Source organism: Candidatus Clostridium helianthi (assembly GCF_045310795.1).
GTDB lineage: Bacteria > Bacillota > Clostridia > Clostridiales > Clostridiaceae > Clostridium > Clostridium helianthi.
On the sequence record NZ_JBJIAB010000011.1, the window covers coordinates 57,672 to 115,342 of the forward strand.

The window sequence follows — 57,671 nt, forward strand, 5'->3', positions numbered from 1 at the left end:
AAATCTAACATGAGATTTTAAAATCGGAATAGGAATTTCTTCATCTGCTTCTTTTATATAAGGATTTATCCATATAAATTCTTCACCATCATTTAATACTTCACATATAGTGCCAGCCTTTATAATAATACCACCAATAGCGGTGAAATCAGAAACAACTAGACATCTCACTTTATTCATTTGATGCATCTCCTAATCAAATCATTTTATAGCATTATATGTAGAAAGCTGTATATAGTTTAACATATAAGGCATATATTACATATATTATAATAAAGTTTGTTTTAGGAGCGTCACAATTTGATAGATGGAGTAGTTATAAAAAAATTAAATAAGATACCTGACGATAGAGGAACTATTTTAAAAATGCAAGAGAGTACTGATGAGGAATTTAAAGGGTTTGGTGAAATATATTTTTCTACAATATACCCAAACGTTGTTAAAGGCTGGCATCTGCATAAAAAAGCGATTCTTAACTATGCAGTAATTAAAGGAATGATAAAACTTGTATTGTACGATTCTAGAGAAAATTCAAATACTACCAATGAACTTATGGAAATATATATGGGAACAGAAAATTACTGTTTAGTTCAGATTCCAGCTGGAGTATGGAATGGATTTAGAACTGTTGGCAATGAGTATGCTATAGTAGCAGATTTAATAACAGTAAATCATAAGGATGATGAGATGTTAAGAATGGACCCATGGAAATCTTTCATTAAATATGATTGGAATGTGAGGGATAGATAAAATAATGAGCGAAATTTTTATACAGGATGAAAATTCAATACGTAAAGAAATTCTAGATAAAGTTAAAGATATATATAAGGTAAGAAAAGAATCCGAAAAATTTATTGAAGGAAAAACTAAAATTCATTATTCAGGAAGAGTATTTGATGAAAATGAAATGATAGCAGTTGTAGATTCTGCTCTTGATTTTTGGCTGACATTAGGTAGAAAGAGTATAGAATTCACCGATGCATTTAAAAACTTTCTAGGAATAAAAAATTGCTTAGTAACTAATTCTGGTTCGTCTGCAAATTTAATTGCTGTATCAAGTTTGTGTTCTAGACAACTCATTAATCCCTTAAATGACGGGGACGAAGTAATTACTACTGCAGTTACATTTCCAACAACATTAAATCCCATAATACAAAACAATCTTAAACCTATCTTTGTTGATGTGGAACAGGGAACGTATAATATAGATCCAAAATTAATTGAGCAAGCAATAACTGATAAGACAAGAGCAATTATATTCGCTCATACATTAGGAAATCCTGCTGATATGGATGCAATAATGGAAATTGCAGAAAAGAATAAATTATATATTATAGAAGATACTTGTGATGCATTAGGATCAACCTATGATGGTAGATTTTGTGGCACTTTTGGAGATTTTTCAACTTATAGCTTCTATGCTGCTCACCATATTACTATGGGTGAAGGTGGAGCAATATGCACAAATAATCCAGAGCTTAGTAGAATAGCCCTTTCAATTAGAGACTGGGGAAGGGCATGTTATTGTCAACAAGATGAAAAAAATCCGAATGGGGCCTGCAATCATAGATTTGATTTCAAATTTGGAAACATGCCTGAAGGTTATGATCATAAATATATTTATACTAATATTGGATATAATTTAAAGCCACTAGATATTCAATGTGCAATGGGAATAAAACAGTTAGAAAAATTACCAGTTTTTATTCAAAAGCGAAAAGAAAATTTCAAGAAACTATATAATTGCTTAAAAAAATATGAAGATAAAGTTATTCTTCCTAAATCATACAAAAAAGCTGATCCAGCTTGGTTTTCATTTCCAATAACAGTGCGAGATAATGTTGGCTTTACAAGACGAGATTTTGTTCGGTTTCTAGAATCAAGAGGTATTGAAACAAGAATGCTTTTTGCAGGAAATATATTAAATCAACCAGCATATAAAAACATTAATCATAAAATCATAGGAGAATTAAGCAATTCAACTCAAGTCCTTTCATCAACATTTTTTATTGGTGTTTATCCTGGAATTACCACTGAAATGATGAACTATATGATTAGTACTATAGAAGACTTCTTTAAGAATATAGCCACAGGATTAAAGATTTAAAATGGATAAAAGTATAGTAATATTAGGAGCTGGTATAACAGGAATTGCAGCAAGTTACTATGATGAAAGTGATCAAACTATTATTTATGAAAAAGATAGTTCCTATGGAGGCATATGCGGTAACTTCCAGCTTGATGATTTTATTTTTGATAAGGGCATTCATTTATCTTTTACTAGAGATAGCGAAGTTAGGTATATTTTTGATAAGGTTCCGCATAGATCTTTTGAACCACACCCTAAAAATATTAGTAATTATAGGTGGTTTAAACATCCGATACAAAATAATCTCTTTAGCCTTCCTATTGAAGAAAAGGTTAAAGCAATAGTAAGTTTTTGTGATAAAAATAAGGTGAGTACTGAAAATATGAATTATAAAAGCTGGCTATATAGCAAATATGGAGAATATATAACAGAAAATTTTTTCTTAAAATATACTAGAAAGTATTGGTGTGAGAACGCTGAGAACATGGATATATCATGGATTAAAAATAGGGTATACACCCCAAGTCTTGCAGAGGTTATCTATGGTGCGCTTACTGAAGATACACCAAATACGTATTATGCAAAAGAAATGAGATATCCCATGACCGGGGGATATAAAGAGTTTTTAAAACCAATGGTTAATAACTGTAATATTGTATTTAATGCAGAGGCTATTTCTTTAGATTTGAAAAATAAAACAGTTGAATTTAGTAATGGAGATAAAGTTAACTATGAATTTTTAGTTAGCACTATACCTCTTACTGAACTAACTTCTATTACAAAAGACATTAGTGAAGAAATAAAAAGTAGAGCTCAAAATTTACGATCAACTTCAGCAATTTTAGTTTCATTAGTTATTGAAGGAGAAATAAATTTTGATGACATTTGGTTTTATATTTATGATGAAGATATACTTCCAGCAAGAGCATATCTGCCAGGCAAAAAATCAGTAAATAATATTAAACCAGGATATAGCACAATTCAATTTGAAATATACAATTGTGAAACCAAACCATTAAAATGCTCAAATGAAAAAATAATTAATAATATCTATGATTTCATTGAGAAAGCCAAAATTGCTTCAAAAAACAGCGTAATACTTTCTGATATTAGAAGTTTAGATCATACAAATGTGATCTTTTATAGAGATACAATAAAAAATAGGGATTATATAATAGATTTCTATGAGAAAAATCAAATTTATTGTGCTGGTAGATTTGGGCAATGGGATTATTTGTGGAGTGATCAGAGTTTATTAAGTGGAAAAAATGCAATAAACAAAATCAAATGTAAAGTAGGAAACGAAAATAGGAGATGAACTTTAATGAAGAATAAGAGTATTGTAATTCTAATACCATTAAATATTGCGAGCTACGAAGAAGTTGAGTATGAAGAAAAAAATGATATACGCGGATATTTTGACACTGTAGATAAAGAAAGAGAAGATGAGATTTGGATAAAAAATAGAATTAATATATTTATGAATTACACCTATAGAAGCCTTATAAATCAAACAAATCAAGACTTCACGGCTTGTGTTTTATATAGTGAAGAAAGTGAAGAACTTGTATTTTCCGAAATAAGTAAATATGGTCCAATGCCAAAAAATATTGTTTTTATCAGCAAGAACATGGCAGACATATTTATAAAAGAAAAGATCATAGGAAGTGAATATGTATATTTTGTAAGAATTGATTCAGATGATATGTATCACAAATCATACGTTCAGAAGCTATATGATTATATTCCTAAACCTGAAACAACTGCACTATTGAACCAATGGGGGTATCTATATGATTCGTTTAATGATAAGTTATTTATATGTAGTGCAAAAGTGACATCATGCTATACCTTAATTCATAAAACTGAAGATTATATAAATGGAACTGTACCAAGTGTAATTACAGACAAGCTAGATATCCAAATGGGAACCGCTTGGAGTATGCCTAATAAAGAATATTTGGATGGCTTGAATTATGCATGGCACGTCCACTCAAAAAATACTCTAACTTCTTCTGAAGAGTGGTTTACAAATGAATGGACATATTATTTAAGTGATCCAATAAATAAAGATATTATTAATCCAATAATAAGTGAATTTATGGGGTGATCTGTTGAAATATAAAAAAGGCCGTAAAAATAATAGTTTTAGGAATATATGCTGCTATGATAAGAATTGCTGCATATACTCTGATGAGCCATATGAATTCCGCTTCATTGGTGGTACACCTGACGGAAGAATCATCGTTCCAAATAGCAAAATTTATGCTCCTTCTGATGTAAGAAAAATAGTTTTGAAGAAAAACTCGGTTAGCATTAAAAGTTCTAAAATTGAGAGAATAAGAACTATAAATAGATGTGATAAAAGATATATTGAAGTGATAATAAAATATAAAGTTTCATTTTGCATAAAAATCTATAATAGATATAATCATTTATATAAGACGAGATGCTATATAGACAAATACCCAATGCCAAATAATCAATCATTTATTAAAGACTTTATTAGGGTATATTCCATTGCTACAACAAGAATTTTAATAAATTGTGGTAACAGAGATATATGTAAAGATAGCCCTGATCCAAAGGTTACTTTATATGATAGAGCATATATAAGAGATATCAATTGTAAATATTGCAAAGAAAAAAAATATATAAGTTTTTATGATGTAAATTGTGAAGAATATGTATTGATGCGCGTTGGAATTTTGATTCTAGGTAAAATGAAAGTAGTATTTGATAATAATATATGCTAAATTTCAATAATAATAGAGCATATTATTAAAGTTCTTGCTCAAATAATTACACTATTACATGAACAAGAACTTTATTTATAAAGATATTTTGAATTAATTTTTATTGTAGTTTAGTTTATGGGTTCAACTGATATGGAACCAATCAATTTTGTTAGTGAATTCAAATTTGACGACAATTCTAATAACTGAGAGCTGACAGAGTTCAAGTTAGAAAAATCAAGTTTCTCTGCCTTAGTAAAGTCATTAATTGCTTCTCTTAGACTCTCAAGATTTACACTTAAATTAGGTAATAGAGCTTTTAATTCTAATATCTCATTACTTAATGATGACATATTTATATTCAACGTTTCAATGTCATTTTGTTTTAAACTAACAAATTTTTCATCTAATAAAGATAACTCATCATCAATATTCGCTAATTTGCTCGATAAACTGCTTATCTCTTCACTTAAAGACTCATTGTAAGAATTCAAAGAGTTCAATTTCAAATCTTGATTTACTAAGACCTCATCTAATGATGATATATTTATATTTAATGTTTCAATATCATTTTGTCTTAAATTAGTAGAATTTTCATCTAATAAAGATATTTTATCATCGATATTTGCGACTTTGTTTGATAGGCTGTTTATTTCTTGACCTAAAGATTCACTGTAAGAGTTCAGAGAATTTAGTTTCAAATCTTGATTTACTAAGATCTCATTTAATGATGACATATTTATATTTAATATTTCAATATCGTTTTGTTTTAAATTAGTAGAATTTTCATCTAATGAAGATATCTTATCATCAATATTTGCCAGTTTATTTGATAAGCTGCTTATCTCTTCACTTAAAGATTCATTGGAAGAATTCAAAGAGTTCAATTTTAAATCTTGATTTACTAATATCTCCATAACTTTATTGAGCAGATGATTAATTAACGTAACCTCTTCTTGATTCTTTACACTATCTCTTTCAACATTTGAAGATTCCTTTGAGGTAGAAATGTCTTCAGAATTATTAGTCTCAGTCTCCTCATCATCGTAAATATTCTCTTCAACAGGTTCTTCAATATAAGTTTCAATATTAAGTTCTTCCGATAAATCAATATTATTTGTCGAATCTATATTATATGTTATTATATCTAAATATGGAGGATATTTTGACTCGAATGAAGATAACTTAATAATTGAATTAGAATCCTGATTTTGAGGAAGTAAAAATATATTATAGCTTTCATTATGTGTTGCTAGAGATCTAATCAATGAAGTAACATTAATTTTTAAATAATATCCCACATTATATCCATGTATTATATGATTTAATAACTTTGTATAATCCTTTTTGGGCAATCTTGACCAATCAATAGCAGCTATATCTACATTGCTATAATTACCTAAAATACCAAAGCCAAAGGAATTCTTATAATCTGGTTTAATATCTTCAATAAACAAATATAAATATGCTTTCTTTATAGAGTCAGGGGACAATTCAGATAGTTGAAAATTTAATAAAGAAATATAGTGATTATTGCCTAATGACCTATTATTTATGGAACCAACGAGTAATGACTCGTTATTTGAAAAGTTTGTATTCGAATGATATTTATCCAAGTATGTTGCAGTATTACAAATAGCTTTAATTGAATTTTCCACTTTTACTACTCCTTAAATTTTAAAGGTTTCATATTATACTATGAAATTTTATATTATTAGGTGCTTTTTGCTTATATACCAATATAAATTTATTTCTTGAGTCCTAGTATCTCTAGAGAGTTATTATAGGCAAAGATAGCTGATGAGTTATCTATTATATCATTATGATAATTTGATTTATAATTATAGCATTTAAAAGGATTGTTATATGCTAAATTATCTGTGAAAGGATTCAACCACGTTTTCCCCATATCATACGAAATGCTCGTATATAAATTTGAGTATTCTATCCATTGAAGATAAAGCATATTTTTGCATTGTATTAGATTAGGAAACGTACATGCAATAGTCTTGCTTATAGTTTGATAGTTATAAGCAATAAATTGATTGTCATTTATATATCCTTTTATGTAGGTGCAGTAATATCTACGCGAATTATTCTCAGAAAATGCGATATGGCAATTATTCTTAGAATCCATAATAACAGATAAATATACTTTAGATTTATTAGAATTTGTTACTTGACAAGGTTTAGACCAACTATTTGTACTTGAATCAAAAATAGATACAAAAAGTTCTTCATAGTTATTAACTATTTTAAAATAAAATATTATAGGAATAGAATCTTTAAATATCACATTAAAATTGCTTAATATTGTATAATTAGAAGTATCTATTTCATTTTTTATCCATTTTCCATTTATATTGCAATAATGAATCAATGTGAAATAAGCTCCTGAGTTATTAACCAAGTAATACAGAATGTGGATATTACCATCTATTTTTTTTATATAAGGAAACTTAATTGTAAAGGCATTGGAATTATAATTTAGCAGCACATTTTTTAGAATAATTTTATTATTTATATATAAATACATAAGATTACTTTTTTGTATACTTACTAAACCATATATAGTATCGTCTTCATTTATATCGAAACAAAGGTCGGCAAAAGTATAACTTCCTTCTAATATTTTTTTTGATGATATTAAATTAAATTCAGGAGAATAGTTATACACTTCAATACCTTTATCCAAATTTATGTTAGCAATATCCTTATTTGATTTTCTCATTAAAGTCTCAAATTTTCTTATAAAGGACATAAAATTCCTCCTAAAAGATTTCTTCTACTATGTATATTTAGCGACGGGCTATTTTATACATTTCTTTTAGGAGGAACTAAAAATAAATAATTTTCTATATAATATTGTAGTGTTTTAAAGCATATTTAATTCCATCATCCTCAATATCCTTTGTTACAAATGATACTAAGTCAAATAATAATGGAGTACTATTTCCCATAGCAATACTGTTTTTCACATATTTAAGCATAGATAGATCATTTGTACTATCACCAATAGCATATGTGTTTTCGTGATGAATATCTAAATAATTTATTAAGTATTCTATACCTGATGCTTTAGAGAATCCTAAAGGAACTAATTCATAAAAGCCTTCACCACGATGGATAAATTCAAATAAACTTTTGAATTCGTTATGAAAGCTTTCAAAATCACTATTTTCATTAGTCCAAATTACAAATTTATCAAAGTTAATTTCAGTATCATCAAAAGTTTTACCTTTATAAAATCCTTCCCTTATGTGACGTTCTTTGATTCTAAGAACTTCTTTAGAATGTATATTGGTATCGTAATAAATATCATTCTTACCTTCTAATATAGCATCGATATTATATTTGCGAAGCTTGGCTACAATTTCTTTTGATAAATCTATTCCAAGATTTCTATGTAGTATTTCTTTATTTTTAAATTCTATGTAAGTTCCACATCCACAAACATAACCATCAAAATTTAGTTCTTTGACACAATCATCAATTCCTATAATTGTTCTCCCTGTGTTAATGAAGATTAGATGCCCATTTTCTTGTGCTTTTTTTAGAGCTACCTTAGCACTGTTAGGGACTGTATAAGTCTTTTCATTAAATAATGTTCCATCAATATCAAAAAATATAATATTGGATTCCATTATGTCACCTTCCTTTTTCGTTTGTATATCCATATTTAAATTGCCTTATTTTACTTTGTTTATTATAACTATTTTATAAGATTAATACAATGTTTGATCGGTTAATTAAAGCTTTTTCGATAATTGACAAACAAATTTACGTTATTTCTCTAAACTTTACATACAGCTATTAAGTATAGTATAATTACAAAATAATTAAGAATTTATGTTCGATTTATAAAGTGAAATTCAATAAAAAAGGGAGGGGAGAAATATGGAATTTGACAAAAAACAAAAAAAGATAATTAATAATAAGCCAAATGGTCATCTATTAATAAAAGGTCCTAAAGGGTCTGGGAAGACCACTGCATTTATACATAAGATTCCATCACTACTTAATAATTATTGTATATCTAAGGATGATAAAATACTTGTCGCAGCTTGTAACGAAGAATATTCTGATTATTTTTATTCTGTCTATAGAAATATTGAAGGTGAAAAATATCATCAAAATAGCTTCTTTGATGAAGATAATAGTGATAAATTAGAAATAAGAACAATAGATTCTTTAGTCTCTTATTATTTAAATAAATATGTAAAAAATAATAATAAAAATCTTACTTTGGCATCTTTTGAAGAACGTGAAGCTGAGCTTAAAAATGCAATACTTATAGTGTCAAAAAGATACGAAAAGAAAAAACCGAATATATTAAATTTAGATCATATTGAATTTATAAAAGACGAGATTAAATGGATTAAATCATGTAATTATTTAAAACTTGAAGAGTATCAAAGCGCTAATAGAGTTGGTAGAATTAATAATTTGAACACTGAGATATCTAAAATTCTTAGAAGAAACTCTAAACAAAGACAAGCTATCTTTGAAGTTTTAGAAGAATATACTAATAACTTAAGAAAGCTTAATAAAGTAGATGCTCAAGACATGGAACTTTTGGCTTTAAATGAAGCAAAAAAAGCTCCAATAATTAATTATACCCACATATTTATAGATAATAGTCAGCAGCTTACGAAAGTTCAATTAGAATTAGTTAAATCAATATATAATGAAAAATCTTATTCTAGTATAACATTTATTATGGATACTTTTGAAACTGCTATTCCTAATGCTTGGCTTGTGAAGGGACGCCGCTTTTCTAGTTTAGGATATGATATGAAGGGAAAATGCATTTCTTTGAATGAATCTTACAAAGAAATAGAAGTTGAAGAGATCGAAGAATTTGTAGATAGTAATGATAAGTTGATTCAAAAAAATGAGACTACTAAGAATTTATTACAAAGTTCATCTCTTACATTAGGGTCTATAGAATACATAGATTTAAAGAGAAATATATCTCATAGATTTATAAAAGATTCAGGATCAGTAGATGAAATATATGTAGATTATAACAATTTTGAAAAAAAAGTAGACGACGTAGTAAATATTCCTGTATTTAATGAGATTGCAGCGGGTAATCCAATTTTAATTAATGAATATATTGAGGATAGCTATTCATTACCAAAGGATTGGATAAGAACTTCAAAAGATGTTTTTATGCTTAAAGTTAAAGGTGATTCCATGATAAATAAAAATATTTATGATGGAGATTATGTAGTAATAAGTAAGCAGAATATGCCACGTATTAAGGATATTGTTGCTGTTGATATTGAAGGTGAAGCAACGCTTAAGACTTATAAAGTTATTGATGGGAAAATTGCTCTTATACCTGAGAACGACAACTATCAGCCAATTATTATAGAGAATCAACAATTTAACGTTTTAGGTGTAGCTATTGGGCTTATTAAAAATTCATAGATTTAGTGAAAAACCTTGTAATTATTGGTATAATTGTTACAAGGTTTTTTTATTCTTAAAGAGTGCGAAGCAAAATACGGAACTTAACCACAGTCGACTGCGATTTTTTATCTATAATAAAGTTTATGTCATCAATCAATTTGAATGATATGTGCAGAAATGATTACAAACGCTATATAATGAGGAAGTGAATTAATATGTTTGAAATTAGAAATATAAAATTTAGAAATATATTAGATATCAAATTTCTGAATATAGATAAACCAATTACATGTGTTGTAGGGCCTTCTGGTAGTGGAAAGACAACTTTACTTCGTATGTTAAACCGTTTAAACGTACCCGATGAAGGAGTTATACTTTATAATAATAAAGATATTTCTAAAATTGATACAATATTATTACGTAGAAATGTAGTTATGCTAGGTCAAACTCCTGTTATTTACAGTGGTAATATAGAAGACAATCTCCAAATTGGATTGGAATTTTCAAAAAAACTTCCTGCATCAAAGAGTAGAATGAAAGAAATTCTTGAAAGAGTGGAACTTAATAAAAAACTCACTGATGGATGTGGTAACCTTTCTGGAGGAGAGAAACAGCGACTATGCCTAGCTAGAGTAATGTTAATGGATGCTGATACATATTTGTTAGACGAGCCTTCAGCTGCACTAGACAAAGATACTGAACAATTTATAATAGATAATTTTTCAAAGTTTGTGTTAGAAAACAATAAGGAACTTATAATGATCACTCATTCAGAGCAAATAGCGCAGAAATATAACAATTCAATAGTTAGGATTGAAAATGGAGAGGTTGTGAAATCTTATTATGAATAATGCAGTAATGAATCTATCAGTCTTCCAACTTTCAATTGCTTATGTTTTTGTACTAATAATGCTTATTATTTTTAAATCACGAGGTATCAAAAGAGAAAAACAAATATTGATTGCTTCAACTAGAATGACAATACAACTTACTATAATGGGCTATGTTCTCATGTTCGTATTTAATAATCCAAGTTGGTGGTTAACTTCTTTTATGATTATAATTATGATTTCTTTTGCAATTTATAATTCAATAAAAAGAGTTAAAGTTCAAATGTCAAAGGAATTAAAAAGTATAATTGCTATTTCAATGACCTTTGGAGCTCTTTTGACTGCAGCTTTCTTTATAATAGTTGTTCTTAGTGTTCGCCCATGGTTCAATCCTCAATATTTTATTCCTATTTCAGGTATGATTGTTGGTAACAGCATGACAGGTATTGCACTAGGCGCAAATAAACTATGTAGTGATTTTGAAGATAAAAGAATTGAAATAGAAAATTCGTTAATGCTTGGGGCAAGCCCACTTGATGCCACTAGACAAATTGTTAATAATGCTTTCGACAGCGCCATACTTCCAACTATGAATAATATGCTAACTATGGGAATTGTATCTCTACCAGGAATGATGACAGGACAGATTCTTTCTGGAACATTTCCTATCACTGCAATAAAATATCAAATTGGTATAATGCTTGCTATATTAGGTAGTACTGCTGTATCCACTGTTTTGTTTGTTACTCTTGGATATAGAACATTTTTCACTAAAGATAACAGGTTAAAATAACTAATTTTTATAAGCTTTATACGAAGAGGTATTGGATATTCTTAAAGTTTTAATTAATATGAATTTTAATCTTAAATTTTTCATAAAATTCATAAGAAGTAATTTTTTATATTCCATACTTTATAACAATAAGCCGTATTTCCAAGAATAAAAATATATTAATTATTAAATTTTATTAATTTATCTGGATATAATATAATAATTAGTATATTATATTATTAAATGATAATTAATATTAATTAGTAAATTATATTAAAGAGGTGAAGGAATGTTTAATTGTATAAAATGCGAAAATAATAACTTTAAAAATTTAATAAATGGTGAATGGGTTGGTAGTAAAGATAACAAAGTAATTGAAATTTATTCGCCACTTGATAATTCATTAATTGGTACAGTTCCTGCTATGACAAAGGAAGATGTTGATAATGTAATAAATATTGCAAAAGCTGGGCAAAGAGAATGGAGTAAAGTTCCAATAAGTGAAAGAGCCGAAATTTTGTATAAAGCAGCTGATATTTTAGTTGAAAGAACTGATGAGCTTGTTGATATTATGGTTAGAGAAATTGGTAAAGATAGAAAGAGCTCAAAATCTGAAATCCATAGAACAGCAGATTTTATAAGATTTACTGCTGATACAGCTAAGAATATGTCTGGTGAAAGTATACCAGGCGATACTTTCCCTGGATTTAAAAGAAATAAAATCTCAGTTGTAAATAGAGAGCCATTAGGAGTAGTTCTTGCAATATCTCCATTTAATTACCCAATAAACCTATCAGCATCAAAGATAGCGCCTGCAATAATTGTAGGAAACTCATTAGTATTAAAGCCTGCTACTCAAGGTAGCCTATGTGGTTTATACTTAGCAAAAGTTTTTCAGGAAGCAGGAGTACCAAATGGGGTATTAAATACAATCACAGGTAGAGGCAGCGAAATAGGAGATTACGCAGTTACTCATAAAGGTGTAAACTTTATTAATTTTACTGGAAGTACAGACGTTGGTGTTAGAATTTCAAAACTAACTAGCATGGTACCACTTTTAATGGAGTTAGGTGGAAAAGATGCCGCTATAGTTTTAGAAGATGCGGACTTAGAGCTTGCAGCCAATAATATTGTAGCAGGTGGTTACTCATACTCTGGCCAAAGATGTACTGCAGTAAAAAGAATTCTAGTTTTAGAAAAAGTTGCTGATAAATTAATTTCTAAAGTTAAAGAGAAAATGAATAAACTTGTGGTCGGAAATCCATTAGAGAAAGATGTAGATATTGTACCATTAATTAGTACTAAATCGGCCGATTATGTTATGGAATTAATAGATGATGCTAAAGATAAAGGTGCAGATCTAATTGTTGGTGGAAATAGAGAAGGTAATTTAATATATCCAACACTTTTTGATAATGTTACTACTGATATGAGGCTTGCATGGGAAGAGCCTTTTGGACCAGTTCTTCCAATAATAAGAGTAAAAGATAAAGATGAAGCTATTGAGATAGCGAATAAATCAGAATACGGACTTCAAAGTGCAGTATTTACAGAAAATATTGATGATGCATTTTATGTAGCTGACAGATTAGAGGTAGGTACAGTACAAGTAAATAATAAAACAGAGAGAGGTCCAGACCATTTCCCATTCCTAGGAGTTAAAGCTTCTGGAATAGGAACTCAAGGAATAAGATATTCAATTGAATCTATGTCTAGACCTAAAGCAACAGTAATAAATTTAGTAAGATAGACACATAAAGTTTCAACAAATTATTAGCTACTTTTAATTATTGGAGATTTGTTGAGTTGATATAAAATCAAATGATAAAATCTTATAACGATCACTATATTGAGAAAATACACCACGTTGAATTCAGAGTTCTTGGATTTAACTTGGTGTATTTTTTATATTAATATAATTTTTTGTTGTCACGGTATTAGAATATATACTTTTCTCTAATTTAGCTTAAGTGACGTTTGAGCTTTAAAAGTGTATAATTCAGAGGTTTTATGTAACTAAGGCTTATTACTTGTACTATTATATTTATATACTAATTGATGATTTAAATGTAGTTCCTAACTAAGTTTATGAATAATGATTTTAATGAGTAGGTATTTAAACTTATAAGTGTCTGCTCTAATATATTAATATGTTCAGGGAGAGTGTTGTGATATGGAAACAAAAAATGATATTCATTATGGAATGGTTGATGTATTACGCTTAGTTTTTGCAATTGCAGTTGTATCAATTCATACAATGGCTTTCAAATCCATAAATGATGACTTATGGATTGCTACTAGTATGGGTGTTGCTAGAATCGCTGTGCCATTTTTCTTTATGGTTTCGGGTTATTTTTTATATCATAGAATTGGTTCCGGAAAAGAGCCTAAATCAACTATTAAGCATTTATTACGTATCTATTTTTTATGGGTGCTTATTGAGATTATAGCTTTATTTCCACTTGTCTTAAGCAGTTTAAGTGCTCCACCTATTTTAATTATTGAGAGATTATTATTTGCAGGAGTCACAGGAAGCCTTTGGTATATATCTTCGCTAATTATTACTATCTTTATAATTTCCCCATTATTAAAAAGAGACAAGCTGTTTTTCTTGTTTATAATTGGATTTGTATTATATCTATTTGGGACAACTGGAGATACCTATTATGGGTTGTTTGAAAAAACTATCATAAATCCATTAATCAACGGATATACTTCAATATTTATGCTTCCACAAATAGGCATTACCGAATCAATTCTTTTTGTATCTTTAGGTGCAATCGTTAGCAAATATAAATTAAATGAAAAGATACAAAAGTCAGGATTACTAAGTATACTTTCAATTATATTACTTTTAATTGAAACCTTTGTGTTAAATAAGACTGGAATTGCTAAGGACGCTAATATGTATCTATCATCAATAATTGCAGCCCCTTTAATCTTAATTTGGGCAATTAATTCCACAAAAAATATTTCTACTAAGGTTTCTAAAGCCTGCAGGGAATATAGCTTAGGAATATATTGTTCCCATCAAATAGTTATGATATGGCTTGCAATGTTTATACCAGTACTTTTTGCAAATACAATTCTTAGGTTTATCTGTTCTTTATTATTGTCTGCATTAATAATTACAATTTTAAGAAAAACTAAAATTAGAAAAATCCTTTTAAGATAAATATTTATATCTATTTTCAGTTAAATAAAATATTAATGAAAATCTCTAAGATAATTGTTATAATTGTTCTAGGGATTTTTAGATGTATAATGAAATTTATATAAATATTACCTTAAATTAAATATATAAATCTAGGTCGAGAAATAGTGTAACCTAGCTACATAAAAAGGAGGAAATTAATTATGGCTTTAACGCCAATGATGGTTGAATATATGAAAACAAAGGAGGAATACAGTGATTGTATTCTATTTTATAGATTAGGTGATTTTTACGAAATGTTTTTTGATGATGCAATAACTGTATCTCGAGAACTTGAGTTAGTTCTTACAGGCAAAAATTGTGGTCTTGAGGAAAGAGCTCCTATGTGTGGAATACCACATCATGCAGCGGCAGCATATATACCAAGGCTTGTTAATAAGGGGTATAAGGTAGCAATATGTGAACAGCTTGAAGATCCAAAGGAAGCAAAAGGAATTGTAAAAAGAGGTGTTGTAAAAATAATTACACCAGGAACATTCATAGATGCTAATAGTTCTCTAGAAAATGATAATACATATTTAATGACTATATATGAAAGCGATGAAAAAATAGGTTTAGCAGTTTCGGATATAAGTACTGGAGAATTTAAAACAACTTCCTTTGATAATATAAAGATAACCTTATTAGACGAGATTTCAAAGGTTGCACCTAAAGAAATTTTAGTAGATAAAAACATTAGCCAATCTTTAATAGATGATATAAAGGGTATAACTACTGCACTTATTACAGAGAAAGACTTTAATGAATTTATCGTATCAAAAGAAGAAATTATAGATCAATTTTCGGATTTAGAGGTTTCTGGATTAGTAAATGAAAGAGAAATTGCAAGCAGAGTACTACTTAAATACATATATGAAACTCAAAAAATGAGTTTAACTAATATAAATTTGCTAGAACAATATGAAATAATTAATTACATGACAATTGACGGAAATTCAAGAAGAAATTTAGAACTTACTGAAAGTATACGAGAGAAAAGCAAAAAAGGGTCTCTTTTATGGGTTCTTGATAAAAGTGCTACATCTATGGGTGGTAGAACAATTAGAAAATGGATTGAAGAACCGTTAATTATTAAATCTGAAATAGAAAAAAGACTAAGTGGTGTTAGCGAAGCATTTAGTTCAATTAGTTTTAATGAGGATTTAAGAAGTTCTTTAAAAGATATTTATGATATAGAAAGAATTGTCGGTAAAATTTCAAATAAAAATGTGAATGCAAAAGATATGTTATCTCTTAGAGCTTCATTAGACAAATTACCATCTATAAAAGAACTTTTAGGAACTGCTAATTCAGAACTGCTAAAAGAATATTATGAAGATTTAGATGAGCTATCAGACATAAGAGAATTACTTGAATCTTCCATTAAAGAAGAGCCCTCTTTAAGTATAAAGGAAGGAAATATAATTAAAGATGGTTATAATTCAGAAGTTGATGAATTAAGACAGTCAAAGCTTCATGGTAAGGAATGGATTGCAGCTCTGGAAAATCGTGAAAGAGAATTTACCGGAATCAAATCTTTAAAGGTAGGTTATAACAAAGTATTTGGATATTACATAGAAATTTCAAAATCAAATTATAATTCTATTCCAGAAGGTAGGTATGTAAGAAAGCAAACTCTTGCAAACGCTGAGAGATATATAACAGAAGAACTTAAAATTATGGAAGATAAAATTCTAGGTGCAGAAGAGAAGCTTATAAACTTAGAATATTCTTTATTCACTGATATAAGAGATTCCATTGAGAGGGAAATTGCAAGACTAAAAAAAAGTGCTAGAATAATTTCTAATCTAGATGGTATTTCCACCTTGGCATTAATCGCTCTTGAAAATGATTATGTAAAACCTGAAATCAACGAGGATGGAATTATCGAAATAGTAGATGGTAGGCACCCAGTTGTTGAAAAGGTAATTGGAAGAGGTGAATTTGTTTCCAACAATACTACCTTGAATCAAATTGATAAGGAATTGCTATTAATAACTGGACCTAACATGGCAGGTAAGTCAACATACATGAGACAGGTTGCTCTTATTACGTTAATGGCCCAAATAGGATCTTTCGTACCCGCAGCTAGTGCTAATATTTCAATTTGCGATAAGATATTCACTAGAATTGGTGCTTCTGATGATTTGGCTGGTGGTAAATCCACATTTATGGTTGAAATGTGGGAAGTATCAAATATACTTAAGAACGCAACTTCTAAAAGTTTAGTACTGTTAGATGAAGTAGGCCGTGGAACATCAACTTATGATGGACTTTCGATAGCTTGGTCTGTCATTGAATACATAACTGGTAACGAAAATTTAAGATGTAAAACTTTATTTGCAACACACTATCATGAGTTAGTAAAACTTGAAGGAATTTTACCTGGTGTCAAGAATTATTCTGTAGCTGTTAAGAAAATGAAAGATAGCGTAATCTTCTTGAGAAAGATAGTCGAAGGTGGTGCTGATGAGTCTTACGGTATAGAAGTTGCAAAACTTGCTGGTCTTCCTGATGATGTTATTAATAGAGCAAAAGAAATTCTTTTAGGCCTTGAAGGCGAAAATAATTTTGATATACACAAAGTTACAAATACAGAAATTATAGAAAATGAGGTTGCTCTAGATATAAATGGAGGCAATAGTGTAGTTACTATTACTGAAAAAGCCTGTGAAAGTAAGAGTCAATATATAGAAAAAGTTGAAGCAAAAGACTCTTTTGATAAAGCAGAAAGTAATAAAGATGATCATAGAATTGATGAAAAGACTGAAAATTCATCTAAAAAACATAAGAATAAGGATTCTTCTAACAATATGCAATTAGATTTTACTTTTATAAAAAAAGAGGCATTTCTAAAAGAAGTTAGCGAAGTGGATATATTAAGTTTAAATCCTATGGAAGCCATGAACACTCTATATAGGTTAGTTGCTGAAGCTAAGAAATTAAACAATTAATACAATTATTTCATAATAGTTGTATATCAATACTTTTGAATAAAAACATAACAGTACTTCATCATAAAAAGTATTGTTATGTTTTATCTTCTTTAAAAATAAAGACTTTCTAATCCTATTAAAGTAGTTTAATAGTTCCAATTATGTTAAAATAATTCTAAATGCAGTTGGAACATGAGTTTTTAAATACATAATACAATATTTTAGTACGAAATTACTTGCTATAAGTTATGACTGTATTATATATAATATTACGGGGTGAGTTACTTTGACATATATGAACGAAAATACATTTGATGAAGAATTATTTGAAGATCTAAAAATTAATTGCCCAAAATGCTTTGGTTTTTGCTGTGTTGCATTATATTTTTCGGCTTCAGACGGATTTCCAAACAATAAAAACGCTGGAAAGCCTTGCTTAAATTTGCAATCAGATTTTAGTTGCTCTATTCATAAGGATTTGAGAAAAAAAGGACTTAAAGGTTGTACAACTTACGACTGTTTTGGTGCAGGACAAAAGGTTGCTCAAATCACATATGCTGGACATAATTGGAAAGAAAATCCTGAATTATCCGATAAAATGTATGAAGTTTTTTTGATTATGAGACAGCTTCATGAAATGTTGTGGTATCTAAAACAAGCTTTATCAATTCAAACTAATGAAAAGATAAAAAATAAAATAAATAATCTAATAACCGAAACAGAAGATATTACTAAATCTGCACCCGACCTCCTTATGACTCTAGATATAGAGGTCCATAGAGATAATGTTAATACACTACTCAGACAAACAAGCGAATTTGTTAGGGCCAAAGCGCTTGGTAACAGTAAAACTAACTTAAAACGTAAAAAGACAATTGCTGGCAGACTAGATTGCATTGGTGCAGATCTTAAAAAGATTAATCTTAAAGGCGCGGACCTAAGAGGGGCATTTCTCATAGCAGCAGATCTTAGAGGAAATGATTTGAGTTATGCGGATCTTATTGGAGCTGACTTACGTGATGCAGATATTAGAGGTGCTAATCTTAAAGATAGCTTATTCATTACGCAATCTCAAATTAATTCAGCGAAAGGAGATTCTAGTACAATCTTACCAAAGTCAATAGTGCGTCCAACTTCTTGGTAAAGGAATCAGTGTTAGATTTTTATAAAATGTTATAATCATAAAGTATTTTGTATTTTTAATAATACACTAGGCTGTATATGTGTTATATATAGTCTAAACACTTTGATTCATTAAAGTTTATCTTAAACTTTCATTTTATATAACCAAACAAATTTATATAAAATGAATTATCTTTTGGGGAACTTATATAAGGAACTAAATAATAAATCTAAGTAGAGTGATTATAATAAAAAAATAGGCTTTTACAAGCTTATTTTTTTGCAAAGAATTATTTAAGTATTAGAATATGATAGAATAATTTTAAAAGAAGAATTAAAATACAAGGAAGTGAATATGATGCCCATATTTAGACTAACAAATGAGATAATATTTCCTAATCCTGAGCTTTCAGAAAAAGATGGGCTTTTGGCAATCGGAGGAGATTTATCATTAGAAAGATTGATATTAGCTTATCGTAATGGTATATTTCCATGGTATAACGAAGGTGAGCCGATTCTTTGGTGGTGTCCCAAGCCAAGATTTATATTAATACCAGATGAAATTAAAATTTCTAAATCAATGAAGAAAATTATAAAAAAAGAGACGTTTCATGTAACTTTCAACAAAGATTTTTATGGTGTAATTAGTAATTGCAAGGATATTCGAGAAGATAATAATGAGGGAACTTGGATAAGCAATGATATGAAAAAAGCATATATGAATTTATTTAATAAAGGTTATGCAATGAGCGTGGAGATATATCTTAATAATAAATTAGTAGGAGGTTTATATGGCGTCAAAATAGGAAAATGCTTCTTCGGAGAGAGTATGTTTTCTAAGGTAAGTAATGCATCTAAAATAGCATTAATAAAGCTTGCAGAAAAACTAAAAAACGAAAATTTCATATTTATAGATTGCCAGATGCATACAAAGCATTTAGAAAGTATGGGTGGAAAATTTGTAGAATGGGCTACATTCAAGGACTTATTAAGAAAAGGTATAATCTAATTGATGAAGCATCCTAAATAATAAATTCCTAATATTGAAATTATCTATAAATAATCATAGTATTGTAGATGAAATTAATATAAAATATAAAAATAGGTTTAAAACTAATATATTAATACTGTTAGTAAACAAGATTATTGAATATAAGGTGAGTTGAAGTATGGAAGATTTAAAAAAAGCAATTAAAGAAATAATAGAAGACAATGTTATAAAGCTAGTTATTAGCAATAAAACAAATAAAAATTTTGAATATAATAAAATAGTTATATATCTAAAAGAAAATAATAAAAGAACGTACTATCAAATAGAAAAATATACTGATAAGCAGGTGTTCCATGAAAACATTGATACAGATATTTTGGAAGAAAGAATTATTGAGTATGTGGAGCCAAATTATAAGCAAATTTCTGCATGGTCAAATTCGGCTAGCTTTGAGGTAAAAATATCAAAAAAGGGCAAGGTTCTATTAAGTAAGAAAAAGAGTGATAATCAAAAAACACTTAATAAAGCACATAACAAGGAAAAAAATTATATATTAAAAGAGGGTATGATTATTGAGCCCTTAATAGATTTAGGTGTATTTACTAAAGAAGGAAAAGTAGTGAACTCAAAGTATGATAAATACAAGCAAATTAATCGTTTTGTCGAAATTATTGATGATGAAATCAAGAAAAATGATTATAAAGAACTTACTGTTTTAGATTTTGGTTGTGGAAAATCTTACTTAACTTTTGTATTGTATTATTACCTTGTAGAAATAAAGAATATTAAAGTAAAGATGATTGGATTAGATCTTAAAGCTGATGTTATAAAAAAATGCAATGATATAGCCAAAAGTTATAACTATGAAAATTTACACTTTGAACTTGGAGATATAAATGGATTTAAATATACTAATAAAGTTGATATGGTAATAACATTACATGCATGCGATACTGCTACTGATTATGCATTATATAATGCTATAAAATGGAATGCCAAATTAATATTCTCTGTCCCTTGTTGTCAACACGAATTTAATGCCCAAATGAAAACAGATTCACTGTCTATATTAACAAAGTATGGAATAGTTCAAGAAAGAATTGCAGCACTTATGACTGATTCTGTTAGAGCCAACCTTTTAGAAAGCATAGGATACAAAACACAACTTTTAGAATTTATTGATATTGCACATTCGCCTAAAAATATATTGATTAGAGCCTCTAAGTCTAATATATCTAAGGATAAAAAAGAAAAAGCGTTATTTGAAGTTGAAAATTTAATTGGTCAATTTAATTTTAATCCTACACTATATAATCTGTTGAAAGATGATAATTTAATTTAAAATTCATGAATCCACGACATTATTTAATTTTTGTCGTGGATTCATAATTTTAGTGTCTTTTCTTTTTAAATTCGGTATGAGGAGAAGATTTAGCTTCTCCAAATGGACTTTCTTGATGTGCTTTTTCTTTTACTTCTTTGCTATAGTTTTGTGATGCTGGATCAGATACACTTTTAGTTGAATTATAGAATTCTTTATCATTCATAGTAAAGCCTCCTTATAGAAAATATTTAATTTCTAATATTAGCTTAACCATATTAACAGCAAATATTATTTATTGTAAATATATTTTGTATTTATATTGTTACTTATATGTAAATTAAATATAATATTGTTCTAATGGAAATATTAATAGAAATACTAAAATCATTTAGAGTATACAATAAAAATCATATTCAAAAAGATATATAAGAATTGTAGGTCATTCCTATACCAGTATTTCAATATTATTGAATATATTAAACAAGTATGCAATAATAACAATGTATTAGAAATAAGTTAATGTGTTCATTAGGAAGGCTTATTTGAACGTGATTTTCTCATTTACATTTTACGCCCATAAGCATTGAAAGGAGGAAAAGGCATCTTGAAGAGAATAAATATATTAAACGAAGACACAGCAAATAAAATTGCAGCAGGAGAAGTTGTGGAAAGACCTGCGTCAGTAGTCAAAGAATTGATTGAAAATTCAATTGATGCAAATTCTACGAACATAATCATTGAAATAGAAGAAGGTGGAATTTCTCTTATTAGAATAATAGATGATGGAGGCGGGATTTATAAGGATGATATAGCAAAAGCATTTCTTCCGCATGCTACAAGCAAGATACAAGAGTCAGAAGATATTTATAATATACATACTCTTGGATTCAGAGGCGAAGCACTGCCATCTATAGCATCTGTAGGTAAAGTTAATTTAAAGTCTAAGCAGGATAAAGAAGCTTTTGGGTATGAAATATCTATTGAAGGCGGTAAAGCATCAGAAGTAACAGAGTGTGGAATAAATAAAGGTACTATAATAGAAGTGCAAGATCTATTCTTTAATGTTCCTGCTAGGAAGAAGTTCTTAAAATCTGTATCAAAAGAGAGTTCATTAATAAATGATATAGTAACAAGATTATCACTTGCAAATCCTAAAATAAGTTTTAAATTGTATAATAATCACAAAAAAGTATTACATACCTTTGGTAATGGAGATCTTAAGGATGTAATAAGAACTATATATGGTAAATCTATAACAGATAATATACTTTACTTTAGTGATAGTTCCGATTTAATAACTGTTTATGGCTATGTAGGAACTGAGGAAATAGCTAGAGGATCAAGAAATAATCAAAGTATTTTCGTAAATAAAAGATACATAAAAAATAGGGCGTTAGCAATAGCTGTAGAGCAAGCATTTAAGTCATTTTCAACAGTAAATAAATTTCCGTTCTTTATATTATTTATAGAAGTATATCCTGAATATGTAGATGTTAATATTCATCCAACAAAGGCTGAAATAAAATTTAATGATGAAAGAATGATATTTAAAAAGATCTTTGGAGCAGTTCATACTGCATTAAAAAATGAAGTTTTTGAGACTTTTGCGATAAAAGAAGAAGAAAGTATAAAAAAAGAGCCAATACCAACATTTGAGGAGATTACTTTTAAAATAAAAGAAGAAGAAGAAAAGGTTAAATTTGCAAGTTCTGCAGCAAAGACTTTAATGTCTCAAGGAAAAGACCTCAAGGCTAATAACGAGAGTAGCTTTAAAAGTGTATATGATCCAAGTTTGAATAATATTAATAAAACAACAATAGTTGAGGAAAGTGCTGATTATAACGAGGAAAATAAGGAGCCTATAAGTATTCCTGTAGATCTTAAACCTAATTCATATATAGAAAATTTGGTTGATGATTATAATGACAATGATGAAGATGAAATAAAATCTAATTCTGAACCTATAGAAAACAAATACGAAAATATTAAACCAAATCCTATTGCTAAGTTTCCACCAATTACTATAATAGGTCAATATAATAAAACTTATATATTAGGAGAGTATGACGGTACCTTATACATGATTGATCAGCATGCTGCTCATGAAAAAATATTATTTGAAAAATATCTTAAAGAAATTGAAGAAGGAACTATTATAATTCAACCTCTTATTGTTCCAAGTATAATTGATTTGAGTATTGATGATTATTCTTATTTTGAAGAGAATAAAGACATATTTAGAGAGGCTGGTTTTTTATTAGAAGAGTTTGGTGGAAGTTCATTATCTTTAAAAGAAGTTCCGTACTTCTTAGGACGACTTAATCCTAAAAACTTGTTCCTAGATATACTTGATAATTTAAAAAATTTAGGAAACGGCAAAACAAGTGAAGTAAAACATAATGCTATTGCAACTAAAGCATGTAAAGCAGCTATTAAAGGAAATGATAAATTAGAAATGAATGAGATGATTAAATTAATTGAAGATTTAAGATATATAGATGATCCTTTTCACTGTCCACACGGTAGGCCTGTAATAATAAAATTTACAAGTATAGACATTGATAAGAAATTTAAAAGAATAATATAATACTTTTATATTATTATAGATGAATATAAACTTTAAAATTATTAACGAGGGGATAAAATAATGAAGCAAAAATTATTAGTTATTGGTGGCCCTACTGCAGTAGGAAAAACTGATCTTTCAATAAAATTAGCCAAAAATTTAAATGGAGAAATTATTTCAGCTGATTCTATGCAAATCTATAAATATATGGATATAGGTTCTGCAAAGGTAACTAAAGATGAAATGAACGGGATAAAGCATTACTTAATTGATGCAATAGAACCTGACATTCCTTTTTCAGTAGCAGATTTTAAGCAACTTGGTGAAGAAGCATTAGAAAAAATTATATGTAACGGAAAATTTCCAATAATATCAGGAGGAACAGGTTTATATATTAATTCATTAACTTGTAACATGACTTTCACAGAAGCAGAAAAAGATGAAAGTTATAGAGAATATCTAGAAAATTTAGCATTAGAAAAGGGTAATGAATATATACATGAAATGCTTAAAGATATTGATCCTATAAGTTACAAAGAAATTCATGCTAACAATAGAAAACGAGTTATCAGAGCGTTAGAGGTTTTTAAACTTACTAATAAGCCTTTTAGCTCATATAATGTTGGATTGGATTTTTATAATAGTGAATATGATGTATATTATTACGTACTAACTATGAATAGAGAAAAATTATATGATAGAATCAATAAAAGAGTTGATTTAATGATGGAAAAGGGATTGCTAAATGAATGCATAAGATTAAAAGAAATGGGATATAATTCAGATATTCAATCTATGCAGGGGATAGGATACAAAGAGATATTATATTATCTAGAGGGTAAAATAACCCTAGATAAAGCAATAGATATGATAAAACAAGGATCTCGAAATTATGCTAAAAGGCAACTTACATGGTTTAGACGTGATAAAAGATGTATATTTTTAGATAAGGATATTATGAGTGATGATGAAATTTTAGATAAAGTTATTAATGACATAATAAAGAACTAGCGTTATAATATTAGTAATAAAATCACTTATGGAGGTGTTATATTTTGGTCAATAAGCAACAAAACAACCTACAAGATATATTTCTAAATAATGCAAGAAAAAATAAAATACAAATAATAATACACTTAGTAAATGGATTCCAGTTAAAAGGTACTGTAAAGGGTTTTGATAATTTCACTGTTATTTTGGATTGCGATAATAAGCAAATGCTTATATATAAGCATGCAATATCAACTATAACGCCAACTAAACCAATTTTATTTGCAGATAACGAATACGAAACTACTTAGTAAATAGGCATTTTTGCCTATTTATTTTTGAGTATTTCTAAACTTTGGAGGATGAGACTTAGATATGTTAAAAAAGACAGAAGAATTTTTAATTAAGAACTATAATATTAGTGAAAGGACATTTGAAATATATAGACAGGCTTTATATGATACTGAAGCTCAATTTAAGGAATATGATGAAATTAGAGAATTTAATCAACTTAAAGTACTGAAAGCATTTCAATTAGAAAAGATTAGCGACTCTCACTTTACAAACACTACAGGTTATGGACTTGATGATTTAGGGCGTGACTCATTAGATAAAGTATATGCTAATATCTTTAATACTGAAGCTGGACTTGTCCGTCCACATTTTGTTAGTGGTACACATGCTATTGGATGCGCTATCGCTGGTAATGTTAGGCCTGGAGATAAGATCTTATGTGTTTCAGGACTTCCTTATGATACTTTGCTTGGGGTTCTTGGACTATCAGAGAAGAAAAACGCCGGTTCATTAGATCAATATGGAATTAAAACTGATATAGTAGATTTAGATACTAAAGGTAAATTTCAATTTGATAAAATTCAAGAAGCTTTGAGAAATGATCCAAGTATTAGACTTATACATATTCAAAGAAGCACTGGTTATGCTTCAAGAAAATCTTTTCTAGTTTCTGAAATCGCTGAAGTTATTAGACATATAAGAGAAATACGAGAAGATGTAATTATATTTGTGGATAATTGTTATGGAGAATTTATTGAACCTGTTGAACCTACAGAATATGGCGCAGATATAATGGCTGGATCACTTATGAAGAATATAGGTGGAGGTATTGCTCCAGGTGGAGGATATATCGTTGGAAAGAGACAGTATGTTGATGCAGCTGCTAATAGAATGACTGTACCAGGTGTAGGAGGCGAATATGGCGCTACATATGGACTTATGAGAAGTTTATATCAAGGATTGTTCTCTGCTCCTCACGTAGCCATAGAAGCTGTAAAAACAGCAATATTCTGCGCTCGTGTAATGGAAATTGCAGGATTTAAGGTATTTCCTTCATCAACAGATAAAAGAACTGATATAATTCAAGCAATTGAATTTGGCGATGCTAAAAAATTAATTAATTTTTGTAGTGGTATACAAGCCGGATCTCCTATAGATGCATTTGCAGTGTGCGAGCCATGGGCAATGCCTGGATATGATAGCGAAATTGTAATGGCTGCTGGAGCATTTATTTCAGGTTCAACAATCGAATTATCAGCTGACGGACCAGTTAGAGAGCCATATATAGCATATATTCAAGGCGGATTAAACTTTGATCATGGGAAAATCGGAATACTTATTGGGTTGAGCAAAGTATTAGAAGTGGATAAATAATATCACTAATTTATCACTAGCTTCCCAATATGTAAGTGGGCATAAAATTAAAAATAGACTATTAAATTTTATAGATCATAAAATTTAATAGTCTATTAATTTACTATCTTATAATATAATTTCGAAATCAATAACAAAGTAATTTGTTTAAAAAGATCTGAATATACCTACAAGTTTTCCTAAAATCATGCAATCATCTACTATTATAGGATCCATAGCATCATTTTCTGGTTGAAGTCTAATATAATCTTTTTCTTTAAAAAATCTTTTAATTGTAGCACTATCTTCTATTAAAGCTACTACTATATCACCATTTATCGCTGTTTGTGCACTTTCTATAATAGCTAAATCATTATCTCTAATACCTGCATTAACCATACTTTCACCAGAAACACGCAGCATAAACAATTCTCTATCATGTTTTATAAAATCCAATGGAAGCGTAAATGTGTCTTCTATGTTTTCAGTTGCAAGTATTGGAGAACCTGCTGTAATTTTGCCTATAATAGGAATGTTAATCATTTCTTTTTTCGGCATTGAAAGTTCTGCTATTTCTAAAGCCCTTGGTTTAGAAGGGTCTCTTTTAATCATTCCCTTTTTCTCTAATCTTTTTAAATGTCCATGAACAGTTGAAGTTGACCTTAAAGAGACTGCTTCGCAAATTTCTCTTACTGAAGGTGGATAACCTTTGCTCTCTGTATAACTTTTTAAAAATTCATATATCTCTGATTGCTTATCTTTTTCGTCTGACATTACAAACACCTCACTATTCTTCTAATAATTATAACATATACTATATAACATAGCAAACTTGTGTTCTAAAGTGTTTATAGGTAGTATGTATTTGGTTTAGATACAACACTAAATTGCAATACAATATATTAACTAAGTATTCCAATTAATTAAAAATGGTAGTATTATTTTATAGTAGAATAACTAAAGTTATAAAATAATTTTTTTGGAACAATAGTTTCAAAGTGAGGCGGTAGTAGATATGTTTGATATTAAAATTTTTGAAGGCATGAGTACAGAAAGTAAATTAGACAACATGCTTATAATGCTTGAAGGTTTGATTCAAGGAGATGAAGATTCTCCAATAACAAAGCTTTGTAATGCATCAGCATTAATTAATGCCCTTATAGATAGAATAAATTGGTGTGGATTCTATTTGGTTAAAAATAATACTCTTGTATTAGGACCATTCCAAGGAATGCCTGCTTGTACAAAAATTGAAATAGGGAAGGGGGTATGTGGAAAAGCTGCATTAGAAAAAGAAACTTTACTTGTTAAAGATGTACATAATTTTGAGGGGCATATAGCGTGTGATGCTGCCTCAAATTCAGAAATAGTCATTCCTATAATTAAAGAAGAAAATCTTATTGGAGTTTTAGACTTGGATAGTGAAGAATTCGAAAGATTTACTGAAGTTGAAAAGACTTACTTAGAAAAAGCTGTTGGTATACTTAGTAAATATATAGAATGGGATGATATAATTTAGATTGAACAATTAGATCGAATAAAATAATTTATCTATGTTAAATTATTTTATTCTTTATTAGATATTTATCTTCGATAAAAAATTTGATTTAATTTATTGTTTTTGATATAATTAAGTTTCCATAATAAAAAAATGAGGTGTTTTAAATGACATATAAATATACTGATGATGATTATTGCGATATCTATGAAAATAAAATATGTGATAATTGTGGTAAGTGTTTGCAAATGAACGGCATAGATACAAAAGCCATTAAAATAGAAGACATTGCGAAAACACAAGAAGAAAATGAATTACTAGAAGAAGAATTTTTAAATGACTTGAAAGCATCCTTAAACGAAGATGAATTACATGAAATTAACGAAGATAAATTAGATTTAAAATCTATATATAATAAGTTTGCAAAAACATCAAATGACATTGACTTAAATGATTTTAATCTTGAAGACAGTGCTTACGAAGATGCTTTTGATCATATTGAATATTTAGATGAAATCAGTTTGGCTGATGATATGGTACTCGATGAAATGACAGAAGAAGTCTATCCTGGAGTTAGAAGATTAAAAAAATCAATTAAATAAAAGAAGCTTGTAGACTACAATAAAGAAATGCATAGATTTTCGCTTTATTTCACATAATAATTTCGTAGAAGATTTCACAAGAAAGGATGAATTATTATGAAGCGAAAATCTATTTTAGCGTTGAATTTGACAGCAATTCTTTTGGTTTCAATATCTTTGTTTGGGTGTGGTAACATGTCAAGAACAAATAATGATGCCACTAGACAAAACGACATAACAAACGATGGCATTAGAAGTGGAAGTGTAGATGGAACAGGTACTGGTGCTAATAATTTTCAAAATGGTACTGACGGAAACATGCAAGGTGGAACTAGCGGAAATATGCAAGGCGGAACTTCTAATAATGGAAGTTCATCGGATGGAATTGGCGGAACAGGAAATGGAACTACAGGAGGGAATACCAATCAAAATAATGCAGTAGGAGATACTAACCAAAACAACGTAGCCGGATCGACTTCAGATGCTACGAGGGACAGAACAGGGCTAACTACTAATGATACAACATACAGAGCCGCCGACTTTAAAAACGATTTCACAAATGCCGGATATGATGTTAAAGAATCAACTAGCACTAATAAAAATGATTATTTTAAAGGAAATGAAACAGATTATTTATTAGGTGGAGATGTAGTTAGAATATACGAGTATAATTCTCCAACAGAGCTAGAATGGGCTATCAATAGAATCGCACCAAACGGAATGAATGCTAGCAGCAATAATGCAAATAGCAATACGAGCCCTTATTATTACAGAAAAGGAAATACTCTTATCGTTTATGAAGGAAAAGAACCTGCATATGTTGACGAGTTTGGAAAAATGTACGGAAACACACTAAGACCACAACACTAAAAATATTTATATTAAGCACAAAAAGGTTACGATAGAAAATAAAGTAACCTTTTATTTTTTTAATTTAAGCAATACCAAAGCATAGTAGGAGAGTAGTAGAAACCTTTTATTATAAATTTTAATAATAAAACTTTACAATTTTGAAAGAGGATTTGATTTTACAGCATCTCTCAACGAATCATCATCAACATGCGTATAAATTTGAGTGGTCGAAATATTTGTATGACCCAATATACTTTGCAAACTTCTTATATCTACGTTTCCGTACTTATACATAAGAGTTGCTGCAGTGTGTCTCAACTTGTGTGGAGTATATTTATCATCAGTTAACCCTGCATTTGTTATATGTTTTTTTATCATTATCTCAACCGTACGTTTATTTATAGGAACATTTCTAGATGATAAAAATAAAAACTTTTTGTTTTCTGGTAAAGCTTTAGAGTCATCTCGTACATTTAAATAATTTGCTAAAGCTTTGAGGCATGCATCATTTAAATAAACGGTTCTTTCTTTATTTCCTTTACCTATGATAGTAAGAGTATCATCTCTAATTTTATCAATTTGAATACTACAGAGTTCCGAAAGTCTCATTCCGCAATTCAAAAAGAACATCAAAATACAATAGTCTCTGGAGTAGTTTTTATCATTTTTATTTAAAGACTCCAATAGATGAATGCTTTGATTTAGAGTAAGGTATACAGGATGACGCTTATTTATTTTAGGCGATTCTAACTCTAAAGCAGGATTCTCTGTGATCGCTTTAGCTTTCCCAAAAAGAAACTTAAAAAAAGATTTTAAAGTAGCAACTTTTCTGGCTCTAGCATACGAACTATTGTCTCTGTATTTCTCCGTGAAAGAAAGGAACGCATACAAATCTCTAAGTTTTATGCCCCTTAAAAATTCATCATCTATAACACTTATATCTATATCTTCAAACTCAACAGAGTCAGAATTTACTTTTCCTTTATAAATCATCATAAATCTAAAAAATATAGTCAAATCTATTCTATATCCATCAATTGTGTTTATAGATGTACTTTTAATTGTTTCTAAATAATTTAAAAAATCAACTAAACTTTCTGGCAGATTATTATTCTTAAGAACCTGGATATCGTATTTCATTTTTTCACCTGCATTATTTATAAATTTCTTATTAATTAAGTTACGATATTAATAATTTAAATCATCATTGATAAAATTTATTCTAATAAAGTAATTTTATACTAAGTTAAAAATATTATATCAAATATCATAAATTTATGCAATTATTTCGCTAAATGTATATTTAGCGAAATAATTATTAGCTATTTTTATTATAATTTAAATGATTTTATTATAATTTTAGTCTTTGCATTTAAATCAATATCAGAATTATTCCTATGCTTTCTTATTAAAAACTATTTATCATCAATACTTTATGATAAGCTTTTACGATTCAATTCTCCAAACACTTTTGATTATTAAAACTTAATCAAAATTTATAACTTCAACCATAAATTCCAAAGGAATATTTTTTAATTTTATTTAAAATAAAAAAACGAATGATTTTCATATAATAAAATTAATTTTAAACACTATTAAGTTTTTTTCTTTTTCTCCACACATTGATAATAATTATCACCGCACTGTTTTCTCTCATATTTTCACAATTATATTTCCATTAAATACTATTCGATTCTGACAAAAAAATAAATTCGAACGTTATTCGATACTATATTTTCTACATTTAACAAAAGTTCAAATTCATATTAATCAAACTCAGTTTTTAATCAAATTTAGATGATTTTTGTATCTAAAATTCAAATATAGAAATAATCTTAAAACAAAAAACTATATCTGCTTTTATGATATAATTTAAATAAATAATGTCACTAATCATTAGTAGTGAATATAAATTAAAACTTACGGAGGAATGTTAAAATTATGGCTCAAGGAAAAGGAAAAACTAATGCTATGAGAATTCTAGATAACAACAAAATAAATTACACAACTCACAGCTACGAAAATAATGATGGTAAGATAGATGGTATTGCAGTTGCACACAAAATAGAAAAAGACGTTAATCAAGTTTTTAAAACTTTAGTAACTCAAGGTCATTCTAAAGAATTTTATGTTTTTGTTATTCCAGTTGCTGAAGAATTAGACATGAAAAAAGCCAGCAAAATAGCAGGTGAAAAAAATATAGAAATGATTCACGTTAAAGATATAAACAAAGTAACAGGATACATTAGAGGTGGCTGTTCCCCACTCGGTATGAAAAAGATATTCAAAACTTTTATTCAAGAAAACGCATTATTATTTGATACAATTGTATTTAGTGGAGGAAAAATAGGTTCCCAAATAGAAATGAATCCTAATGATCTAAAAAAAGCAATAGAATGTTCATTTGTAGATATAATTAAAACTAATTAAACAATTGCTAAAATCAAATATAAGTTTAACTTCTTTATAGATATCCAACTCTAAAACTAAATTTATGTGATAACTTACCGAAATCATAAATATTTTGTTCCGAAAAGCTATGAAAATATCGCTTAAGGTTCTAAGCAGCAGGTTGTAGCCGCTTTAGCATGTTCCAACTTTCGGTTTGACAAGCTAAGCTGGAACAACCTACAGCTAAGAACCTTAAAAAGCTCATTTTCAAATGTTTTCTCCACAAATATATTTATGATTTCTTGTGAATATACAAACTTAAAGTCTTAGCAAATTTGAAAATATATTCATCTAATAAATCTAATTCTTAAGCTGTTTATCTATATATTTTAAAAAATAACAAATTAATTCTTATAATTCACAGAACAAACGTTCTCAGATGATAAAAATGGCATTTATTCCACAAGATATCATCACAACATGAAATATTTTTTGTTTTTATTATGTGATAAATCCCACATTAAAGTTCTTTAAACCTATAATCTATATTTTTTTCAAATTATAAAAGCAATAATAGGTATACTGAACAAAAATGCTATTTTTATAGTTCCAGAACAAATGTTCGTATTTACTCATAAGATTTTTATTTTAACCAACTAAAGAAAATAGTCTGTATGATCTATTAGGGTAAGTTATAACGCCTCTCCTATTAAGAATCTATACAGACTATTTTAAATTTATTTTATTTAAATCATAAATTTATTTTTTACTTTTCAACTTCTCCAATTAAAGAGAATGAATTAGCTTTAACTATTTTTACATTAACTAATTTTCCTATTAGGTCTTCCCCACCCTCAAAGTTAACTAGTCTTCCGTTCCTAGTTCTACCTGTTAGTTTTGACTCATCATTTTTACTATAACCTTCAACCAAAACTTCATACGTCTTTCCTTCTGCATCCTTATTTCCTTTAGCTATGCCTGCATTAACTATCTCAACTAATCTGTTAAAACGTTCATGTTTAATTTCATCTGGTATCTGATTTTCCATTTTATCCGCTGGAGTATGATTTCTTCTCGAATAAATAAATGTGAAAGCAGCATCATATCGAACTTCTTTAGCTAGTTCTAATGTTTCACTAAAATCTTCTTCAGTTTCTCCAGGGAAACCAACGATTATATCAGTAGAAAATGTTACATCTGGAATTTCAGCTCTTATCTTTTTTGCCAATGTGATGTATTGTTCCTTTGTATAATGTCTATTCATTTCTTTTAAAATTCTATCAGAACCACTTTGCACTGGTAAATGAATTTGCTCACATACTTTATCGCAATCTCTTATAGCATATACAACATCTAAAGTTAAATCTTTTGGATGAGAAGTCATAAATCTAATTCTTTCAAGTCCCTCTATTTCATTAACTTTTCTCAAAAGATCTGCAAAAGTAATATTTTCTTCTAATCCTTTTCCATACGAATTAACATTTTGTCCCAAAAGAGTTACTTCCTTATACCCTCTTGTTACCATGTCTTTTATTTCATTTACTATATCTTCTGGCTTTCTGCTTCTTTCTCTACCTCTAACATAAGGAACTATACAATATGTACAAAAGTTATTGCATCCATACATAATAGTTACAAAGCCCTTAATATCACTTTTTCGATCTATAGGTATCCCCTCTACTATTTCAGTTTCCTTGTCAATAATCTCTTTAATTTGAACACCTTCTGTTTTAACTCTATTTAAATATTCAGGAAACTTATACGAGTTATGAGTTCCAAATATTATGTTTACATATGGAAATCTCTTTAATATATCGTCAGCCATCCCCTTTTGCTGCATCATACATCCACATATTCCAATAACTAAATCAGGATTCTTTTCCTTTTGCTTTTTTAAAGCGCCAAGATTTCCAAAAACCTTATTTTCTGCATTTTCTCTAACACAGCAGGTATTAAATATAATTATAGATGCTTCGTCTCTATTCTCAGTATTTTCATACCCCATCCTTTTAAGCATACCTGAAAGTTTCTCTGAATCTTCTTCATTCATTTGACAACCGAATGTAGAAATAAAGAAGAATTCTTTTTTATTATTGCTGTGATTTAATTCGTCTAGTTTTTCTATATTAAAATCCATTATATCTCCTCCACTTTTATAATAACAATGTCTTTAGTATTATAACAAATAATTATTATGTCAACAACTAGAAGTATAAATTCTTGTGGCGTAGCCATAAGAATTTATACTGGAAGGCGTTAGCTTTTTTAATATTGTAAAGTAATTATTATGTTTATCTATTCTTTGCTTACTTTTCATAATGTGAAAAAACCGTAGTAAGTATGTAATTTTTTAGCAGTATTTATGGATAAACATTATGTATATCAAAACATTAACATAATAGTGATAATAGCCTATTATCAAATTAAGATAAACTCCATTCTATTTTCCGTTATTCAAAAAAGAAGGCCTAAGCCTTCCAATAAAATTCTAATATTATCTTTGTATTTCAATAGCATTATTTTTATCATTTTTAATAGTATCAACAATCTCAAATACTTCTTCATGATCTATACTATATTTTTCGCATAGAACATTTATTACATCCTTATATATTTTATTTTTCTTCAATAGATTTTTATTAGAATCTTCAATCACCTTGTTATACTTCTCCAAATCCATATAATCTTGATTACTTTTAGAATTTAAATCTATAAGCGATTCAACTTCTCCATCTAATTCATCAATATGTTTTTCCATACATGAGTTTTCTTGCGTAAGTTTTGAACATAAATTATCTAATTTATTGTTCTTTTCTTTTAATAAGATATTCTCTGTGCTTAAATAGTCATTTTTATAATTTCTTAGTTCCGTTTTTAAATCATCATTTTCTTCATAAGCTTTATCTAGTAAATACTCTAGATATTCTTGGTATTCTAATTCATTTTCACGCTCATGGCCGCTTAATTTATAAGTTAGTTTGGAGATTACATTTGATAATTTATTCACTTACTTTTCCCTCTCGCTTTTATTATTCTTCCCCTGCACTTTATCTACTAACTCTAATATTTCTTTTTCCTTAATTCCGTACTTTTTACTAATTTCCTTAATTGTGTCTTTATAGATCTTATTATTTTTCTCTAGCTTATTAACTTTTCTTAATAGTTTATCTGTATCTCCATTCTCATTCATTCTAGCCAATGTATATTCTAGCGCCTCAAGTCTTTTTTCTAACAGAAAATTTCTTTTGGCATAAGCTTCGATTTGGTTGCCATTCATAACATCAAGTTTCTTTGTTATCAAATTGTAATAAGTCTTTATATCTGTATGCCTGGCCTTTGAACCTCTAATCCCCCGAATAAGATTATTGAATTTACTATTCATATGATCAGCATATTTATCCTGCCAATCTCTCAGTTTTTCTATACCATCAAAATATTTATTACTAGATAATTCATACCTCTTTTTTTCTTCATTCCAAAACTTAGGAACTATTAAAGCATGCAGATGTGGTGTTGTTTCATCCATATGAAGACAAGCATAAATGCAATTATCACCGAAATTTTCTTTTAAAAACTTAATATTTTCTTGTATCCATATCTCCTGCTCTTCTTTAGGTAAGTTATAATAAAATCTATTTCCTGCACTTAGCACTAAGTCTACTCCCAAATTTGCATTACTTCTTATTTTTATACCATAAATATATCTCTTTACATTTTCATGGACATTTTTATCTCCTATAAGAATTCTATTTTTATCTCTATGCGTAGGATCTGCATTAAAAACATTCATTTCTCTATTCATATGTTTTTCAAACATCTCAATTTGATTTAAATTCTTTATCTTCTTCCCTACACGAAATACACAAAAATATCTTATTGGACTAGCTCCAGTTACCTTTTGGTTGTATTTTTCTAATTCTTGTCTCTCATTTCTATATTCATCCTTAATGTATTCACTATTGGAATAATTCTTTTCCTGCATCTTCAACATCATCCTCTAATTCGAGTTGAAGTTTCATATTCTTTAACTTTCTATCTATCGAAATCTGAGTATCCTTAGTATTATAACTAGGAATATTTGAAGTATTTTTAAATATATTACTAGTATACCTTTCATTTTCATAGTATCTGTTTTGAGTGGTGATTACTGGCTGCTTATTAGAAATCACCATTAGCATTTCATTTTCCTTTAGACACCTTAATTCACTATTTTCAAATAACTTAACCTTTGTCTTAGAATAACTATGTGTAGTGCTTTGCTTATTTACAGTGGTATTACATATGGTTATTTCCTTATCTCCACACAAACTACTTATATAGTTTAAAGTATCAATATCACTTAGCCCTGGTAGTACTATTTTAGTTTTAAGATTATTTAATATAGCCTTGGCGTTTTCTCTTCCATACACTTGATATAGCTGCGTTATGGATTGTAAACATATATTCATGCTAATTCTTCTACTTCTTATTGTAGCCACATTGATGCTCATATTATTAAGCATACCAATATTACCGAATTCATCAAATAGTGTTGTTACAGGCAATGATTCATCATTATAATTATCTAATAGTTTATTTATAGCTTGACTAAAGAATGGAGCTATATAAGGTCCTATATAGCTACTCTTGTTTTCAGGATAAGTTACATATATTATCGTAGGAATTTTTCTAAAGCTCTCTAAATCAAAAGTGCTTTCTGCTCCTGTCATATTGACTCTGTAATCTGTGAATAGTTTCATATTACTGGCTAATGTTATTTTTATACTCCCTTCAGTTCTGTCAGCTTTTCCTACAACTTTGAATATACTCCACTGTGTTCTTATATCTATATTGTCCGATTGAGAAAATAAAATGTCTAACTGTTCTGTATCTAAATTTATAATAAGCTTAAATGCAAGCTCTATATTATTAAAAGGATATTCTTGATCTCTTGCATATAATAAAGCTGCAGCTAACAAAGGTTCAGCCATTTGTACCCATTCAGCACCACCAGTCTTCTTCCCTGTACTTAGTTCTATACTTAAAGCCCCATTGATTAATAATGTGCTTGCTAACTCTACAACCTCAGAATTATCCTTACATGAAGTTAGCAAATTATATTTTTCACTTTTATCTGGCTCTAAAGGACTAAATTTCAAAACTCTTCTCTTACATACTTTTTCTTGGTATTTGCTAGTTAATTTAAATAATTCCCCTTTTGGATCTGTAACTATAATTGAACCTTTTAAATCATTACTCAATAAATTAGGTATAAATTCACTTGTTGTTTTACCTGATCCAGTTGGTCCGAAAGTAACAGAACCTTCAAAATCATATTTTTCTTTTAGCTGCAAATCTTTAGATAATATTATCCCATCTTCTCCAAGTATATCTTCTAATTCTAATCCATCGTCTACATATGCGGTAGCAAGTTTATCAGCCTTATTTATATAGTGTTTAATATAATAAGACAATACTTCTCCTCCTACCATTGCAGTGCCACTAAGTGCTGTAAAAATCTTTAGTTGGTTTATAATATCCATATTAAAACCTCCTTGATTATTAAGCAACTTTAAGCTATACTATATTTGTTAGATGTGGTGGTAGCTTAAAGCTGCTGCCTTTTTATATAACTTGTTTTTTTAGATATAATCTCATTTAACCTTTTTGCTATTTTTTTCGCATCGCCTATTTTAATAAGTTCATTAATTTTAAATTGCAAAAGATACTTTTCATTTATATTTAAAGAATATACAGGTTCAATCTTTCCTGATTCTATCCATCTAACTTCTTTCATTTCAGCAAATAAACTTATTATACTAAGATCTTTTAATGCTCTTATTTCATCACTGATATTATCAATAAGTTTACGAGCTTCAAATTTATATTTATCTGAATAGTTATCTCGTAAATTATCATGCCTACTATAATCTATAACGATTCTTTCCATCACTTAACATATCCTTTCTATTATGCATCCCATCCTAATAATCTTTCTTCTAGTGAATCCCAATTATATTGCCTTGGCTCAAAATTATCAAACTTAGTCTTTGGATTCCAATTTTCATTATCTACAGGTTTAAGAATATTTTTAATTTTACTTATGTTATTAATTGCCCATAGAGTATAACTATATATGTTATCCGCACCTTTTTCTTTCGCATAGTTAAATGCTTTTACTATTTTATCTACTTTATCTTTAGCAACTTGTAAAAGGCTTTTAGCTTGCTTCTGTGTGAATCCAAGTTCTATTACTTCCTTTTCTTCATCAGTAATATCTGTATAATGTATTTGACCATCTATAGGTGGCTTTCCGTTACTATCTACAGGATTGTTTAAAGATAGATATTTTAATAATTTATATGTGTTTTTCTTTCCAACCTTTGTTATTGAGATGTAGCCTTTTTTAACTAAAGATTTTAATAGTTTAGAAACTTTAGCTTTCCTTTTTGTTTTTAAATCTGACATGAGTGTTTCATAAGACGGGTATGCATACCCACAAGACGTGTTGTAATAATCAAAGATAAGTTCTAGCATATATCCTTCTTCTAAAGATAAGTTTTCATCTTTTTTGATTGAGTTTCTAAATTTTAAATAATCCTTAGTCATTTTGGTTTCACCTCTTTTATTACTCTTAATTGGTTAATATTCAACTTTATAGTTTAATAATATACTTAGAATTATAATTTGTCAATATATTTTTCAACCTTAAAGTTTAATATTATATTTATTTGAATAATTATATGCTTTATATTATAATTAAGTTAGAGGTGATATCATGGGTATAAAAGAAGATTTAAAATCATATATTATTAAATCAGGTTGGAATATTTCTAAAGTTCAAGAGGAATTAAATAGAATTAATGGAACTAATTTTGGAATGCAGAATTTAAGTAAAAAAATCAATAATGAGACTTTAAGATATGGTGAAGTATTACAAATAGCTGATATAATTGGATATGAAATTAAATGGGAAACAAAGAAAGACTAAGAGAAATCCTAGTCTTATTTTTTTACCCTATAGTGGTAATATAGAGCAATTATTATAAATTTAATCAATATAGTACCTAAGTAATATATGTAGTTCTAAAAGTGCAACTTTAATTAAGTTCTAAAACTATTACTTATTTAATTTCTATTTTTAGAACTTATAATTTAGTATTCAAGTTTCATATTTAGAACTAAAAATAAAGCTAGGAAAATTAATCCTAGCTTCTATAAAATACTTTTTTATTACTATAATTATTATTTATATTATTTTTAATTTTCTAAATTATTTACAGCATATTGTGCTTCTTCTTCAGTAAATTTTTCTCCCGCATCTGATACTAGTTGGTCATGTATACCACTCTTAGACATACTCATTTTATTCTGATATATTTTAGCTTTTGCTAATGCATTCTTTTTCCAATCTGCTTTTACATTATCTACAGCATAATGTGCAGCTTCTTCAGGAAATTTTTCTCCCGCATCTGATGTTAATTGCTCGTATAAGCCTTTTTTAGATAGATTCATTTGATTAGCATAAATATTTGCTTTTTTTAATGCTGATTGATATTCTTTAGGTACATTATCATTTGTAGTATCTTTCGCCTTTTCTTGTTTAGGTTCGTCTTTGTTCGTATTAGCGGTTGATGTACTAGTAGTTTCTTGAGATTCATCTGTTGCATTCTTGCCTTTGTTTCCTCCTGATGCCAAAGCAACTATTATTACTACTAAAGCAATGAATACAAACCACCCTCTTTTAAAAATAGGCTTTTTATTTTTTGCTCCACAGCTTGGACACGCTTTAGCACTTTTAGCTATATCAGCCCCACATGTCTTACATTTTGTCATTTTCGACATTATTATCTCCCCTTTATTTACATTTATACTATAATTGTATATTGTTTTATATTTTTGTCAATTTAGTATTATTAACACTTATGATAAATAATTGTTTGATTGGGATATATTGTTTAAAAACTGACTTTTAAGAAAAGCTTTGGTTATAATAATTTTGCAAAATGTATTGGTGGTAGCTTAGGTTGCTGCCTTTTTGTTTTTTATAATTAGCTATTTAATTTTGTTGCATGGCCATCTTTATCGAAATGATAACCATATATATCGATATCTGCGATAAGCTCACCAGTAGAGTAAGTTAAATAATCATATCCATCTACCTTAAACCATCCAGTAACCATAGCTCCATCCGTATCAAAGTAATACCAATTATTATTTATCTTCTGCCATCCAATTTTCATAGCTCCATCACTAGAATCACCTAACAAGTACCAACTATCTCCATACCTCTTCCAATCATAGGCCATCCATCCTTCTTCATCAAAGAAATACCATTTACCAGATATATATTCCCAGTTGTTAGCTGTGTATGTTCCATCTTCATGTCTATACCACCACTTACCATCTTTTATTATCCATTCTCCAGGTATAGTTCTATTATCCAATAAAACTCCTTCAGTAAATGAATTTACATCGCATTCTTCACTTACACCATTAATATGGCCTGTTTCAGTATATTGATGGCCTATTCTATTTGTAAAGAAATTTGATGATAAATTCCATGGATCATCATTATAATTAGCTTCCCAGAAAGGCATATCTTTAATTATACCTTCAGCATCTGCAATAGCATCTAAGAAACTTGTGTAACTATATATACCTAATGCTAGTGGACTTAATTTCTTAAATTCAATAATAAATCTTTCTATATAGTTGGCCAATCCTTGAAATTTAGTTTCAATATCCATCATCGGTACCATATCCCACTCAAAATCTTTAATTTTTTTATAAAAATTTTGTGCCTGTGCTTCAGGAGTGCTAGTTCCTACTAGAAAATGATAAGCTCCAACTTTTAGTCCATTTTCTTTACATTTAGAATAAAACTCTTCCATTGTGCTATCTTTGAATGTAGCTCCCTCTGTAGCCTTTAAATAAACATATTGTACTCCATCACCTGCAACTGATCCAAAGTCTATACTTCCATTATTATTTGATATATCTATACCTTTAATGTAACTCATTTTACTACCTCTTTCTTTATAAAATAAAAAGAGCAGTCTTTTAATACTACTCTAAATGTTAAGCTTCTACTTCATCAGATTTTGAAGTATCTTTTAATTCCTCACTAGAATTTATATTAGTTGAAATATCTATGTTTTGATTATTTGTCTTATCTCCATTAAAGATAGCTTTAGCTGACTCTACCTGAGCTATTAATTGAGCATTCTCATTTAATAGCTTTTGATACTCCTCTAAGCTAACTGTTTGTGGCTCTTTATTAGATTCGCTTGGCTCAGGTATAATAGTTTTAGATACAACACTCGATGGATCAAGTTTAAGTTTAGATAAAACTGTTTCTACCTTACTTGTTAAATAGCTATTAATATCAGGTATTTTAGCTTCTAATGCTTTTTTAGCATCATCTGTTAACTGTGATAATACTTTATCCTTAACAATATCATTCAACTTGCCTAACTCATCCTTAGTGGCTTTACCATCTGCAATAGCTTGTAATATAGCTGGTTTTAATGCTATTTCAGCATTAGTGATTTCTTGAGGGATTAAATCTTGAAGTGTATCATAAGCAGCTTGAGCTGCATTTCTTAAATCCTCGTTTTTAATTGATTTAATTTTACTTTCTGCTAGTTCATTTAATTTAGATTTCCACATAGCTCTTAATGCTGCTAATAATGGAGCTAATATTCCACCAATAATAATTAATTCATTGATAATTTGATTTTGTAAATTTGTATTCATGTTTAAAACATCTCCTTAAAATTTTTTATCAAAAAAGGCAGCCTAAACTGCCTAATTTTCTCTTTTATTCTTTTTCTTTGTTAAAACGTCTATTGCATCATTTATCGCTGGAGGAACATTTAAACCCATTAATCCAGCATTTTCAACTAATGATATAATTTCATTTGCAAAAAATCCTACTACTGCAGCATTTCTAAAGAAACCATTTGTATTTAATACTTGATCTATAAGATTAACTCCCATGATAAGAAATAAAATACATATCTTTTTAGCTAACCCTTTGAATCCTGCCTGACTTTGTGCCCCTCCTGTTTCTGTTTTAGTTGAATTTTTAAAAATTACTGCTACCATTAGACCACTTATATAATCTAAAATCATACATATTAATAGAGCTTTTAATTTTACATCTAATCCCCCTAAAACATCCCCCAAACACCCACCCAATACTGCGATTGTTGTGAAGAAACCACTTTTAGCGTATTTATCCATAGTTCACATCCTTGTTTCAAATTTTGCATAAAATTAAGCACAAAAAAAGACCTCTTAAAAGTCCCTAATCATGCTTTGATTTTTTTATTTAATTACTATGTCATATTTTCCTATGATGAAGTACTTTCTACTGTTGTATCTTCAATAGCTCCCATATCCACAAGAACTAATTTTACTTGCTCTTGTAAATTTAAGAGATTGGGAACATCTTTATATTCATAAGTACCTCCTACTATTAATGTTACCCATACTTTTACACATCCACTATTTTTGTTAAATTGCATTCTAAACACTCTCCTTAAAATTAAATTTATTATACTAATCATTGTTTTTTCCCATTGCTACTATACTTGTTAGCTCTGCATTTGCTTGCGCTAAATTTTCTACCTGTTCTTGTAGTTTCTCTATATCTGTTTTTGGCATATCTTCATATATTGGTTCGTTTGGTGTAATGGAGACATCAATACTTTTTATATATTTCCCCACTGGAACTTCGACTTCTAAATAATTAATTCCTCCTTGTGGTATTCTATTGTTCTCTGATGTTAATTGTAGGTATATATAACCTTCATTGTCATATATCACTAATGTTTTCATAATTGTTCACTCCCTATTTTTAATTAAATTTATTCCCAAGCATACCAATACCAAGTAGCATCGCTCGTCTCGTTTCTTGTGAAAAAGTTATTTCCAACACTACCTACTGAAGTTCCAGTTCCGCTCAGGTTATAGAACGTATTGGGATCAACGACACTAAAAAGAACGCTCTTCATTAAAGTACCGTAATAATTCCAATACATATACACTATGCTAGGTTTGAATGGTAAGTTTACCGTAACTGCACCAAGATTTCCAACAAATGAACCACTTTTAAATTGTCTTCCACCTAAACTTGCTATTGTTGCACTTCCAGTACGTAATATACCCGCTGCTGAATTATATGTTTTACCTGCTACTACATCTGCATCTGTTGCTGTTCCAGTTATAGCTACTATTGTTTGATCACCAGACAAGTATTGACCTGCTGGTATTACTTGCTGTGATGTACTAGGATTAATTGTTGTTCCAGCTTTTGTTGGAATACTTTGAGTCACTTTTCCAGTTCCATCATGATATCCTTTAGGAATTGTATAGGAACCATTTATCGGCAATGACTGAACTATAGCTCCATTATTAGGCATTGTTCCGACTAATCCTGTATCATTATCATTGCTGAATTTTTTAGTTGCTAGTACATGAGAAACATCAGCGTCACCCTCTGCACTAGCTTTGATAAAAAAACATCCATTACCACTATCTCCAGTTGAATTATACCAGACTGTATATGCTTTTCCTGATATTAGGTTTGGCAATGTTGTTGTTCCTGGTTTATATAATTTTTTCCCATTTATAGTGGTTGCTGCTCCGCCATTGTTTACACTTGCTATAAAAGTTATTGGATATCCATTTATTAACGTTCCTTTAATTGTAAGTGTTATTGCTGTAGCAGATCCGCCTGCTGTTTGATACACCATATCTGACAATGATGAATCATGCTTTTTTAAAGCTTGATCTATAATGTCAGCATTATCATTAAAATTTTGGATATCAACTACATCAGTACCTTCGGGTTTCTTTAGTCCATAATTAGTTGTAGTTAACATTTAATCACTCTCCTTTATTCATAAACTTTTAATTGATTCCATGTTTTAGCTTTTGAATTATTCCAGGTTAATTTCTTTTCTTTTAAGAAATTCCAAACAGTATAAGTATATTTAAACTCATAGCCTAAATGGGCTGGCTTAATGTCTTCCAACATATTTATAAAAGCTTGCATATTATGTGGAATTCCTTTAACTCCAACAAACTGTATAGTAAATATATAAGGTCCAGTATTCTCTATAACATTAACTTCACCTCCACTAAAGACTTCAGCCACATTCTTAATCATCTGCATAGTCGTTGTACCTTGACCTCTTTTTTTGGCTTTTACCATTTCTCTTCTTTGCTCATAACTTAAATCTAAATTAGTTTCAATTCCATATCTTTCTTCCCAGTAAACTAATCCCCATGTAGCTGTATCTATGTGGAGTTGCTTTTTTACATCATCTGAATAATATAGAAAGCCTCCTAATTCAGTGCCTTGCACATCATAGGAAGCTTTCATTTCTGGAATTTCAATCACAAATGGTGGTACATATTTAGTTAAATCAATTTTATATTTTTCTATATCTACAGGTGTTATAGTATTTTCAGCATATTTTACTAATCCATATTGATTTGATCCATACATACTATACCCCTTTCAAGTCGTTCCATGTACATTTCTTTTTAACTGTTTTTTCTTCTATCTCTTCTAATACATCCTTAACATTATCATTATCAAATTTATCGGAGGTCACTTTTACAATATCACTTTGAGTTTCAAAATAATAAATATTACCACTAGAATCTGTCACTTGTATTTTTCTAGTTGCCATATCCTATACCCCCTTTAAATCATTCCATGTGCAATTTTTCTTAATATAAGTAGTATTAATCTGTTTGCCGTCAGAATCTTGAGTTGCTTTAGTTGCAAAACCAGAAGAATTTGCATAATTAACAATAGCTCCATCTGAACTAGCAACTGTTGCTATTGGATTAGTAGCCTCTTTAGTATTATTATCTGAGAAATTTAGTGCCCATGTTTGCAATTTACTACTAATACATGAACTTGATAATATTTCAAAGCATATTCTTCCATATCGAGTATTAGGTTGGTATACATAAAGTGTCCATGTCATTCCATTTATAACCACTATATAGTGATTAGTGTCTAATCCAGTCCTTGATATCCATGATAATCTTCTGCATGATATAGAAGTATTATCTGACCTAATTTGCAATTGTAATATACCGAAATTATAATTAGCATATGTTGATGTAACCATAAATGTAATGTTAGTGTCTCCATATCCACTACAAATTTGTGAAGCCACTTTATACCAACCATTTGATGCATCTATATCTGATCCAACAAATGCTATCTGTCTACTAGATACTAAAATAGAAATATCTTCACTTCCATCAAATGGACCTGAACCAACAGCATCTCCTATTAATGATATAATTTTAGGAGTAGCTAATTTCACTGCATTATTGGCGGCCCCTCCTGTACTTGAACTTCCCGCATAATTATGAGTATGAGTAGTATCTGATTTTCCATCTAATTTAGCATTTATTTCCAATTCTGTATAATATCTTCCATCATGATCATGACTTGAATTTGCTTTACCATTAAGAGCAGTTTGAACTGCTGTTGAAATAGGTTTATTTAAATCACTTGTATTATCTACATTTCCTAATCCTACATCTGATGCACTTGGCTTAACTGAATTTGAGTAGAGTTCTATCCATGCTGACCATGAATTTCCATTCTTAGTTCTTATATAAACATGTCCTATATTAACAGTCATTCCAAAACCTAATTGTGTTAAATAACTTTGATCTCCACTACATATAACCATGAAGTTAAACCATCCACTCGTATACGGCCCATTTACAGGATTCTGCACGTCATACCAACCATTAGCTATTATATTATTCAAGTCAGTACTTGTATTTAATCTTTGGCCTTTTCCACCTAACCCATACCCACTAGGAGCAAAATCACTAGCATGTTTTCCATCTACAGTATCTGCATTATCTATAACACCATCACCATTTTTATCATAAACACTCTTCAGCATATCTCCATAACCTGCAGTAGATACTTCATCTTTAGTCGCAAATTTTGTATCAGCTTCAGTTTCAGTATAATATCTATCATCATGGCTATGTCCATCAGCACTGAATATTTTCCATCCAGCCCACACGTTTTGATAACACGATCTATAAGCCCAACCATCTCCGCCACTTCTAAATATTAAGATATGAAAACTATCACTATCATTACTTTGAATTAAAAATCCTGATGTAGTGTTGCTCCAAGGTGAATTAGCCGTATTGTTAGCCTTTATTGGTGTTATTGTCCCCTGCGCTATTGCTGACGGGATTAATGTATTATAATCTGATACTAGAACAGCATTGCCTAACATACTCGCTATTCCGCCATTAGCTGGTAAACTAGTAGGGAAGTCTGTTATATTTGCTTTTGTATGAGTATGAGAGCTATTTGCTTTACCATTCAAAGCACTTTGAACCGCTGTTGAAATAGGTTTATTTAAATCACTTGTATTATCAACATTAGATAATCCAACATCAGCTTTAGTTGTGCCATGTGGATTGGTACCACTAGGATGTACATAAACTGTTTTTTCAGCACCATCTACTTTTATGTTCCCATTGGTTGTACTTACTTCAACTTTATTAGCATTAGTACTAATACCATCAATTTTAGCTTTATAGCTATTATCAAAATCATTTGTAGATAAACTTTTTCCAGTAACTTTATCAATCTTATTACTTACAGTATTCCATAAGGTTCTTTCATCACTGGTAATGTGTCTGATTGTATCACTAATATGTGTATATGCGCTATTCCAATTATCAATTAATGCTTGCGTAATTGTATCTAAAATAGATTTATTGCTATGGATATGGTTATTTGTATATGCAGTATTCCAATTTAACTTTTCCGTATCTGTTGCAAATCTATGGGTTGTATCTTCTGTTATCATAGTAGCCAGATGATTAGCAGGATGCACATAATTATTTGCATTAGCAGCAATACCATCTAATTTAGACTTATCAGCTTTAGACATTTTACCATCAACACTTGAAGTTGCAAGAGGTATTGAATTTGCAGATATAGGTATCCACGCACTTCCATTATATCTGTAAGTAATGTCCGTATCTTTTGTATTCGCTGTCCATCCATCTTCTGAATTCGGATAAGTAGTAGCCAAATCATTATACGTTGCTACAGATTCTTTCCAATCCATATTACTAACAACCTGGCTTATTTTATTATCGACTTCATTTTGGGTATACTTGTCGTCCCAGTTATTTAGATTACTTTGACTAATACTATCTAAAATGGATTTATTTGAGTGAACATGCTTTTTGCTATCAGCATCATTCCAATTAGTACGCTCTGTGCTTGTAATATGCTTTACCGTATCTGATATATGTGTATAGGCATTATTCCAATTGTTAATTAAAGCTTGAGTTATAGAATCTAGAATGTTCTTATTGGAGTGACTATGTTTTTGGGATACTAAGTCATCTATTTGTAGTATCTTTTTTAATATTTTATCTATGTCCATATATCAATCTCCTTTCTAGCCTATTATTTTCATGAATAGACTTATTGGCTGTGCATTAGCTAACGTATCTCCAATTAAAACCCCACCCTCGACTGAATTAATCAATTCTTTTAATATTTTTCCTTGCTTAGCTGAAAGAGCTTTATTAGATTCACTAGAATCTAGATTATCTATAACTTCAGTTGGTTGTCCACTAGAATTAATTATTACTTTACAGTCTATAGCCTCATAATTATATAAAATAATTGAGTTATCATCTTTTATCTGGACCTCAACCATTTCCAGCATTTTCGTTCCATTATATACGCCAACTAAAATATTAGAATCATTTAAATTATGCTGTATTGTTACATTATATCTACTTGGAGTTACAGTCGTATCTAATGTCCAATTAGTTGTCAAGATTGATATCGGTGTATTAGTCACTATCTTTTCCTGTCCTCCAGCTGCAGATACAACAATGGAATTTCCTTCTTTTACAATTGTTATATTATTTCCACCCTGAATAGTAACATCATCTGTTAGTCCATTAACTGTGGTACTTACGATTTTTCCTCCATTAAAAGTTAGATCACCATCAACATTTTTACCTAATCCATCTAAAATTTCTTTGTTATTATGCACATGTCTTTTGTTATAAGCATCATTCCAATTAGACCTATTAGCATTTATATCACTTTTTATAGAATCTTCGGTTTGTTTTGCTCTATTAACCTCACTAGAAAGATTATCTGTCAAGAATTTTTCAGCATTAGCAGCTCTTGTTTTTTCTTCATTAATGTTATCATTTAAAGTATTTTCACTAGCTTTAGCTCTATTAACTTCAGCAGCCAAAGCATCATTTAATGCTGATTCTGAATTTTTTGCACGAGTAATTTCCGAGTTAAGATTAGTTGATAAAGTACTTTCAGCTGATTTAGCTCTATTTATTTCTGAATTAAGATTATTATTTAAAGTGTTCTCTGCTAATGTAGCTCTATTAACTTCATTGGTCAAATTAGTTGTTAATGTGTTTTCGGCACCTATAGCTCTATCAATTTCACTATTAAGGCTTTCTTGAGTTTCAACAACCGCATCTTGAAGATTGTTTATATCTTCAGCTTCAACTTGATCTCCTGTAGTTTCATAAGAAATATACAAAGGTGATTTATCACTGAATATCTTAATTATTGTTTTCCATGGAGTTAAACTTGGAGTTGAAGTTGAGTAATTAGATATCTTATCTCCTGTAAGTTTAGCACCTGTATACACGTTTAATGTACTAAGATTTGCATTATCATGTATAAGCTCTGCTTCATAAATGCCCTTAACTGGAGTTACAATTTCCTCTATAACATAAATATTATTATCAACTTTATTAAGCTTTTCATTAAATTTACTTACCTCCAACTACATCACCCCTAAATTTACAGTTCCAAGAACCGCAATTTCTTCATCTGCAAGACTTATATTAGATGTTAATCCATTAATTTTTAAATCAGCATGATCTATTACACCAGTTACATTAAAAAGCAAATTCCCTGCCTTTGCTATACTTACATAGTTATTAGCAGTATTAGCAGAATCAAAAGGAACTTCTTTTAAATAATTATCAAGTAAATCGCCAAATTCTTTCTGAGCAGTACCTAAATTATATCCTTTTACTAATTGTACATTAGCTATCACATTAATAGCCTTTTCAACTGCACTTACAACCGTTAATGTCCCTGCCAAAATTGGCCTTACAGAATCTATATAATCATAAACTTTTTGAATAAGTTCGGCTGTAGCTGCATGTTTATTTACATCTGTAATTATTACTTTTACATTACCAGGGACAGGGATACATTTAGCAGCTCCGACTCCATCAACTTCTTTAGCCCACATCTCATAATGATATTTATTACCACTAGTTATTGGCTTTCTGTCTTTTTCTAATATTCGTTGTCTATAACTTTCGTTATCTTCTTTATCAACGCCCTTTTGGATTATTTCTATATTTGAAACACTAGAAATTCCATTTAGAGATTTAGCTAATATTTTAACTTCTCCTATAGCTACATTTCCTATTGTGCCCGCTATTGTACATTTTGCATTCACAGTAACTTCGCCAGTTGAATTTATAGTAACCGTATCTAAAATACTAAACTCAATTGATGCATTTTCTTCTGTAGCTTCTGTGCAAACTATTCTACCTTTTTCTATTGGAGTCCCTTCCAATCCTATAAATAACATCTTTTGTATTGCATAATCAGCATCATTTCTTTTAACTCCTGATTCTTCGCCACAATAATCTAAGTCACCATCATTAGCTGTTTGAGGAAACCTTGAATATAAAATTTTCTTAAGCGCTATATTTTTAGCTCTTGCTATTTCCTTAGCTGATGGACTTGTTGAATTCCAAAACATATCACCTTCAATAGTTGAAATTTTCTCTGGAGCTTCAGCAATCATCCTAGCATGAATATCTTCGGCACTTTCTGTTATAAAATCCGGAAGAATTAAATCAACCATTTAATCACCCCACTTTTTCTGTATTTGAAATAACTGTGCTCTGCCCACTTGTAGCTGTGACTTCATAGGTGTAATAAACTTCGCCATTTTCCCATGCAAATACAAAATTATCTACACTCCCAGTCATCGGATGAACCTTTAACGCCTCTGTTGTAACTCTTTTAATTTCTAATTCCATGGCTTTTTGATCTATCATTTTACCTATAATGTCTCTACCAAACTTACTGGTATATGCTCTATACTTATATCTGGCAGTCATCATAGCCAACTTACACCATTGAATATATGCTTCATAAGCATCAAGCACCTTTATTGTCCCATCAGTATTTTTAATAAATTCCATAGTATCAAAATTAATTGCATATGATCCTTTAAATTCAGTGGTTAGGTCGTTATTACCTAAGCCAGTGGATTGTAAACTTCCACTTGGAAATAAATCAGCCATTTGAAATCACCCTTCCTATAACAACATTATCAGCTCCAAATTGAGCAACTAAAACTTTATCTCCTATATTAAGCTTTGTAAGATTACTAGGTGTTTTAATTTCATGAAAATGACTTGGATCACCTGCTGATTCTGTTGCATAGTTATCTTCTAATTTTAAATAGTCCAAAACCATGTAATCAGTAAATTCATGTTTAAAATTGTCTAGCTTAAGGCCAGTTTCAGTTATGCTTCCTAACGTAAGTCCAGTTCCTTCTATAGCTCCTTTAATAGCTCCATGTGTGTTACTATCCATTATTCTTTTAATTTCATTAAATACATCTCCATCATTATTACTCACTATAGAATTTCCTCCTTACATCATCAATTTTCATGACAGTTAAAGTCATTTTCCCTCCTGAACCTAAATTATGAGTAATGTCAGTTATAATAACTTCTTCATCATAAATGCTGACTTTATCTCCACTTCTTAAAATATTTATGTCTTTACAGCAATTAACTGTTTTGCTTGATTCACCAGACGAAAAAAGACAATTAGCTTTAGCTTGTGCTTTAGCATAATCGTCTACTTTATCATCATCTACTATTTTTTGTAATGTTCCATAGGTTTCGGTATCTTTTTTAAATACACCTATAATCGGAGATAATACAAGCTCCTTCTCATTTGAACTACTAGAACTATCAGACTCACTCTTTCTACCTTTTTTCTTTGTATCTTCTTTCCCAAGTACTTTAACTTGAGTTACTGCACCATCTAAGCTATCTTTTTCTTCTAACTCTTCAATGATATTATCTAATTTATAAATAGTTTCATTTGAGCCAAGCTTAATTATATCTAAACTTGTATTCATTCTTAGTTTATAAAGATCTCCACCTTTTTGAGCAGTCTCTTTTAAGTCTTTCTTTATCATTCCATATAAAGACTCTTTTCTTTTATCTTTAGCTAACCCAGTTCCAGTTTCTATAAGATCACCTATAGGTATTCCCCAATCATCACAAATTATCTTAGTCCTTTGTGACGCTGTCTGTCCATCACTCCACAAGTATTCATCCTCAGACTCTTCAATAACAACTGTTCTTTCTTTTCCTGTTATTGTGATTTTCTTGGATTTTTTATTTTTATTTATCTCCCATATAATTCCGTTAAAAACTTGAGTATAAGATCCACTACCAAACTCATTATCAAAAAGCTCTATAGAATCCCCTTTATTAATACCTATACTTTCTAACTCTTGAGTTTCTATGAGAGATATATTTAATGTATAAGCTATTCCATCTATAGCTTCTTTAAGTGTTACAGACTCACTTAATATTTGTATTTTATATTTATTTTTTAAAACAAGTTCCATACAATCACACCTTTGTTACATAGTCTAAGCATACATAACCTCCACAATCCCCAAAATAGGTATCGGCCCAATTGCCATACTGTCTGAATATAGTTAATTGTTCACCATTATAAACAATTCCAATAATATTATTATCAGTTCCTGGACCATCTCTTACATTCAATGCACTTGCAGTTACTTTGACTACATCTCCATCTACATATTGACTTGAACTATTATCTGACCTATTATCCTGAAGTCCACCTGAATAAGAACTTGAAGAGTTGTTTACTGTTTCAATTTTCAATTCCCTATAGGTCCTGAAAGTAATACTAAAGTAAATATCATCTACTTCTCCACCTCGTACTTCTGGTTCAAACTTACTTATATTAACCAATTCATTTATATTTAAATCTGTTATTATAAGCCTAACTGGTACATCTGCATCTATCCAAAACTGAATTGTATTAACATAATCAATAGGCATCATATTCGGAACGTATCTACAATAGGAGTCATATTCTTTTGGAAATAATGAATTGAAACTTATTTCCCTTATTTTACTTCCTTTTTGATAAATATCAACTTCTCCAAAATCTATAATATCTGCAGTTATATATTTTTTCTCTTTAGGATTAGATAACTTATCTAGTGGATTAACAGGAAATTGCAAAGTATAATTTTTTGATTCATCTTTTAAATATACATCCAATATCTCAGCTCCATTCTAATATTAAGTAATAATAAAAGCACCTACAATAAATTTATTATAGGTGCTTTTATTATTTTAGTTTTAAAATCCTAACTTACTTAAATTATTTACTCTCTCTAAATTAGTTTTTGCATATTGATTATTATTATCTAATTCAATAGCTTTATTATAATTATCCTTAGCTTTGGAATAATCTTTCTTCGATTCATAGTCTACTCCTAAAACATTATATGCATCTGATTTTTCCTTATCCTCACTTGTTTTGTTTAGAAATTCCTGTATATTGTTTATAGATTCATCATATCTTCCTAATTTGGATAGAGTAGTGCCTAACATATAATAAGTTTGAGCATACTCAGGTTTAACACTTACTGCTTCTGTTAATATTGATGTAGCTTTATTTAAATCTTTTGTTTGCCCTTTTCCATCTATATACATTCTTGAAACTCTAGCCATTTCTTTAGATATATCTTCTTTGATATCCGTTTTTTCATCTGCACTACATACTTTCCAATTGCCATCTTCGCCAACAACATATCTTTTATATTGATTGTTCACATCTTTATCTTCATAAGCATCGTGTAAAGTTTCAGTTACAGTAAATTCTTCAACATTTTTATATCTAGTACCGTTTATATCCTTATCTTTATACTCATTTGTTTTTTCTATTTTAGTTTCTTTTAACGGAGCTGATTGCATTCTTAGATTATGTAGTTTAACAAAATCATCTTTTTCAAATTGAGCTTTATTTTCATTAGCCAAAAGTTCATAAGATTCATCAGACTTATGGTTCTTTACATTCTCATAATAATTATTTATAACTTCTAACGGATCTCCTTTAGGTTTAGTTGAACACCCAATTCCTAATACTCCTATAAATATAAATAAGCTAAAGCATAATGTAATTTTTATAATATTCTTCAAATTTATTCCCCCTTTATACCAAATCATACCACAAATATATTTATTTTTTAATAGTCGTAAGAGCTTCTTTTAATTTATAAGCAAATTCCTGTGTTGCTTGTGATATCATATCATCAATATTCTGACTGCCATCAAAATTATTTTGTACATCAACTCGAATATTGTTTCCACCACTTGAGGTAGCAATTTGAGGAATAGCAAGTTGATATTGTCCTTGTTTAACTTTAAACGGTTCATTATTAAATTGATCTGATGCTTTTAATAGATCAACCGTTTTTTTATTATTTAATACCTTTTCCCCACCTTTGAAGTTATAAAATCTTCTACCAAGTACTAGTTCCATTCCTCTCTCTCCAACAGAGTTTAACCCAGGAGTAGCATTGTCTGTACCTGTATAATTCTCTTTATAATTCAAAGCTGTACTGTGATCATTAATCGCTTCTGTGGCACTAGCAAATTTTTCATCAAACCACTGAGTAATCTTTTTAAATATAGTTGTTATAGTTATAGTTTTTCCATCTGCTTTATCTGCTTCACTAATTAATCCACTTACTTCACTTGTAGCTTCACTAGCATTACTATTAATATGAACATCCGCATTAGGTGGAATATCATCTATTGATCCTTTGTATTGTTGCATTGTTGTTATTTGTCCTGAAGCATTGGAAGTTATCTGCATAGGTGTTCCATTTATATCTATTATTCCTGTTATTGCTCCATCTGTAGCTCCTTGAACACCCTTTAATTGGCCAATTACATTCCCTGTTGAACTAATTACTTGATTATTAGAATCTAATGTACTGCCAGTAAGTGCACTTAATGAATTTTGTATTCTTACTCTCTCTGACTCATGTGTTTCCCCAAGCTCTTTTACTTTTTGCTTCAGCTCATCAGTATATCCACCAGACCATCCAGCAGTTTTACTCCATGCTCCATTGATTTCTCCAGTATCTTTATCAACTGTAGCATAAATATCCTCCATTTCCCCACTTGTAGTATTCTTAATCCTATACCAACCTTCTTGAGTAACTTGGTCCAAGTTTTGAAAATGGCTTTTTAAGTAATCTGTACCCTTATGTGCGACTATATCTTCATCACTAAACTTAGCTCCAGTTTTTTCATTAAACATTCCTTGTGCCTGTGGATATGCTTTATACAATGTTTCAAGATCTGATTTCCAATCAAGTTGTGCTTTCTTTAGTGCTTCGTCTCTTGCTTTGCCTGCCTCATCTTTGCCTTTTTGAAAATCTTCTCTTTGCTGATCTGATAAATCTGTATTTGATAACAACGAATCATAATAAGCTAATGTACCTTGATAATTATTTTCTATTTTATCTAAGGAATCTTGGTGGTCTTTCGCTCTATTCTGCATTAATTCACTCGCACCATCTATGCCAGTTACCCTGCTTGCATCATTTGTAAATTGATTCTTCGAATATTCCACATCATAAGCATTTTGTGCTTTAGTGTATTCTAACTCAAGAGCTTTCGCTTTAGCTAATCTGTCTTGTATTTCTTTAATATCTTCATCCAAAAGCGTTCCATGTTCTTTTATTTTATCACTTGCAAATTGATAAATGCCATCTCTTATATCAAGTTCTTTATTTATACCTGTTTCAAAATAAGTGTTTAAAGAATCCATAACTTTTTGTTCAGTATCGCTTGTAACTCCATCTATACTGAAAGTTTTCTGAAATTCACCCTGAATTTTAGATTTCTGATCTTTCATGGCATTAATACTTTCATATGCATAATCATTTACATAGTTCTTTAACTTATTAAGACTAGATTCATCCATATTCCCGCTATTAGTTAATCTTTTTATATCCATTTCAATTCCTAATAAACTCTTTGATGCATCTTGAGCACCTTTTTTGAAACTATCTGAAATGCCTTCTCCAAAACCATCATAAATGAGACCTGCATCAACCATTTCTTTCTTTGACTTGTTTATATGGCCATTTAATGCATTCATAACTTTTTCCATAGGCCCTAATTCTTCTGTAGTAGTTGTAACACTTTTCTTCATAAGATCGCTTTGTGCAATTGCTGCTGTACCAATAAGTGCAACTGATGCAGCTATTGCAAAACCTGCTGGAGTAAATATTGCTGGTAATAACTTGCCTATTACACCTAACTTTGAAATCTCCCCAGCCGCTTCGGCCACTTCTGTAGATATCTTAGCTCCTTTAAATATCCCTACTAGACTGCTAATCCCTGAGATTGCGTTACCTAACTTTCCTGCTGCACTCAAAGCTGTAAACGCAACACCTAACCCTATTACGGTTTCAGCTAATGATTTAATTTCTTCCGTATGTTTACTTACATAATCGACCATTTCAACAATCTTGTCTGTAATTGCTGGCATTTTACCAGTTAACCATGTTACAAATTGCTTCGCATATGGTGCTAATTTCTCACCTAAAGTAATTTGCATATGTTCAACTGCTGCTTTAAGCTTAATCCATTGTCCTTGCAAGTTATCTAGTTTAGTATCAGCCATTTTTTGTGCAGCTCCATTAGCATCTTTAAGCTGTTGACTTAATTCACTAACACTTTTACCGCCTTGATTCATCAATGCGAGCACTCCAGACATAGATTCTGTACCAAAAATTGTACTTATAACATCTGCTCTTTGCTGACTTGTTAACTTACCTAAAGAACTGTTTAAGTTGTCTACAACTCCACTTAAAGGCTTCATATTGCCAGCACTATCAAAGGCATTAATTCCATACTTTTTCATTAACCCCAAAGCTTCCTTGGTTGGACTTGCAAGCCTCGCCATTGTCTGCCTTAAAACAGTACCAGCTTGAGATCCTTTTATGTTTGCATTGCTTAACAATCCACTTGCGGCAGCTGTATCCTCTAAGCTTATTCCTAAGGCTTGAGATACTGGTGCAACATATTTCATGGTCTCACCCAAATCTGATACATCAGAGTTTGTAGCACTAGCTGATAAAGCTAATACATCTGCTACATGACCTGATTGACTAGCATTTATATTAAAAGCTCTTAATGTTCCTGATGCTATATCTGTAGCTGATGCTAAGTCAAGATCTCCAGCACTTGCAAGATTTAATAAACCTGGCAATGCACTTATTGTTTCATTAACACTAAACCCTGCCTGTCCTAGCAATTCTTCGGCTTCTGTTACATGCCTAGCACTCCATGCAGTTGTAGAACCAAACTTTTTGGCTGCGGTATCTAACTGCTGCATTTGTGAATTAGTTGCATTGGTTACCGCCTTGACATTAGATAATCCCTTTTCATATTCTGAGTAAGTTTTTATCGATGTGCCAAGGCCTATTCCCCCTGCTGCTATTACACCTGCAGTTCCAATAGATATTACCTTTTTAGCTCCTGTCTTAATCCATCCATTTATTTTATTCTCAATTCCGGTTATAACTTTACTTGCTTCATCTTTAGCTTTAACTACTACATTTGCCTCTTTTACCTTTTTGGTTTTGCTTTGTATCTTTTCTACTGTTGCTGAGGCTTCATCTTTCATTTTTGCTGTCAAAGTCATACTAGTGCTCTTTAATTTGTTAACCTTAGAATCTAATTTTTCTATCTTACTTGAAGCTTCATCTTTAAGCTTTGCAGTGGCATTTGCAGTTATTTTACTTAATGCTTTTGTTTTCTTTTGTATCTGCTGAGTCATTTTTTCTACTGCAGTAAGTTTACTTTTTGATTCCGAATCTCCTGAAACTCCGACTTTTATATCAAGCCTGTATACTTCTTTATTAGCCAGAATTATCACCTCCCAGCTTTTGAGGTAGCTCTTTTATTGTTTTGCTCTACCTCATACGAAGAAAAAGCTAAGATTAATCTCCTAGCCATATCATTTCTCTCTACTCCATAAAATTCGTCAGGACAGATATTATGCATTGTAAATAAGTTATACAATGCGGTTATATCTCCGCCCCAACTTATTAGTTTTTTATATCTTCTTTTTCCTCTAATTCATCATTAAATCCGCTTAACTCCAGCACTTTATTAGCTAAGAATGATATTTCACCTGCTAAAAGTTTTTTTCTTATATATGCTTTTCCATCACTAAGATTAAGTGGGTCTATTAACTTTGGATTATTCCAATTAAAGTTAGTTGTAGCACCAACAATAAGTGCAGCATCAAAGTCAGCATTATTTAATTTAGTCTCATTTCTTCCATTAATCTTTCGTTTAGTTGTACATTCTTCTCTTAATCTGCTAATTTCCTTTTCGGTTAATCCTTTAAGTTGTATTTCTACTCCTAACCTTGGCACTTGGATAATAGCCACTGGAACATCATGAGTCTCAAGTAATTTTGCTAATATATCCTCTTCTTTCATTGCTAATACTTCGTCTTTTTCATTTTTCTTCATAATAAAATTCCTCCTAAA

Annotated in this window: 55 protein-coding genes (1 of these 55 only partly in view); 23 read left to right on the top strand and 32 right to left on the bottom strand. The window is 29.5% G+C overall.

Translation table 11 applies throughout. From position 1 onward, the window contains the following. A protein-coding gene (locus ACJDTP_RS10690; RefSeq protein WP_264647050.1) for a hypothetical protein crosses the window boundary here: on the bottom strand, positions 1-180 show its 5' portion. The gene continues 6 nt to the left of window position 1, outside the view; the window shows 180 of its 186 coding nt (coding positions 1-180); its start codon is at positions 178-180; its stop codon lies beyond the left edge, outside the window. Positions 181-300: 120 nt separating this feature from the next. Here ACJDTP_RS10690 and ACJDTP_RS10695 point away from each other — a divergent pair, with 120 nt between their 5' ends. From ACJDTP_RS10695 to ACJDTP_RS10715, 5 genes are read left to right on the top strand one after another with little or no spacing between them, the layout of a single operon-like run. Beyond that, the gene (locus tag ACJDTP_RS10695; protein WP_406761164.1) at positions 301-750 is read left to right on the top strand and encodes a dTDP-4-dehydrorhamnose 3,5-epimerase family protein; all 450 of its coding nucleotides are present in this window, start codon (positions 301-303) and stop codon (positions 748-750) included. A gap of 4 nt (positions 751-754) precedes the next feature. Further along, complete coding sequence (gene rfbH, locus ACJDTP_RS10700; protein ID WP_406761165.1) at positions 755-2,107, top strand: lipopolysaccharide biosynthesis protein RfbH; 1,353 nt, start codon at positions 755-757, stop codon at positions 2,105-2,107. A 1-nt stretch (position 2,108) separates the two neighbouring features. Further along, the gene (locus tag ACJDTP_RS10705) at positions 2,109-3,407 is read left to right on the top strand and encodes a protoporphyrinogen/coproporphyrinogen oxidase (protein WP_406761166.1); all 1,299 of its coding nucleotides are present in this window, start codon (positions 2,109-2,111) and stop codon (positions 3,405-3,407) included. Between the two features lie 6 nt (positions 3,408-3,413). Beyond that, on the top strand, positions 3,414-4,199 hold the full coding sequence (locus ACJDTP_RS10710; protein ID WP_406761167.1) for a glycosyltransferase: 786 nt from the start codon (positions 3,414-3,416) through the stop codon (positions 4,197-4,199). 4 nt (positions 4,200-4,203) lie between these two features. Further along, positions 4,204-4,845, top strand: a complete 642-nt coding sequence (locus tag ACJDTP_RS10715) for a hypothetical protein (RefSeq protein ID WP_406761168.1) — start codon at positions 4,204-4,206, stop codon at positions 4,843-4,845. A gap of 110 nt (positions 4,846-4,955) precedes the next feature. Here ACJDTP_RS10715 and ACJDTP_RS10720 read toward each other — a convergent pair whose 3' ends face one another. From ACJDTP_RS10720 to ACJDTP_RS10730, 3 genes are all read right to left on the bottom strand, one after another. Then, a complete protein-coding gene (locus ACJDTP_RS10720; RefSeq protein ID WP_406761169.1) occupies positions 4,956-6,482 on the bottom strand; it encodes a DNRLRE domain-containing protein in 1,527 nt (508 codons plus the stop codon). 89 nt (positions 6,483-6,571) lie between these two features. Further along, a complete protein-coding gene (locus tag ACJDTP_RS10725; protein WP_406761170.1) occupies positions 6,572-7,585 on the bottom strand; it encodes a hypothetical protein in 1,014 nt (337 codons plus the stop codon). Between the two features lie 94 nt (positions 7,586-7,679). Further along, on the bottom strand, positions 7,680-8,468 hold the full coding sequence (locus tag ACJDTP_RS10730; RefSeq protein ID WP_017211590.1) for a Cof-type HAD-IIB family hydrolase: 789 nt from the start codon (positions 8,466-8,468) through the stop codon (positions 7,680-7,682). A gap of 253 nt (positions 8,469-8,721) precedes the next feature. On the opposite strand from ACJDTP_RS10730, the gene lexA (ACJDTP_RS10735) reads away from it, so the two are divergent. The 9 genes from lexA (ACJDTP_RS10735) (at position 8,722) to ACJDTP_RS10775 (ending at position 21,428) form a co-directional block, all read left to right on the top strand. Then, positions 8,722-10,260: a transcriptional repressor LexA gene (gene lexA / locus ACJDTP_RS10735; RefSeq protein WP_406761171.1), complete on the top strand. Its 1,539-nt coding sequence runs from the start codon at positions 8,722-8,724 to the stop codon at positions 10,258-10,260. Positions 10,261-10,457: 197 nt separating this feature from the next. Then, the gene (locus ACJDTP_RS10740) at positions 10,458-11,093 is read left to right on the top strand and encodes an ABC transporter ATP-binding protein (RefSeq protein ID WP_017211592.1); all 636 of its coding nucleotides are present in this window, start codon (positions 10,458-10,460) and stop codon (positions 11,091-11,093) included. After that, complete coding sequence (locus ACJDTP_RS10745; RefSeq protein WP_012058784.1) at positions 11,086-11,865, top strand: ABC transporter permease; 780 nt, start codon at positions 11,086-11,088, stop codon at positions 11,863-11,865. The genes ACJDTP_RS10740 and ACJDTP_RS10745 overlap by 8 nt, the downstream gene beginning before the upstream one ends. A gap of 268 nt (positions 11,866-12,133) precedes the next feature. Continuing rightward, positions 12,134-13,594: an NADP-dependent glyceraldehyde-3-phosphate dehydrogenase gene (locus ACJDTP_RS10750; RefSeq protein ID WP_078115516.1), complete on the top strand. Its 1,461-nt coding sequence runs from the start codon at positions 12,134-12,136 to the stop codon at positions 13,592-13,594. Between the two features lie 423 nt (positions 13,595-14,017). Further along, a complete protein-coding gene (locus ACJDTP_RS10755; RefSeq protein WP_406761172.1) occupies positions 14,018-15,019 on the top strand; it encodes an acyltransferase family protein in 1,002 nt (333 codons plus the stop codon). 182 nt (positions 15,020-15,201) lie between these two features. After that, on the top strand, positions 15,202-17,991 hold the full coding sequence (mutS, locus tag ACJDTP_RS10760) for a DNA mismatch repair protein MutS (protein ID WP_406761173.1): 2,790 nt from the start codon (positions 15,202-15,204) through the stop codon (positions 17,989-17,991). A gap of 277 nt (positions 17,992-18,268) precedes the next feature. Further along, on the top strand, positions 18,269-19,117 hold the full coding sequence (locus tag ACJDTP_RS10765) for a pentapeptide repeat-containing protein (protein WP_406761235.1): 849 nt from the start codon (positions 18,269-18,271) through the stop codon (positions 19,115-19,117). 336 nt (positions 19,118-19,453) lie between these two features. Continuing rightward, complete coding sequence (gene aat, locus ACJDTP_RS10770) at positions 19,454-20,104, top strand: leucyl/phenylalanyl-tRNA--protein transferase (RefSeq protein WP_406761236.1); 651 nt, start codon at positions 19,454-19,456, stop codon at positions 20,102-20,104. A 160-nt stretch (positions 20,105-20,264) separates the two neighbouring features. Then, positions 20,265-21,428 (top strand): class I SAM-dependent methyltransferase, encoded by a 1,164-nt coding sequence (locus ACJDTP_RS10775; RefSeq protein ID WP_406761174.1) that lies wholly within the window; start codon positions 20,265-20,267, stop codon positions 21,426-21,428. A gap of 49 nt (positions 21,429-21,477) precedes the next feature. On the opposite strand, the gene ACJDTP_RS10780 is transcribed toward ACJDTP_RS10775, so the two are convergent. After that, a complete protein-coding gene (locus tag ACJDTP_RS10780) occupies positions 21,478-21,633 on the bottom strand; it encodes a hypothetical protein (protein ID WP_171983629.1) in 156 nt (51 codons plus the stop codon). 381 nt (positions 21,634-22,014) lie between these two features. Between ACJDTP_RS10780 and mutL the strand changes: the two genes are divergently transcribed. The 4 genes from mutL (at position 22,015) to ACJDTP_RS10800 (ending at position 26,634) form a co-directional block, all read left to right on the top strand. Next, on the top strand, positions 22,015-23,997 hold the full coding sequence (mutL, locus tag ACJDTP_RS10785; RefSeq protein ID WP_406761175.1) for a DNA mismatch repair endonuclease MutL: 1,983 nt from the start codon (positions 22,015-22,017) through the stop codon (positions 23,995-23,997). Between the two features lie 60 nt (positions 23,998-24,057). Next, the gene (gene miaA / locus ACJDTP_RS10790) at positions 24,058-24,987 is read left to right on the top strand and encodes a tRNA (adenosine(37)-N6)-dimethylallyltransferase MiaA (protein ID WP_406761176.1); all 930 of its coding nucleotides are present in this window, start codon (positions 24,058-24,060) and stop codon (positions 24,985-24,987) included. A gap of 44 nt (positions 24,988-25,031) precedes the next feature. Further along, on the top strand, positions 25,032-25,277 hold the full coding sequence (gene hfq / locus ACJDTP_RS10795; protein ID WP_012058774.1) for an RNA chaperone Hfq: 246 nt from the start codon (positions 25,032-25,034) through the stop codon (positions 25,275-25,277). A 64-nt stretch (positions 25,278-25,341) separates the two neighbouring features. Next, positions 25,342-26,634 (top strand): methionine gamma-lyase family protein, encoded by a 1,293-nt coding sequence (locus ACJDTP_RS10800; RefSeq protein ID WP_406761177.1) that lies wholly within the window; start codon positions 25,342-25,344, stop codon positions 26,632-26,634. A 147-nt stretch (positions 26,635-26,781) separates the two neighbouring features. On the opposite strand, the gene lexA (ACJDTP_RS10805) is transcribed toward ACJDTP_RS10800, so the two are convergent. Further along, a complete protein-coding gene (gene lexA / locus ACJDTP_RS10805; protein WP_406761178.1) occupies positions 26,782-27,387 on the bottom strand; it encodes a transcriptional repressor LexA in 606 nt (201 codons plus the stop codon). A 241-nt stretch (positions 27,388-27,628) separates the two neighbouring features. Between lexA (ACJDTP_RS10805) and ACJDTP_RS10810 the strand changes: the two genes are divergently transcribed. The 3 genes from ACJDTP_RS10810 (at position 27,629) to ACJDTP_RS10820 (ending at position 29,562) form a co-directional block, all read left to right on the top strand. Next, positions 27,629-28,132: a GAF domain-containing protein gene (locus ACJDTP_RS10810; RefSeq protein WP_077842996.1), complete on the top strand. Its 504-nt coding sequence runs from the start codon at positions 27,629-27,631 to the stop codon at positions 28,130-28,132. Positions 28,133-28,278: 146 nt separating this feature from the next. Then, a complete protein-coding gene (locus ACJDTP_RS10815) occupies positions 28,279-28,713 on the top strand; it encodes a hypothetical protein (protein ID WP_406761179.1) in 435 nt (144 codons plus the stop codon). 96 nt (positions 28,714-28,809) lie between these two features. Continuing rightward, complete coding sequence (locus tag ACJDTP_RS10820) at positions 28,810-29,562, top strand: hypothetical protein (RefSeq protein ID WP_406761180.1); 753 nt, start codon at positions 28,810-28,812, stop codon at positions 29,560-29,562. Positions 29,563-29,694: 132 nt separating this feature from the next. On the opposite strand, the gene ACJDTP_RS10825 is transcribed toward ACJDTP_RS10820, so the two are convergent. Further along, a complete protein-coding gene (locus tag ACJDTP_RS10825; RefSeq protein ID WP_406761181.1) occupies positions 29,695-30,684 on the bottom strand; it encodes a tyrosine recombinase XerC in 990 nt (329 codons plus the stop codon). A gap of 801 nt (positions 30,685-31,485) precedes the next feature. Between ACJDTP_RS10825 and ybaK the strand changes: the two genes are divergently transcribed. Next, on the top strand, positions 31,486-31,974 hold the full coding sequence (gene ybaK, locus ACJDTP_RS10830) for a Cys-tRNA(Pro) deacylase (RefSeq protein WP_103699162.1): 489 nt from the start codon (positions 31,486-31,488) through the stop codon (positions 31,972-31,974). A 727-nt stretch (positions 31,975-32,701) separates the two neighbouring features. Here ybaK and miaB read toward each other — a convergent pair. The 6 genes from miaB to ACJDTP_RS10860 form a co-directional block, all read right to left on the bottom strand. Next, positions 32,702-34,072, bottom strand: coding sequence for a tRNA (N6-isopentenyl adenosine(37)-C2)-methylthiotransferase MiaB (gene miaB / locus ACJDTP_RS10835; protein WP_406761182.1), 1,371 nt, complete (start codon positions 34,070-34,072; stop codon positions 32,702-32,704). A 357-nt stretch (positions 34,073-34,429) separates the two neighbouring features. Further along, positions 34,430-34,942, bottom strand: coding sequence for a hypothetical protein (locus tag ACJDTP_RS10840; RefSeq protein WP_406761183.1), 513 nt, complete (start codon positions 34,940-34,942; stop codon positions 34,430-34,432). Then, complete coding sequence (gene mobV / locus ACJDTP_RS10845) at positions 34,943-35,917, bottom strand: MobV family relaxase (RefSeq protein ID WP_406761184.1); 975 nt, start codon at positions 35,915-35,917, stop codon at positions 34,943-34,945. Continuing rightward, a complete protein-coding gene (locus tag ACJDTP_RS10850; RefSeq protein WP_406761185.1) occupies positions 35,892-37,457 on the bottom strand; it encodes a type IV secretory system conjugative DNA transfer family protein in 1,566 nt (521 codons plus the stop codon). The genes mobV and ACJDTP_RS10850 overlap by 26 nt, the downstream gene beginning before the upstream one ends. A 65-nt stretch (positions 37,458-37,522) precedes the next feature. Continuing rightward, positions 37,523-37,864 (bottom strand): hypothetical protein, encoded by a 342-nt coding sequence (locus ACJDTP_RS10855; RefSeq protein WP_406761186.1) that lies wholly within the window; start codon positions 37,862-37,864, stop codon positions 37,523-37,525. 20 nt (positions 37,865-37,884) lie between these two features. After that, a complete protein-coding gene (locus ACJDTP_RS10860; protein WP_406761187.1) occupies positions 37,885-38,523 on the bottom strand; it encodes a helix-turn-helix domain-containing protein in 639 nt (212 codons plus the stop codon). 169 nt (positions 38,524-38,692) lie between these two features. Between ACJDTP_RS10860 and ACJDTP_RS10865 the strand changes: the two genes are divergently transcribed. Beyond that, positions 38,693-38,905, top strand: a complete 213-nt coding sequence (locus ACJDTP_RS10865) for an LLM class flavin-dependent oxidoreductase (RefSeq protein WP_406761188.1) — start codon at positions 38,693-38,695, stop codon at positions 38,903-38,905. Between the two features lie 269 nt (positions 38,906-39,174). On the opposite strand, the gene ACJDTP_RS10870 is transcribed toward ACJDTP_RS10865, so the two are convergent. From ACJDTP_RS10870 to ACJDTP_RS10960, 19 genes are all read right to left on the bottom strand, one after another. Next, a complete protein-coding gene (locus ACJDTP_RS10870; RefSeq protein ID WP_406761189.1) occupies positions 39,175-39,759 on the bottom strand; it encodes an Ltp family lipoprotein in 585 nt (194 codons plus the stop codon). A 206-nt stretch (positions 39,760-39,965) separates the two neighbouring features. Beyond that, the gene (locus ACJDTP_RS10875; RefSeq protein ID WP_406761190.1) at positions 39,966-40,937 is read right to left on the bottom strand and encodes a GH25 family lysozyme; all 972 of its coding nucleotides are present in this window, start codon (positions 40,935-40,937) and stop codon (positions 39,966-39,968) included. Between the two features lie 58 nt (positions 40,938-40,995). Next, positions 40,996-41,673 (bottom strand): hypothetical protein, encoded by a 678-nt coding sequence (locus tag ACJDTP_RS10880; RefSeq protein WP_406761191.1) that lies wholly within the window; start codon positions 41,671-41,673, stop codon positions 40,996-40,998. 51 nt (positions 41,674-41,724) lie between these two features. Then, on the bottom strand, positions 41,725-42,162 hold the full coding sequence (locus tag ACJDTP_RS10885) for a phage holin family protein (RefSeq protein ID WP_406761192.1): 438 nt from the start codon (positions 42,160-42,162) through the stop codon (positions 41,725-41,727). Positions 42,163-42,272: 110 nt separating this feature from the next. Next, the gene (locus tag ACJDTP_RS10890) at positions 42,273-42,446 is read right to left on the bottom strand and encodes a hypothetical protein (protein WP_241396319.1); all 174 of its coding nucleotides are present in this window, start codon (positions 42,444-42,446) and stop codon (positions 42,273-42,275) included. A 34-nt stretch (positions 42,447-42,480) separates the two neighbouring features. Continuing rightward, positions 42,481-42,759, bottom strand: a complete 279-nt coding sequence (locus ACJDTP_RS10895) for a hypothetical protein (RefSeq protein ID WP_077844374.1) — start codon at positions 42,757-42,759, stop codon at positions 42,481-42,483. Between the two features lie 29 nt (positions 42,760-42,788). Then, entirely contained in the window at positions 42,789-43,805 is a 1,017-nt protein-coding gene (locus ACJDTP_RS10900) for a hypothetical protein (protein WP_406761193.1), read from the bottom strand. A 14-nt stretch (positions 43,806-43,819) separates the two neighbouring features. Then, positions 43,820-44,434 carry a YmfQ family protein gene (locus ACJDTP_RS10905; RefSeq protein ID WP_406761194.1) on the bottom strand — a complete coding sequence of 205 codons (615 nt, stop codon included), beginning with the start codon at positions 44,432-44,434 and terminating at the stop codon, positions 43,820-43,822. A 1-nt stretch (position 44,435) separates the two neighbouring features. Continuing rightward, positions 44,436-44,621, bottom strand: coding sequence for a hypothetical protein (locus tag ACJDTP_RS10910; protein ID WP_161223552.1), 186 nt, complete (start codon positions 44,619-44,621; stop codon positions 44,436-44,438). Between the two features lie 3 nt (positions 44,622-44,624). After that, a complete protein-coding gene (locus tag ACJDTP_RS10915) occupies positions 44,625-47,387 on the bottom strand; it encodes a pyocin knob domain-containing protein (protein ID WP_406761195.1) in 2,763 nt (920 codons plus the stop codon). A gap of 15 nt (positions 47,388-47,402) precedes the next feature. Beyond that, entirely contained in the window at positions 47,403-48,776 is a 1,374-nt protein-coding gene (locus ACJDTP_RS10920) for a hypothetical protein (protein ID WP_406761196.1), read from the bottom strand. Next, positions 48,777-49,880, bottom strand: a complete 1,104-nt coding sequence (locus ACJDTP_RS10925) for a baseplate J/gp47 family protein (RefSeq protein WP_406761197.1) — start codon at positions 49,878-49,880, stop codon at positions 48,777-48,779. Positions 49,881-49,884: 4 nt separating this feature from the next. Next, entirely contained in the window at positions 49,885-50,325 is a 441-nt protein-coding gene (locus tag ACJDTP_RS10930; RefSeq protein WP_406761198.1) for a DUF2634 domain-containing protein, read from the bottom strand. Continuing rightward, positions 50,318-50,665: a hypothetical protein gene (locus ACJDTP_RS10935; RefSeq protein WP_406761199.1), complete on the bottom strand. Its 348-nt coding sequence runs from the start codon at positions 50,663-50,665 to the stop codon at positions 50,318-50,320. Before ACJDTP_RS10935 ends, ACJDTP_RS10930 begins: the two co-directional genes overlap by 8 nt. Beyond that, positions 50,658-51,674, bottom strand: coding sequence for an XkdQ/YqbQ family protein (locus ACJDTP_RS10940; RefSeq protein WP_406761200.1), 1,017 nt, complete (start codon positions 51,672-51,674; stop codon positions 50,658-50,660). The genes ACJDTP_RS10935 and ACJDTP_RS10940 overlap by 8 nt, the downstream gene beginning before the upstream one ends. A gap of 4 nt (positions 51,675-51,678) precedes the next feature. Beyond that, entirely contained in the window at positions 51,679-52,365 is a 687-nt protein-coding gene (locus ACJDTP_RS10945) for an SH3 domain-containing protein (protein WP_406761201.1), read from the bottom strand. Positions 52,366-52,446: 81 nt separating this feature from the next. Then, the gene (locus tag ACJDTP_RS10950; protein WP_406761202.1) at positions 52,447-53,289 is read right to left on the bottom strand and encodes a tetratricopeptide repeat protein; all 843 of its coding nucleotides are present in this window, start codon (positions 53,287-53,289) and stop codon (positions 52,447-52,449) included. 40 nt (positions 53,290-53,329) lie between these two features. Then, entirely contained in the window at positions 53,330-57,049 is a 3,720-nt protein-coding gene (locus ACJDTP_RS10955) for a phage tail tape measure protein (protein WP_406761203.1), read from the bottom strand. 172 nt (positions 57,050-57,221) lie between these two features. Continuing rightward, positions 57,222-57,653: a phage tail assembly chaperone gene (locus tag ACJDTP_RS10960; protein ID WP_406761204.1), complete on the bottom strand. Its 432-nt coding sequence runs from the start codon at positions 57,651-57,653 to the stop codon at positions 57,222-57,224. Between the last annotated feature and the right edge of the window lie 18 nt (positions 57,654-57,671).

Excerpts from the sequence above, each read along its gene's own strand:
- rfbH (WP_406761165.1), top strand. The coding sequence starts at position 755 with ATGAGCGAAATTTTTATACAGGATGAAAATTCAATACGTAAAGAAATT.
- ACJDTP_RS10705 (WP_406761166.1), top strand. The coding sequence starts at position 2,109 with ATGGATAAAAGTATAGTAATATTAGGAGCTGGTATAACAGGAATTGCA.
- ACJDTP_RS10710 (WP_406761167.1), top strand. The coding sequence starts at position 3,414 with ATGAAGAATAAGAGTATTGTAATTCTAATACCATTAAATATTGCGAGC.
- ACJDTP_RS10725 (WP_406761170.1), bottom strand. The coding sequence starts at position 7,585 with ATGTCCTTTATAAGAAAATTTGAGACTTTAATGAGAAAATCAAATAAG.
- ACJDTP_RS10730 (WP_017211590.1), bottom strand. The coding sequence starts at position 8,468 with ATGGAATCCAATATTATATTTTTTGATATTGATGGAACATTATTTAAT.
- lexA (WP_406761171.1), top strand. The coding sequence starts at position 8,722 with ATGGAATTTGACAAAAAACAAAAAAAGATAATTAATAATAAGCCAAAT.
- ACJDTP_RS10740 (WP_017211592.1), top strand. The coding sequence starts at position 10,458 with ATGTTTGAAATTAGAAATATAAAATTTAGAAATATATTAGATATCAAA.
- ACJDTP_RS10745 (WP_012058784.1), top strand. The coding sequence starts at position 11,086 with ATGAATAATGCAGTAATGAATCTATCAGTCTTCCAACTTTCAATTGCT.
- ACJDTP_RS10750 (WP_078115516.1), top strand. The coding sequence starts at position 12,134 with ATGTTTAATTGTATAAAATGCGAAAATAATAACTTTAAAAATTTAATA.
- ACJDTP_RS10755 (WP_406761172.1), top strand. The coding sequence starts at position 14,018 with ATGGAAACAAAAAATGATATTCATTATGGAATGGTTGATGTATTACGC.
- mutS (WP_406761173.1), top strand. The coding sequence starts at position 15,202 with ATGGCTTTAACGCCAATGATGGTTGAATATATGAAAACAAAGGAGGAA.
- ACJDTP_RS10765 (WP_406761235.1), top strand. The coding sequence starts at position 18,269 with ATGAACGAAAATACATTTGATGAAGAATTATTTGAAGATCTAAAAATT.
- aat (WP_406761236.1), top strand. The coding sequence starts at position 19,454 with ATGCCCATATTTAGACTAACAAATGAGATAATATTTCCTAATCCTGAG.
- ACJDTP_RS10775 (WP_406761174.1), top strand. The coding sequence starts at position 20,265 with ATGGAAGATTTAAAAAAAGCAATTAAAGAAATAATAGAAGACAATGTT.
- ACJDTP_RS10780 (WP_171983629.1), bottom strand. The coding sequence starts at position 21,633 with ATGAATGATAAAGAATTCTATAATTCAACTAAAAGTGTATCTGATCCA.
- miaA (WP_406761176.1), top strand. The coding sequence starts at position 24,058 with ATGAAGCAAAAATTATTAGTTATTGGTGGCCCTACTGCAGTAGGAAAA.
- ACJDTP_RS10800 (WP_406761177.1), top strand. The coding sequence starts at position 25,342 with ATGTTAAAAAAGACAGAAGAATTTTTAATTAAGAACTATAATATTAGT.
- lexA (WP_406761178.1), bottom strand. The coding sequence starts at position 27,387 with ATGTCAGACGAAAAAGATAAGCAATCAGAGATATATGAATTTTTAAAA.
- ACJDTP_RS10810 (WP_077842996.1), top strand. The coding sequence starts at position 27,629 with ATGTTTGATATTAAAATTTTTGAAGGCATGAGTACAGAAAGTAAATTA.
- ACJDTP_RS10815 (WP_406761179.1), top strand. The coding sequence starts at position 28,279 with ATGACATATAAATATACTGATGATGATTATTGCGATATCTATGAAAAT.
- ACJDTP_RS10820 (WP_406761180.1), top strand. The coding sequence starts at position 28,810 with ATGAAGCGAAAATCTATTTTAGCGTTGAATTTGACAGCAATTCTTTTG.
- ACJDTP_RS10825 (WP_406761181.1), bottom strand. The coding sequence starts at position 30,684 with ATGAAATACGATATCCAGGTTCTTAAGAATAATAATCTGCCAGAAAGT.
- ybaK (WP_103699162.1), top strand. The coding sequence starts at position 31,486 with ATGGCTCAAGGAAAAGGAAAAACTAATGCTATGAGAATTCTAGATAAC.
- miaB (WP_406761182.1), bottom strand. The coding sequence starts at position 34,072 with ATGGATTTTAATATAGAAAAACTAGACGAATTAAATCACAGCAATAAT.
- mobV (WP_406761184.1), bottom strand. The coding sequence starts at position 35,917 with ATGCAGGAAAAGAATTATTCCAATAGTGAATACATTAAGGATGAATAT.
- ACJDTP_RS10850 (WP_406761185.1), bottom strand. The coding sequence starts at position 37,457 with ATGGATATTATAAACCAACTAAAGATTTTTACAGCACTTAGTGGCACT.
- ACJDTP_RS10855 (WP_406761186.1), bottom strand. The coding sequence starts at position 37,864 with ATGGAAAGAATCGTTATAGATTATAGTAGGCATGATAATTTACGAGAT.
- ACJDTP_RS10860 (WP_406761187.1), bottom strand. The coding sequence starts at position 38,523 with ATGACTAAGGATTATTTAAAATTTAGAAACTCAATCAAAAAAGATGAA.
- ACJDTP_RS10865 (WP_406761188.1), top strand. The coding sequence starts at position 38,693 with ATGGGTATAAAAGAAGATTTAAAATCATATATTATTAAATCAGGTTGG.
- ACJDTP_RS10870 (WP_406761189.1), bottom strand. The coding sequence starts at position 39,759 with ATGTCGAAAATGACAAAATGTAAGACATGTGGGGCTGATATAGCTAAA.
- ACJDTP_RS10875 (WP_406761190.1), bottom strand. The coding sequence starts at position 40,937 with ATGAGTTACATTAAAGGTATAGATATATCAAATAATAATGGAAGTATA.
- ACJDTP_RS10880 (WP_406761191.1), bottom strand. The coding sequence starts at position 41,673 with ATGAATACAAATTTACAAAATCAAATTATCAATGAATTAATTATTATT.
- ACJDTP_RS10885 (WP_406761192.1), bottom strand. The coding sequence starts at position 42,162 with ATGGATAAATACGCTAAAAGTGGTTTCTTCACAACAATCGCAGTATTG.
- ACJDTP_RS10890 (WP_241396319.1), bottom strand. The coding sequence starts at position 42,446 with ATGCAATTTAACAAAAATAGTGGATGTGTAAAAGTATGGGTAACATTA.
- ACJDTP_RS10895 (WP_077844374.1), bottom strand. The coding sequence starts at position 42,759 with ATGAAAACATTAGTGATATATGACAATGAAGGTTATATATACCTACAA.
- ACJDTP_RS10900 (WP_406761193.1), bottom strand. The coding sequence starts at position 43,805 with ATGTTAACTACAACTAATTATGGACTAAAGAAACCCGAAGGTACTGAT.
- ACJDTP_RS10905 (WP_406761194.1), bottom strand. The coding sequence starts at position 44,434 with ATGTATGGATCAAATCAATATGGATTAGTAAAATATGCTGAAAATACT.
- ACJDTP_RS10910 (WP_161223552.1), bottom strand. The coding sequence starts at position 44,621 with ATGGCAACTAGAAAAATACAAGTGACAGATTCTAGTGGTAATATTTAT.
- ACJDTP_RS10915 (WP_406761195.1), bottom strand. The coding sequence starts at position 47,387 with ATGGACATAGATAAAATATTAAAAAAGATACTACAAATAGATGACTTA.
- ACJDTP_RS10925 (WP_406761197.1), bottom strand. The coding sequence starts at position 49,880 with ATGGTTGATTTAATTCTTCCGGATTTTATAACAGAAAGTGCCGAAGAT.
- ACJDTP_RS10930 (WP_406761198.1), bottom strand. The coding sequence starts at position 50,325 with ATGGCTGATTTATTTCCAAGTGGAAGTTTACAATCCACTGGCTTAGGT.
- ACJDTP_RS10940 (WP_406761200.1), bottom strand. The coding sequence starts at position 51,674 with ATGGAACTTGTTTTAAAAAATAAATATAAAATACAAATATTAAGTGAG.
- ACJDTP_RS10960 (WP_406761204.1), bottom strand. The coding sequence starts at position 57,653 with ATGAAGAAAAATGAAAAAGACGAAGTATTAGCAATGAAAGAAGAGGAT.